Origin of the sequence: Oricola cellulosilytica (assembly GCF_019966575.1) — a bacterium.
Classification (GTDB): Bacteria; Pseudomonadota; Alphaproteobacteria; order Rhizobiales; family Rhizobiaceae; genus Oricola; species Oricola cellulosilytica.
In genome coordinates this window covers 372782-430452 of record NZ_JAINFK010000004.1, presented here as the reverse complement: position 1 = coordinate 430452, position 57671 = coordinate 372782, and the positions used below count along the sequence as shown (strand labels likewise).

58 protein-coding genes and 1 tRNA gene (2 of these 59 running past the window's edge) are annotated in these 57671 nt (G+C 58.7%); 42 read left to right on the top strand and 17 right to left on the bottom strand.

Annotated features, from left to right (window positions below; genetic code table 11):
• A protein-coding gene (locus LC298_RS12105) for a hypothetical protein (RefSeq protein WP_131567490.1) crosses the window boundary here: on the top strand, positions 1–104 show its 3' portion. It extends 1582 nt beyond the left edge of the window; 104 of the gene's 1686 nt are visible here — the last part of the coding sequence; its start codon lies beyond the left edge, outside the window; it ends in the stop codon at positions 102–104.
• Between the two features lie 526 nt (positions 105–630).
• Here the strand turns inward: LC298_RS12105 and rpoH are convergent.
• Both rpoH and LC298_RS12095 read right to left on the bottom strand, forming a co-directional pair.
• Entirely contained in the window at positions 631–1539 is a 909-nt protein-coding gene (rpoH, locus tag LC298_RS12100) for an RNA polymerase sigma factor RpoH (protein ID WP_131567488.1), read from the bottom strand.
• A gap of 160 nt (positions 1540–1699) precedes the next feature.
• Entirely contained in the window at positions 1700–2701 is a 1002-nt protein-coding gene (locus tag LC298_RS12095; protein WP_131567681.1) for an RluA family pseudouridine synthase, read from the bottom strand.
• Between the two features lie 120 nt (positions 2702–2821).
• Between LC298_RS12095 and LC298_RS12090 the strand changes: the two genes are divergently transcribed.
• The 15 genes from LC298_RS12090 (at position 2822) to LC298_RS12020 (ending at position 17855) form a co-directional block, all read left to right on the top strand.
• A complete protein-coding gene (locus tag LC298_RS12090; RefSeq protein WP_131567486.1) occupies positions 2822–3163 on the top strand; it encodes a hypothetical protein in 342 nt (113 codons plus the stop codon).
• A gap of 176 nt (positions 3164–3339) precedes the next feature.
• A complete protein-coding gene (locus tag LC298_RS12085; protein WP_131567484.1) occupies positions 3340–4434 on the top strand; it encodes an ABC transporter ATP-binding protein in 1095 nt (364 codons plus the stop codon).
• 89 nt (positions 4435–4523) lie between these two features.
• A complete protein-coding gene (locus LC298_RS12080; RefSeq protein WP_131567483.1) occupies positions 4524–5657 on the top strand; it encodes an extracellular solute-binding protein in 1134 nt (377 codons plus the stop codon).
• A 71-nt stretch (positions 5658–5728) separates the two neighbouring features.
• Entirely contained in the window at positions 5729–7018 is a 1290-nt protein-coding gene (locus LC298_RS12075; RefSeq protein WP_131567481.1) for an ABC transporter permease, read from the top strand.
• 9 nt (positions 7019–7027) lie between these two features.
• Positions 7028–7882, top strand: coding sequence for an ABC transporter permease (locus LC298_RS12070; RefSeq protein ID WP_131567479.1), 855 nt, complete (start codon positions 7028–7030; stop codon positions 7880–7882).
• A 165-nt stretch (positions 7883–8047) separates the two neighbouring features.
• A complete protein-coding gene (locus LC298_RS12065) occupies positions 8048–9280 on the top strand; it encodes an aminopeptidase P family protein (protein WP_131567477.1) in 1233 nt (410 codons plus the stop codon).
• 130 nt (positions 9281–9410) lie between these two features.
• The gene (locus LC298_RS12060; RefSeq protein WP_131567475.1) at positions 9411–9752 is read left to right on the top strand and encodes a hypothetical protein; all 342 of its coding nucleotides are present in this window, start codon (positions 9411–9413) and stop codon (positions 9750–9752) included.
• 63 nt (positions 9753–9815) lie between these two features.
• Positions 9816–10457 (top strand): c-type cytochrome, encoded by a 642-nt coding sequence (locus tag LC298_RS12055; protein ID WP_131567473.1) that lies wholly within the window; start codon positions 9816–9818, stop codon positions 10455–10457.
• Positions 10458–10460: 3 nt separating this feature from the next.
• Positions 10461–11363 (top strand): c-type cytochrome, encoded by a 903-nt coding sequence (locus tag LC298_RS12050; protein WP_131567471.1) that lies wholly within the window; start codon positions 10461–10463, stop codon positions 11361–11363.
• Positions 11353–12747 (top strand): multicopper oxidase family protein, encoded by a 1395-nt coding sequence (locus LC298_RS12045; protein ID WP_131567469.1) that lies wholly within the window; start codon positions 11353–11355, stop codon positions 12745–12747. Before LC298_RS12050 ends, LC298_RS12045 begins: the two co-directional genes overlap by 11 nt.
• A 108-nt stretch (positions 12748–12855) precedes the next feature.
• Positions 12856–13194: a hypothetical protein gene (locus LC298_RS12040; protein ID WP_131567467.1), complete on the top strand. Its 339-nt coding sequence runs from the start codon at positions 12856–12858 to the stop codon at positions 13192–13194.
• Between the two features lie 61 nt (positions 13195–13255).
• Positions 13256–13822, top strand: a complete 567-nt coding sequence (locus LC298_RS12035; RefSeq protein WP_131567466.1) for a L,D-transpeptidase — start codon at positions 13256–13258, stop codon at positions 13820–13822.
• A gap of 252 nt (positions 13823–14074) precedes the next feature.
• Entirely contained in the window at positions 14075–14566 is a 492-nt protein-coding gene (locus LC298_RS12030) for a c-type cytochrome (protein WP_131567464.1), read from the top strand.
• The gene (locus tag LC298_RS12025; RefSeq protein WP_131567462.1) at positions 14563–16059 is read left to right on the top strand and encodes a multicopper oxidase domain-containing protein; all 1497 of its coding nucleotides are present in this window, start codon (positions 14563–14565) and stop codon (positions 16057–16059) included. Before LC298_RS12030 ends, LC298_RS12025 begins: the two co-directional genes overlap by 4 nt.
• 179 nt (positions 16060–16238) lie before the next feature.
• Positions 16239–17855, top strand: coding sequence for a GMC family oxidoreductase (locus LC298_RS12020; protein ID WP_131567460.1), 1617 nt, complete (start codon positions 16239–16241; stop codon positions 17853–17855).
• Here LC298_RS12020 and pdxR read toward each other — a convergent pair.
• Positions 17791–19383, bottom strand: a complete 1593-nt coding sequence (gene pdxR, locus LC298_RS12015) for a MocR-like pyridoxine biosynthesis transcription factor PdxR (protein WP_131567459.1) — start codon at positions 19381–19383, stop codon at positions 17791–17793. The two genes, LC298_RS12020 and pdxR, sit on opposite strands and share 65 nt — an antisense overlap.
• A gap of 180 nt (positions 19384–19563) precedes the next feature.
• Here pdxR and LC298_RS12010 point away from each other — a divergent pair, with 180 nt between their 5' ends.
• The 14 genes from LC298_RS12010 (at position 19564) to LC298_RS11945 (ending at position 34848) form a co-directional block, all read left to right on the top strand.
• Positions 19564–20667, top strand: coding sequence for a mandelate racemase/muconate lactonizing enzyme family protein (locus LC298_RS12010; RefSeq protein ID WP_131567457.1), 1104 nt, complete (start codon positions 19564–19566; stop codon positions 20665–20667).
• Between the two features lies 1 nt (position 20668).
• Entirely contained in the window at positions 20669–21973 is a 1305-nt protein-coding gene (locus tag LC298_RS12005; RefSeq protein ID WP_131567455.1) for an NAD(P)/FAD-dependent oxidoreductase, read from the top strand.
• Between the two features lie 227 nt (positions 21974–22200).
• Complete coding sequence (locus LC298_RS12000; protein WP_131567454.1) at positions 22201–23283, top strand: extracellular solute-binding protein; 1083 nt, start codon at positions 22201–22203, stop codon at positions 23281–23283.
• Between the two features lie 98 nt (positions 23284–23381).
• Entirely contained in the window at positions 23382–24455 is a 1074-nt protein-coding gene (locus LC298_RS11995; RefSeq protein WP_131567452.1) for an ABC transporter ATP-binding protein, read from the top strand.
• A 9-nt stretch (positions 24456–24464) separates the two neighbouring features.
• Positions 24465–25334 (top strand): ABC transporter permease, encoded by an 870-nt coding sequence (locus LC298_RS11990; RefSeq protein WP_131567451.1) that lies wholly within the window; start codon positions 24465–24467, stop codon positions 25332–25334.
• A 3-nt stretch (positions 25335–25337) separates the two neighbouring features.
• Entirely contained in the window at positions 25338–26201 is an 864-nt protein-coding gene (locus tag LC298_RS11985; protein WP_131567449.1) for an ABC transporter permease, read from the top strand.
• Positions 26202–26459: 258 nt separating this feature from the next.
• Positions 26460–27494 (top strand): ABC transporter substrate-binding protein, encoded by a 1035-nt coding sequence (locus tag LC298_RS11980; protein WP_131567447.1) that lies wholly within the window; start codon positions 26460–26462, stop codon positions 27492–27494.
• 4 nt (positions 27495–27498) lie between these two features.
• Complete coding sequence (locus LC298_RS11975; protein ID WP_131567445.1) at positions 27499–28314, top strand: ABC transporter ATP-binding protein; 816 nt, start codon at positions 27499–27501, stop codon at positions 28312–28314.
• On the top strand, positions 28314–29129 hold the full coding sequence (locus LC298_RS11970; protein ID WP_131567444.1) for an ABC transporter permease: 816 nt from the start codon (positions 28314–28316) through the stop codon (positions 29127–29129). Before LC298_RS11975 ends, LC298_RS11970 begins: the two co-directional genes overlap by 1 nt.
• Positions 29130–29169: 40 nt before the next feature.
• Positions 29170–30531 (top strand): FAD-dependent oxidoreductase, encoded by a 1362-nt coding sequence (locus LC298_RS11965; RefSeq protein ID WP_131567442.1) that lies wholly within the window; start codon positions 29170–29172, stop codon positions 30529–30531.
• The gene (locus tag LC298_RS11960) at positions 30528–31691 is read left to right on the top strand and encodes a CaiB/BaiF CoA transferase family protein (protein WP_131567440.1); all 1164 of its coding nucleotides are present in this window, start codon (positions 30528–30530) and stop codon (positions 31689–31691) included. Before LC298_RS11965 ends, LC298_RS11960 begins: the two co-directional genes overlap by 4 nt.
• The gene (locus LC298_RS11955) at positions 31688–32461 is read left to right on the top strand and encodes an enoyl-CoA hydratase-related protein (RefSeq protein WP_131567439.1); all 774 of its coding nucleotides are present in this window, start codon (positions 31688–31690) and stop codon (positions 32459–32461) included. The genes LC298_RS11960 and LC298_RS11955 overlap by 4 nt, the downstream gene beginning before the upstream one ends.
• Positions 32462–32503: 42 nt before the next feature.
• A complete protein-coding gene (locus LC298_RS11950; protein ID WP_131567437.1) occupies positions 32504–33442 on the top strand; it encodes a LysR family transcriptional regulator in 939 nt (312 codons plus the stop codon).
• A complete protein-coding gene (locus LC298_RS11945; RefSeq protein WP_131567435.1) occupies positions 33439–34848 on the top strand; it encodes an amidohydrolase family protein in 1410 nt (469 codons plus the stop codon). Before LC298_RS11950 ends, LC298_RS11945 begins: the two co-directional genes overlap by 4 nt.
• On the opposite strand, the gene LC298_RS11940 is transcribed toward LC298_RS11945, so the two are convergent.
• From LC298_RS11940 to LC298_RS11920, 5 genes are all read right to left on the bottom strand, one after another.
• Complete coding sequence (locus tag LC298_RS11940; protein WP_131567433.1) at positions 34839–36272, bottom strand: aldehyde dehydrogenase family protein; 1434 nt, start codon at positions 36270–36272, stop codon at positions 34839–34841. The two genes, LC298_RS11945 and LC298_RS11940, sit on opposite strands and share 10 nt — an antisense overlap.
• 23 nt (positions 36273–36295) lie before the next feature.
• Positions 36296–37174, bottom strand: a complete 879-nt coding sequence (locus LC298_RS11935) for a dihydrodipicolinate synthase family protein (protein WP_131567431.1) — start codon at positions 37172–37174, stop codon at positions 36296–36298.
• A gap of 16 nt (positions 37175–37190) precedes the next feature.
• The gene (fdxA, locus tag LC298_RS11930; protein ID WP_131567429.1) at positions 37191–37535 is read right to left on the bottom strand and encodes a ferredoxin; all 345 of its coding nucleotides are present in this window, start codon (positions 37533–37535) and stop codon (positions 37191–37193) included.
• Positions 37536–37929: 394 nt separating this feature from the next.
• On the bottom strand, positions 37930–38958 hold the full coding sequence (locus tag LC298_RS11925; RefSeq protein ID WP_131567427.1) for a polysaccharide deacetylase family protein: 1029 nt from the start codon (positions 38956–38958) through the stop codon (positions 37930–37932).
• Between the two features lie 17 nt (positions 38959–38975).
• Positions 38976–39920, bottom strand: coding sequence for a hypothetical protein (locus LC298_RS11920; protein ID WP_131567425.1), 945 nt, complete (start codon positions 39918–39920; stop codon positions 38976–38978).
• A gap of 196 nt (positions 39921–40116) precedes the next feature.
• Here LC298_RS11920 and LC298_RS11915 point away from each other — a divergent pair, with 196 nt between their 5' ends.
• From LC298_RS11915 to LC298_RS11895, 5 genes are all read left to right on the top strand, one after another.
• Entirely contained in the window at positions 40117–40353 is a 237-nt protein-coding gene (locus LC298_RS11915) for an acyl carrier protein (protein ID WP_131567423.1), read from the top strand.
• A complete protein-coding gene (locus tag LC298_RS11910) occupies positions 40343–41098 on the top strand; it encodes an SDR family NAD(P)-dependent oxidoreductase (protein WP_131567422.1) in 756 nt (251 codons plus the stop codon). Before LC298_RS11915 ends, LC298_RS11910 begins: the two co-directional genes overlap by 11 nt.
• A 72-nt stretch (positions 41099–41170) precedes the next feature.
• A complete protein-coding gene (locus LC298_RS11905; RefSeq protein WP_131567420.1) occupies positions 41171–42628 on the top strand; it encodes an AMP-binding protein in 1458 nt (485 codons plus the stop codon).
• Positions 42594–43691: a LuxE/PaaK family acyltransferase gene (locus LC298_RS11900; protein WP_199223232.1), complete on the top strand. Its 1098-nt coding sequence runs from the start codon at positions 42594–42596 to the stop codon at positions 43689–43691. Before LC298_RS11905 ends, LC298_RS11900 begins: the two co-directional genes overlap by 35 nt.
• Before the next feature lie 14 nt (positions 43692–43705).
• Entirely contained in the window at positions 43706–44956 is a 1251-nt protein-coding gene (locus LC298_RS11895) for an acyl-CoA reductase (RefSeq protein WP_158284729.1), read from the top strand.
• A gap of 414 nt (positions 44957–45370) precedes the next feature.
• Here the strand turns inward: LC298_RS11895 and LC298_RS11890 are convergent.
• Positions 45371–45447, bottom strand: a tRNA-Met gene (locus LC298_RS11890).
• 153 nt (positions 45448–45600) lie between these two features.
• On the opposite strand from LC298_RS11890, the gene LC298_RS11885 reads away from it, so the two are divergent.
• On the top strand, positions 45601–46557 hold the full coding sequence (locus tag LC298_RS11885; RefSeq protein ID WP_131567416.1) for a Gfo/Idh/MocA family protein: 957 nt from the start codon (positions 45601–45603) through the stop codon (positions 46555–46557).
• 159 nt (positions 46558–46716) lie between these two features.
• A complete protein-coding gene (locus LC298_RS11880; protein WP_131567414.1) occupies positions 46717–47862 on the top strand; it encodes a DegT/DnrJ/EryC1/StrS family aminotransferase in 1146 nt (381 codons plus the stop codon).
• A gap of 11 nt (positions 47863–47873) precedes the next feature.
• Here the strand turns inward: LC298_RS11880 and mnmA are convergent, their stop codons facing one another.
• Positions 47874–49058, bottom strand: a complete 1185-nt coding sequence (gene mnmA, locus LC298_RS11875; RefSeq protein WP_131567412.1) for a tRNA 2-thiouridine(34) synthase MnmA — start codon at positions 49056–49058, stop codon at positions 47874–47876.
• A 204-nt stretch (positions 49059–49262) separates the two neighbouring features.
• Here mnmA and sciP point away from each other — a divergent pair, with 204 nt between their 5' ends.
• Entirely contained in the window at positions 49263–49538 is a 276-nt protein-coding gene (gene sciP, locus LC298_RS11870; RefSeq protein WP_131567411.1) for a CtrA inhibitor SciP, read from the top strand.
• 23 nt (positions 49539–49561) lie between these two features.
• On the opposite strand, the gene LC298_RS11865 is transcribed toward sciP, so the two are convergent.
• Both LC298_RS11865 and LC298_RS11860 read right to left on the bottom strand, forming a co-directional pair.
• Positions 49562–49999 carry a paraquat-inducible protein A gene (locus LC298_RS11865; RefSeq protein ID WP_131567409.1) on the bottom strand — a complete coding sequence of 146 codons (438 nt, stop codon included), beginning with the start codon at positions 49997–49999 and terminating at the stop codon, positions 49562–49564.
• Positions 50000–50047: 48 nt separating this feature from the next.
• Positions 50048–50434 (bottom strand): flagellar export protein FliJ, encoded by a 387-nt coding sequence (locus tag LC298_RS11860; RefSeq protein ID WP_131567407.1) that lies wholly within the window; start codon positions 50432–50434, stop codon positions 50048–50050.
• Between the two features lie 413 nt (positions 50435–50847).
• Between LC298_RS11860 and ctrA the strand changes: the two genes are divergently transcribed.
• On the top strand, positions 50848–51549 hold the full coding sequence (gene ctrA / locus LC298_RS11855; RefSeq protein WP_131567405.1) for a response regulator transcription factor CtrA: 702 nt from the start codon (positions 50848–50850) through the stop codon (positions 51547–51549).
• Between the two features lie 83 nt (positions 51550–51632).
• Here ctrA and LC298_RS11850 read toward each other — a convergent pair whose 3' ends face one another.
• Both LC298_RS11850 and chpT read right to left on the bottom strand, forming a co-directional pair.
• Positions 51633–52001, bottom strand: a complete 369-nt coding sequence (locus LC298_RS11850; protein WP_223385640.1) for a response regulator — start codon at positions 51999–52001, stop codon at positions 51633–51635.
• 150 nt (positions 52002–52151) lie between these two features.
• Positions 52152–52793 (bottom strand): histidine phosphotransferase ChpT, encoded by a 642-nt coding sequence (gene chpT / locus LC298_RS11845; protein WP_131567401.1) that lies wholly within the window; start codon positions 52791–52793, stop codon positions 52152–52154.
• A gap of 274 nt (positions 52794–53067) precedes the next feature.
• Between chpT and LC298_RS11840 the strand changes: the two genes are divergently transcribed.
• Together LC298_RS11840 and LC298_RS11835 are read left to right on the top strand one after the other, a co-directional pair.
• Entirely contained in the window at positions 53068–53676 is a 609-nt protein-coding gene (locus LC298_RS11840; protein WP_131567399.1) for a DUF1134 domain-containing protein, read from the top strand.
• Positions 53677–53774: 98 nt separating this feature from the next.
• The gene (locus LC298_RS11835; RefSeq protein ID WP_131567398.1) at positions 53775–55001 is read left to right on the top strand and encodes a coiled-coil domain-containing protein; all 1227 of its coding nucleotides are present in this window, start codon (positions 53775–53777) and stop codon (positions 54999–55001) included.
• A gap of 1 nt (position 55002) precedes the next feature.
• Here LC298_RS11835 and LC298_RS11830 read toward each other — a convergent pair whose 3' ends face one another.
• The 3 genes from LC298_RS11830 to LC298_RS11820 are packed head-to-tail and all read right to left on the bottom strand — an operon-like array spanning position 55003 to position 57405.
• Positions 55003–55809 (bottom strand): TrmH family RNA methyltransferase, encoded by an 807-nt coding sequence (locus LC298_RS11830; RefSeq protein ID WP_131567396.1) that lies wholly within the window; start codon positions 55807–55809, stop codon positions 55003–55005.
• The gene (locus LC298_RS11825; RefSeq protein WP_131567394.1) at positions 55802–56641 is read right to left on the bottom strand and encodes an isocitrate lyase/PEP mutase family protein; all 840 of its coding nucleotides are present in this window, start codon (positions 56639–56641) and stop codon (positions 55802–55804) included. The genes LC298_RS11830 and LC298_RS11825 overlap by 8 nt, the downstream gene beginning before the upstream one ends.
• Entirely contained in the window at positions 56638–57405 is a 768-nt protein-coding gene (locus LC298_RS11820; protein ID WP_131567392.1) for a HugZ family pyridoxamine 5'-phosphate oxidase, read from the bottom strand. Before LC298_RS11820 ends, LC298_RS11825 begins: the two co-directional genes overlap by 4 nt.
• Positions 57406–57526: 121 nt before the next feature.
• On the opposite strand from LC298_RS11820, the gene LC298_RS11815 reads away from it, so the two are divergent.
• Positions 57527–57671, top strand: the 5' end (the start) of a protein-coding gene (locus tag LC298_RS11815) for a thymidine kinase (RefSeq protein ID WP_131567677.1). The gene runs 470 nt beyond the window's last position; only the first 145 of its 615 coding nucleotides appear in the window; its start codon is at positions 57527–57529; its stop codon lies off the right edge, out of view.

The window sequence follows — 57671 nt, the reverse complement described above, 5'->3', positions numbered from 1 at the left end:
ATGTCAGCGGACGGCGTGCGCTGATTACGCTGGAAAAAGGCGTAGCCGGCCAAGAGGTGTTTGAAGAGGTGCTCGCCGCGTGGGAAGCAAATCCGCTGCCTTAAGCGGATGCCGGTTCCTATTTGGTGCAGAGCTTTCGCGGGCGCGATAGGCCTGATACGTGCGGTCGAGGATCGAACCCCGTGGCGCCTGGTTGAACCGGATGAACGAGGCGTCCCTCGATCCTGACTGATATGGGTCTTTCTAGCCGCGAAACCGTGGAGCCGGGCGGCGCTTTCCGGTGCCCTTTTCGACGACCAGCTTCAGCATGCCAATCAATGTGCGGTGAAGAAGCCGGCACCAGGGCTTGGATCTGCTGATCTCGGTCGTCGGCTTCCAGGCGACCGGCAGCGTGCATCGCGTTCAGCACGAGCCTGACCTGCTCGCTTGCCCCTTCCAGTTTCTCAAGAAGGTTGAGCTGTGACGAAGCCATTATCAGACCAGCCAGCATGCGCTTTCAGGCAAGGTGAGGCCACCGAACCTTGTTGAACCCGCGACTTCTTATGCCGGTCGATTGCCGGGATGTGAAGTTGGTTCCTGCAACCAGGAAGCCGGGTCGGAACCCGGCTTCAAATCCCTTGCGCGTCCCTATCAGGCCGGTTGGTCAGCCGATCGCAGCGCCTTGGTCTGCTCGAGGGCAGCTGCCTTGACCGCATCCTGAACTTTTTCGAAAGCACGGACTTCGATCTGGCGGACCCGTTCGCGGGAAATGTCGAACTCCCCCGACAACTCCTCGAGGGTCAGCGGATCTTCGGAAAGGCGGCGCGCCTGGAAAATCCGCTTTTCGCGATCGTTCAATACGTCCATTGCATCGTAGAGCAGGGCGCTGCGCTGTTCGCGCTCGTCCTCGTCGATAAGCATCTTCTCTTGGCTGTCGCTCTCATCGACCAGCCAATCCTGCCACTGGCCGCTCTCGCCATCCGTCGCCTTGATTGGCGCGTTGAGCGAGGCATCTCCGGCCATGCGCTGGTTCATCGACAGGACCTCTTCTTCGGAGACCTGAAGTTCCGTGGCGATCTGCTGAACCTGCTCCGGATTGAGATCGCTGTCGCCGAGGGCCTGAATCTTGTTCTTCGCCTTGCGCAGGTTGAAGAACAGGCGTTTCTGGTTGGCCGTGGTACCCATCTTCACGAGGCTCCACGACCGCAGGATATATTCCTGAATCGAGGCCTTAATCCACCACATTGCATAGGTCGCAAGCCGGAAACCGCGTTCCGGCTCAAACCGTTTGACGGCCTGCATCAGGCCAACATTGCCCTCCGAAATAACCTCGCCGATTGGCAGGCCATAGCCGCGATATCCCATGGCAATCTTCGCCACGAGTCGCAGGTGGCTTGTCACGAGTCTGTGGGCAGCATCGGGATCGTCATGCTCCTGATACCGCTTGGCGAGCATATACTCTTCCTGCGGTTGGAGCATCGGAAAGCGTCGGATTTCTTCTAGGTAGCGGGTAAGGCCACCTTCACCGCCATAAAGGCTTGGGAGACTGGTCCGGGCCATTAATCAAGCACCCTTCCGTTTTTTTAAGGTTCCCGCTTCATTGCGGCAAACCTGAGGCTTATCCGTCGTTATGACCGGAAATCGCATGGCGCATGCGCCAAATTCAGGCGCAATGGCACATTTGGCAGATAAGCATCCGCAAGCGCCCGTTCAAGTCCCGTTACAGCATGTCACGGAAGCTTGATATCAACTCGGTCATATCAGACGGCATCGGCGATTCGAACTTCATCAATTCACCGCTCGAAGGATGTTCGAACGCCAAACTCGCTGCGTGCAGCGCCTGCCGCCGAAATCCAATGACCCTGCCGCGCAATGGTTCCGCTAGGGCCTGCGCTTTTGTCGAGAAACCCTTCCCGTAGCCGTGATCGCCGATAAGCGGATGACCAATATGCGCCATGTGCACCCTAATCTGGTGGGTTCGCCCGGTTTCCAAAGTGCACGAGATAAGACTCGCCACTGTGTTCGCGCCGGTGGGGTCGCCAAAGCGTTCGACCGTCCGGAAATGAGTGACCGCGTGCCGTGCGTCCGTCTGCGACTCGCTGACAACGGCCTGTTTCATTCGGTCATGAGATGACCTGCCGACATGGCTCTCAATCCGGCCGTTCATGACGTCGGGCGCACCCCAGACCAACGCCAGGTAAGTGCGCTCCATCTTCGTCGTCTTGCCATGGTCGGCGAACTGCGCACTGAGGGATTTGTGGGCAAGGTCGTTCTTGGCGACCACCATTACGCCGCTCGTTTCCTTGTCGAGCCGGTGAACGATACCGGGCCGCTTGACCCCGCCTATCCCGGACAGGCTGTCGCCGCAATGGTGCAGAAGAGCGTTGACCAGCGTGCCCGAGGGGTTTCCGGCGCCGGGATGCACGACCAATCCCGCCGGTTTGTCGACGACCACAACGTCGTTGTCCTCGAAGAGGATCACCAGCGGAATCGCTTCCGGCGCCGGCGCGGCCTGCTCGGGTTCGGGCAAATGAACACGGATGTCGTCACCGGCACGCAGGCTGCGCCGAGGTTGAAAGACCGTCACTCCATTTATCTCTACCTCGCCACTTTCGATCAGCGCCTTGATGCGGCTGCGCGAGAGAGTCCCGGCCAGTTCCACCGCGAGCCACTGGTCGAGGCGCTGGCCGGCGGCGGTCTCGCCCGCAGCGAAGGCTTTCATTTCGCGAGTGGCTTCGATATGGCCAGTTTCGATCTTTTTGCTCATCTGTCCCCACGGACATAGCGAAGCCTTAAACGCGACCCGCCGATGCGGTTGCCGCACTATCAAGGACCTCCACTCATGTCGAAGCCTAATGTTAATGCGGATGCTGATGCACCGCTCGATCCGGCCATGGAACGGGTGCGCCGGCGTCTGGCGCGATTGCTGGTTATCTCGATCGGCACCATGATGATCGGCCTTATGGCGGTGCTGGGCGCGATTGTCTACAAAGCCGGCGGCTCGGGACGATCCGGCGATACCGTGCGTGAGGCGCTGATAATGCCCGAAGGTTTCGCGGTGACCGATATCGCGGTTTCCGATAATCGCATCCTATTTTACGGAACCACGGCCGGCGGTGAAACGCGGGTGGTGATATATGACGCAACATCAGCCGCTCTGGTGGCCGATCATCTGGTCAAATAGCGGGCGCGAGATGCGCGAACCGCCCGAAACTGCACGGATTTTTAGGGCGCGTACCGAAAAAATGTGCGACACTCCCTTTACAAGCCCCAAGCACATTCGCTTTGATGGGCAGACGCCCGGAACCCGCGCATACGCAGTGCGCGGGCGCTTGCTGGGGTCGAGACGTTGGAGGGAATATGAGCGAAAACCGGGGTGCTGCTGTTCGCTACGAAAGCGTACAGAAGAGTTACGATGGTGAAACGCTCGTCGTCAAAAATCTCAACCTTGATATTGCCAGGGGCGAGTTTCTTACGATGCTAGGCCCATCGGGGTCCGGCAAGACGACATGCCTCATGATGCTGGCGGGATTCGAACCCGCGACGCATGGCGAAATTTTTCTCAACGACCGTCCGATCAACAACGTGCCTCCGCATAAGCGCGGTATTGGCATGGTTTTCCAGAATTATGCCCTCTTTCCCCACATGACCGTGGCGGAAAATCTGGCCTTTCCATTGCAGGTTCGGGGCATCAGCAAGGCAGACCAGTCCAGCCGGGTGCAGCGCGCGCTCGACATGGTGGAACTTGGTACGTTCGGTTCCCGGCGGCCGGCGCAGTTGTCGGGCGGGCAGCAGCAACGTGTTGCCGTGGCACGTGCGCTGGTTTTCGATCCCGAACTGGTTCTCATGGATGAACCGCTTGGTGCACTGGACAAGCAGTTGCGCGAGCAGATGCAGTACGAGATCAAGCACATTCATGAAAACCTCGGCGTGACCATCGTCTATGTGACACACGACCAGACCGAGGCGCTGACCATGTCGGACCGGGTGGCCGTGTTCAACGACGGGGTCATCCAGCAACTGTCAACGCCGGATGCGCTTTACGAAAGCCCGCAGAACTCGTTCGTCGCCCAATTCATCGGCGAAAACAACAAGCTCAACGGCACGGTCACATCAGTCGAGGGTACGACCTGTGGCGTCGAGGTTGGCACCGGCATTCATCTGAAGGCCGACCCGGTCAACATTTCCGGTGTCGGCAGCAAGACAACGCTTTCGCTTCGGCCGGAACGCGTCGAACTCCAGCCCGAAGCTCCGATGGAAAACATGGTCGACGGCCACATCGAGGAACTCATCTATCTCGGCGACCACATCCGTGTTCGCATGAATGTCGCCGGGAATGACGAATTCGTTGTCAAGGTCCGAAACCGCGGCCAGCGAAGGAAGATCGCCGAAGGAGAGACGGTGAAGATCGGCTGGGCCGCCTCCGACTGCAAAGCCCTCGACGCTGTCGCCTAAATTCGAGAATTTACCGGACGTTCGCGTCCGGTAAGACCGGTTGAGACGGGGAAGAGCTCCGTCCGGCCTGAATTCAAAGGGAGAAACTGATGAAACTGAAAACCTTGCTACTCGCGACCGCCGCAAGCGTCGCATTTGCCGCTCCGGCTGTAACCCAGGATGCTGAGCTTCCGCCCTGTGAAAATTGTGCTGACACCATGACACTCGTATCATGGGGCGGCGCCTATCAGACTTCACAGCAGAAGGCCTATGCAGAGCCGTATGCCGCGGCCACCGGTGTTACCGTGGTGTGGGACGAAAGCTCCAACGAGGCCGTCGCGAAACTGCGCGCCATGAACGAAGCCGGCAACGTTACCTGGGACGTTGTGGACGTGGTCGCTTCCGATGCCATTCGCCTTTGCGATGAAGGTCTCGCCCGCGTGATGGACCCGGAAACGGAACTTGCCGCGGCCCCGGACGGAACGTCTGCGGCCGACGATTTCGGCGATCTTCTGGTTTCCGAGTGCTTCATTCCTCAAATCGTCTATTCCACGACGTTCGGCTACCGCACAGACGTTGCGGAGTGGAACGGCAAGGAGCCGGAAGATATCTGCGCCGTCTTCGATCTTGAGGCGTTTCCGGGGAAACGCTCGCTGGAGAAGCGTCCCATCAACAACATGGAATGGGCTCTGCTGTGCGACGGCGTCGCCAAGGACGACGTCTATGACGTGCTCGAAACAGAAGAAGGCGTGGCGCAGGCGCTCGCCAAGCTCGACACTATCAAGGATCAGGTCGTGTGGTGGTCTGCCGGCGCCGAGACGCCGCAGCTTCTGGCTGACGGAGAAGTGGTAATCGGATCGACCTACAATGGCCGCCTCTTCTCGGTGATCGAGGAACAGGATCAGCCGGTGAAGATGTTGTGGGACGCGCAGGTGTTCGACCTGGATGGCTGGATCATCCCCGAAGGCCTCCCGGAGGATCGCCTCAACCGTGCGCTTCACTTCGTGAAGTTCGCCACCGACACGCAGCGGCTGGCGGACCAGGCAAAGTATATCTCGTACGGCCCGGCGCGCGCATCGTCTGCACCGCTGGTAGGAACGCATGCCGACCTGGGCATCGAAATGGCGCCTCACATGCCGACCGATCCGAACAACGCGAAAAACACGTTCCTCTACAACTACACGTGGTGGGCGGATAATCGCGACGACCTGGACGCCAAGTTCCAGGCGTGGCTCGCGCAGTAAGCGACCTTCGACAAGGGGATGCGGCAGTTTGCGCCGCATCCCACCCTATACCTTCGCCGGAAAGGTCTTCCATGAGCAGCGCAACCACCGATGCCGCAATCAGCGCCACCCCCGATGACGGTGTAGTACGCGCTGCTGATGGAACGCCTCTAAAGAAGAGCCTTGCGCGAGCGCTGCGGCGGGAAAAAACCCGGTCTTTCCTGCTGATCGCGCCACTCCTTCTATTCATCCTGATTTCGTTCATCGCGCCCATAGCGGACATGTTGTTCCGGTCGGTGGAGAACAACATCGTCGAGGACACGATTCCGCGGACCGTCGAAGCGCTCAAGGAATGGGATCCCGATAGCGACGAGTTGCCAAGCGAAGATGTCTTCGCCGCCCTGCACGCCGACCTCGAAATCGCGGTAAAGCAGCGCATCCATACCCGCTTGGGATCTCGCCTCAACTATGAGGCTTCCGGCATGTCCGGGCTGTTCCGCAAGACCGGCCGTTCAGTGCGCCGGATGGATGAGGGCAACTACCGCGAACAGTTCATTGAGGCTGACGAGGATTGGGGAGAACTCGAGACGTGGCGTGTCATCAGGCGTTTCAGCGCTCCCTACACGGCGGGATACTTCCTGAACGCAGTCGATGCGGAACGCACATCTGAAGGGATCGAACTCAAGCCCGAAAATGAGCGAATCTACCTGACGCTCTTCAATCGGACCCTCGTGATGTCCTTGGCCATCACCTTGTCCTGTCTGCTGCTGGGTTTTCCGATCGCTTACCTGCTCGCGCATTTGTCACTCAGAACCTCGAACATGTTGCTCATTCTCGTGTTGCTCCCGTTCTGGACATCTCTCCTCGTCAGGACGTCGGCCTGGAAGGTGCTGCTGCAGCAGCAAGGCGTCATCAACGATTTCCTTGTGTGGATCGGGTTGATCGACGATGCGAACCGGCTGGTGATGATCAACAATCAGACAGGCACGATCATCGCGATGACGCACATCCTGCTGCCCTTCATGATCCTGCCGCTGTTCTCGGTCATGAAAACGATCTCGCCGTCCTATGTGCGTGCCGCAAAGAGCCTCGGCGCGAATGACTGGACGGCGTTCTGGCGCGTCTATTTCCCGCAAACCATTCCTGGTATCGGCGCCGGCGCGATCCTCGTCTTCATCCTGTCGATCGGTTACTACATTACGCCCGAACTGGTTGGCGGCACGAGCGGCATCTTTATTTCGAACCGCATCGCCTACCATATTTCCTCTTCGCTCAACTGGGGACTGGCGGCGGCGCTCGGCACGATCCTTCTGGCGCTCGTGATGCTGCTGTTCTACGTCTACGACAAGATCGTGGGCATCGATAATGTGAAGCTGGGTTAGGAGAGAACGATGTCGGCCCTTCCTCCCTATTCGTCCACTGCCCAGATCACGTGGTATTACGCGTTCCGGGTGATCTGTGGCCTGATTTTCTTCTTCCTCATCTTCCCGATCATTGTGATCGCGCCGCTGTCCTTCAACGCGGAGAACTTCTTCACCTTTACCCCGAAGATGCTAGCCCTCGATCCGGAAGGGTATTCGCTCAAACACTACCGGGACTTCTTTACAAATCCCGATTGGCAACAGGCCCTGTGGAACTCGGTCAGGATCGCGCCTGTCGCGACGCTGCTTGCAACCGCGTTCGGAACGCTTGCAGCGATCGGTCTCAGTCAAAGCCACGTGCCGTTCAAATCAACGATCATGGCGGTGCTGATTTCGCCGATGATCGTGCCGCTGATCATATCGGCAGCGGGAATGTATTTCTTCTATTCGCGCATCGGGCTTCAGGGCACCTATTGGGGCGTGGTGCTCGCGCATGCCGCGCTCGGCACGCCGTTCGTGATTATCACGGTGACGGCGACCCTGGTCGGATTCGACCGCTCTTTGACACGAGCGGCTGCCAATTTGGGCGCTGATCCGGTTCGAACGTTCTTCAAGGTGCAGATGCCGCTCATTCTTCCCGGTGTGGTTTCCGGCGCTCTGTTTGCGTTCATCACCTCCTTCGACGAGGTTGTGGTGGTGCTCTTCCTCGGCTCGGCTTCCCAGAAGACCTTGCCGTGGCAAATGTTCACCGGCCTTCGCGAGCAGATATCGCCGACCATCCTTGCGGTCGCCACGCTGATGGTTGCGATCTCGATCGTGCTCCTGACAGTTCTCGAACTATTGCGGCGCCGGTCCGAACGGCTGCGTGGAATGTCGCCCGGCTAACGCGTTTCCGGCGTCGCAATGAGGCCAGCCAATGTCATAGCGGGTCGCAACTTTTCGCCCGCCATTCGATAAGATTCGTCCACCGGTTTCACTTCCCGGCGAAAGGCCAACGCTCGCGGCAATAGGGTTGCGAGCCATCAGGCCCAAATGAAGCGATTTCCCGACATGACCAACACCCACAGCACCGACGACATGCTGCACGTCTTCCAATGGAAAAACGGCGAGAAGGAATGGTCGCCATTTTCCGATGGCGAGATGGATCGTCGCCAGAACGCGATGCGCGAGCATATGGCCGCACACAATATCGATGCGGCGATTTTCACATCCTATCACGGCATCTGCTATTATTCGGGTTTCCTGTACTGCTATTTCGGCCGCAAATACGGTTTCGTGCTGACACCCGAAAGCGCCACGACGGTGACTGCCGGTATCGACGGTGGCCAGCCCTGGCGCCGAACGCATGGCGACAACCTCATCTATTCGGATTGGCGCCGTGATAATTTCTACACTGCGCTGAAATCGCTTCTGCCAAAAGGCGCCCGACGCGTCGGTATCGAGTTCGATCACGTCTCGCTCGATTTCCGGCGGCAGCTGGGTGATGCGTTTCCCGATGTTGAGTTTGTGGATGTTGCTTCCGCATCAATGTGGATGCGAACCCACAAGTCAGCAGAAGAGCATTCCCTGATCCGCGAAGGGACGCGGATCTGCAATGTGGGCGCCAAGGCGGTTATCGATGCCGTGCGCGAAGGCGTTCCCGAATACGAAGTGGCGCTGGCTTCGACGCAGGCCATGGTGCGTGAGATCGGCAAGAGCTTTCCGTTTGTTGAACTGATGGACACCTGGACGTGGTTCCAGTCCGGCCTCATGACCGATGGCGCGCATAATCCGGTCACCAACAAGCGTGTGGCGCGGGGCGACATCCTGTCCCTCAACTGCTTTCCGATAATCTTCGGCTATTACACCGCAATCGAACGAACTCTTTTCTGCGAGGAAGCCTCAGACGCACATCTCGATTTTTGGGAGAAAAACTGTGCGGTGATGAAGGCTGGTTCCGAAATGATTGCGCCCGGCCGCAAGTGTTCGGAAATCGCGCTCGCGCTCAACGACATGTATCGCGAATGGGACCTCTTGCAGTACCGTTCTTTCGGATACGGACATTCCTTCGGCGTGCTGTCGCACTATTACGGCCGCGAGGCCGGGGTGGAGTTGCGTGAGGACGTAGAGACCGTTCTCGAGCCCGGCATGGTCGTCTCAATGGAGCCGATGATCATGATCCCGCAAGGGCAGGATGGCGCGGGAGGTTATCGCGAACATGACATCTTCATTGTCACGGAGCAGGGCGCCGAGAACGTCACAAATTTCCCTTATGGGCCGGACACGATGATTGTGCGGCGATGAAGCGCGGCCCAGCAAATTTCGCGCGAAATTAAGTATGGGTTCATCGTTCTGCCGCATTACATTTGATAAAGGGGCATTCGAACGTGATTCGAGCGTGCCTTGTTTCGCGTTCGATTGACCTAATGGGGCCATGACCGAGATTTTTCATCCAGGCAGATTAGCGAAGCTTTTTGCGCTGGCGGCGATGTTGTCGCTGCTCTTTGCTGGCGGCTTGTTTGCTCACGCTGATGAGTTTGCAGACAGCGAGCATACGCATATCGGAACGCTCTCTGCGGACCACGGACATGGCGATCGAAATGACAAGTCCGCAGATTTTTCGGACGTGATCCATTGTGGATCGACCACCCTACATTTGTGCGAGCATTTGATGCTTCAGCATCCCAAGGTAACAGTTGTAAAGCGCCAGCCCCCCGAAGCGCAGTCTACGAATGGTCCCGGCGCTGTCGAACCTCCTCCTCCCCGAATTTCCTGATCTTCGACACTGGCCTGGCGGTGCTCCGCACCGTCTGAATGCTTTGAAATCAGGAAACTTGTAATGAAAATTCGCACACTTTTTGGCGCGGGCGCTATCAGTCTGTCAGCGGTCGCCGCCGCCTTTGCCCACGGGGGCGCAACCGGAATCGTCAAGGAACGCATGGACGCAATGGGCGCCATGGGAGACGCAATCAAAACCCTATCCGCAATGATGCGCGGCGAAACCGGATACGACGCAGCCGTGGTTCAGCGGGAAGCCGGAAAGATCGAGACCCATGGCGGAAAAGCCATGACCAGTCTCTTTCCAGAAGGAAGCGATGGCGCGCCATCGGAAGCCAAGTCCGAAATCTGGTCGAACTGGAAGGAATTCGAAGCGCTAGCCGTGCGTCTGGAGAGCTTGGCGGCCGGCCTCGAACGAGCAGCCGAAAATGGACTGGCGATGGGAAATGAAACGGGCATGGGGGGGTCGAGCATGATGGGCACCGGCTCAAACATGATGGGCACCGGCTCAAACATGATGGGCACCGGGTCCGGCATGATGGGCTCGGGCACTTCATCGATGATGTCCGGCGGTGGCATGGGTTCGGGCGATTCCCTGCCCGACGAGAAGACGCTTGCCTCGATGCCGGCAGATGGCGTGTTCAATATGGTCGCGCAGACTTGTTCGTCGTGTCACACGAAGTTTCGGTTGGAGAAAAACTAGGCCATGAAGCGAGCGATTTTCACGGCTGCAGCGGCCTTCGTCTTATTGGGCGCGGGGGCTGCCGGATTGACCGCATGGCCAATCGGCGAGAAGCCGGCGCTTGCGGAGCTTGAAGGCAATGCCGATCGCGGCGCTTATCTGGCCCGCATGTCCGGCTGCATCGCATGCCACACTAACGCGGAAGGCGGCGGCGCGCCGCTTGCCGGCGGGCTGGCTCTGAAGACCGATTTCGGAACGTTTTATTCGCCGAACCTGACGACGGATGAAAATTACGGTATCGGATCGTGGACACCGGAAATCTTTGCGAAAGCCATTCGGCAGGGCGTGTCGCCGGATGGAACGCCCTATTATCCGGCATTCCCCTATCCGTTCTATTCCAAATTCTCGGACCAGGATATCGCCGATCTTTGGGCAGCTTTTCAGACAGTGCCGGCTGTCGCAGAGCCATCAAAGCCGCAGGAAATGCAGTTCCCATTCAGCTATCGCCCCGGACTGAAACTTTGGCGCGCGATGTTTCTGGGACCGGAGCCGTTCAAGCCGGAGAAAGGCAAAAGTGAACAGTGGAACCGAGGAAAGTTCATCGTCGAAGGGCCAGCGCATTGCGGTGCATGTCACACGCCAAGAAATGCACTCGGCGCTCGGCAGGCCGAGTTGAAACTGCATGGTGCTGACTCATTGCCCGATGGCGGAAAGTCACCACCCATAACGGCCGATGAACTGCTCGATAAGGGCTGGACGGTTAACAGTCTGAAATATGCTCTGAAAACCGGTATCCTTCCCGACGGAGATGCATTTGGGGGCTCGATGGGCGAGGTGGTTCGTGACGGAACATCGTTCCTGGCTGATGAGGATCTCACCGCAATAGCGACTTACCTCCTCGATCCGGACAAGCCCGATGCGAATTAACCGCCGACAATTTTTGTCCTCAGCAGCAGGGGGCGTCGCACTTGCGGCGCTCCCGCGCACTGTTCTATCCGCCAAGGATGATGGGTTCATTGAGTTGATTGCGGGCCCGATGAAGCAGAAGCTTCACCCCAGTAGTCCGGTTCGCTCGGATTTGTGGACCTACAACAATATGACGCCGGGGCCGGAAATTCGGGTGAGCCAAGGCGCGCGCGTGCGTGTACGCCTGACTAACAATCTCGAGGAACCGACAACGGTTCACTGGCATGGCATCCGCATCGACAACCGGATGGATGGCGTGGCGGGGCTGACGCAAGACGCCGTTCCGCCGGGAGAGACCTTTGACTATGAGTTCGTGGCGCCAGATGCCGGTACCTATTGGTACCACGCCCACAACAAGAGCTGGAATCAGGTGGCGCGGGGGCTGTATGGGCCGCTCATCGTCGAGGAGGCTGAGCCAACCTACGATCGTGATCACGATCTGACGCTGGTCATCGACGACTGGCGGCTCAACAGCGACGGCGCTCTCGATCTTTCCAGCCTCGGTTCGCTCATGGATTGGAGCCATGGCGGGCGACTGGGCAACTGGATGACGGTCAATGGTGAGAGCCTGCCAACCTTTGATCTCCGAGCCGGCGAGTCCTATCGGCTCCGCTTGATCAACGCGTCAAATTCACGGGTTCTCGAATTGGACCCGGTCAAGCTGGGAGCGAGGGTTCTGGCCTATGATGGACAACCTCTCCCAGCGCCGACACTGTTGGACTACAGCCCCTTCCTGCTCGGTCCTGCGCAGCGCGTGGACCTGCTCGTGGTCCCGGACGAGGATTTTGCCCTAGAGGAGGTATCAGGAGACGAACCGTTCGCCTTCGCCGCCTTTAGTGTCTCCGTCGGAGCGGCCGAGCCCGAGCCGGTTCCCACCCTCCCGCTCAACGCCATTCCGGAACCCGATCTCAGCAAGGCGGTGACGGTGCGGCTGAATATGACCGGAGGCGCCATGGGCGGCTTCACCGACATCGTGTATCAGGGCAAGAAGATCGAGGGCGAGGATTTCCGCAGAACTCGTCAAGTGTGGGCCTTCAATGGGGTGGCCAACCTCGCCGAGGAGCCGCTGTTTCGTGCGTCAAGAGGCGAAACAATCGTGCTGGAGACAGTTAACGATACCGGGTGGGTCCATGCCATGCACTTGCACGGGCATCATTTCCGGGTGACGGAACGAAGCGGCGCTACAGTCGACGAGGAGCAGCCGTGGCGGGATACCTTTCTGATAGGACCTCAGCAGACAACCAAAATTGCCTTTGTAGCCGACAATCCCGGAATGTGGCTGTTACACTGCCACATGTTAGAGCATGCCGCTGCCGGTATGAATACGTGGTTCGAGGTGGGATAATGGACCAGATTGCAGGTCGCCGCATGTGGCGATCCCTGCCGCGGACTTCACGCGGCTGTGAAGCTATTTGGTATGGAAACGCCCGGAGCTTCGGGCTAACGAAGTGATATGCTGAAAATCGGCGCAATCATCGTGATGCTGCTTTATGCGCTTGCTGCAATTCCGGCGCACGCATCTGGCGCCGGTTATGGCGGTAAGGTCAATTCCGTCCTTGTAACGCAGATCGATGCCGGTAGCGGTGAGTCCGCCGAGGCGCCGGTGAGATGTTGCAAGGCCGTAACTCCTTTCAACGAAGCGTCTCCGAACTGCAAGGCACATTGTCTAGCGACGATTGTTGATGGCCTGGACAACCGGGTTTTGCGCAGCCGCGTGCTTCCGATCCATTGGTCAAGCCCGTTGCTCGACAGGGGCGGGCGTTGCTGCCTGCGTCCACCCATCGCCACCTGAATGGAATTGAATGGGCGTTTTAATGCGCCCTCCAAACCATTTCCCAATTCAGGGTATTCACATGATTTCAAGACGCACAATCGTTCTGGGCGCCGTAACCGCCACGGCAACGACGGCAATGGCACCGCTTCGCGCGGTAGCGCATAACGCCCCCTTTAAACTGAACCCCCGGTTTGCGCCGCAGATAGTGTCCTTTTCCGGATATGAACCCGGAATGCTGGTGGTCGATCCGCGCAACCATTTTTTATATCACGTGACGGGCCGGTCCCGAGCCATGCGCTATGGCGTCGGTGTCGGGAAGGCTGGCCTCGCGTTTCGTGGTTCTGCAGTTATCGGCAGGAAGGCCGAGTGGCCGAGTTGGAGACCGACGGATAACATGATCCGCCGCGAGCCGGCAAAATATGCCCGATACGCAAACGGCGTTCCCGGCGGTCCCGGAAATCCGCTCGGTGCGCGGGCGCTGTATCTCTACCGTGGGAAGCGCGACACGATGTACCGCATCCATGGAACGAACGAGCCGTCGTCGATCGGCCGGTCCGTCTCGAACGGCTGCATTCGAATGCTCAACGAACATGTCATGGTTCTTTATGACCGCGTGCCTGTCGGTACGAGGGTCCTCGTTCTCTGACACTCAGGCGCCCTGTGGTCCAATGCGAGGTATGACCGCCACGAAGCGCGGACGGCCTGTAACAAGCCCTACGCACAGACGGGAGAAAACTGTCATGATGGAATCAATGCGAGCCAAGACGATGGCCGCCGAAGCTAGCGCTTCCGCGATTGGTGCGGGCACAGGCAAGATGAAGCGTGGAGGCCTTCAATGCGCCGCGCAAGACACAGGAGAGGGGCCGGAGCCGGACCGTCCCGCCGTCAGGGGGAATACATGAGAGCAGTGATTGTAGTCGCGGGGCTGGCGCTGGCCGCCGCAGTTGGTGCTGTCGCCGTTTACCAATACCTGGACGGGCGCCCCGAGGCAGGGCTGCTCCGGCCCAACGACCGCCAAGTGGTGCTTCAGGGCGCCGAGATCTACGCGGAAAATTGTGCTTCTTGCCATGGAGCTGATCTCCGCGGGCAGCCCGATTGGCGCTCGCCAGGGCCCGACGGCCTCATGCCCGCGCCGCCTCACGACGAGACTGGACATACCTGGCACCATCCCGACGAAACGCTTTTCCGTATAACCAAGGAGGGGGTCGTCGCGGCGGCTAATCTGAAGAACTACACCTCCGCAATGCCGATCTACGACGGAGTTCTCACCGATGAGGAAATTATTGCCGCATTGTCTTGGATCAAGGCGCAGTGGCCAGAAGAAGTACGAGACCGGCACGACCAACTGAATGTGCAGTATCAAGCGCAACAAGAGGAAGCTTCCCAATGAAGCGACGCGATCTTCTGGTAGGTGCGACCGCTCTGGCAGTCGCCGGAGCGACAGGCTATGCTTGGTCGCAGCGGGGTAATGGGCCGGTTACCGATGTTGCAAGCCGGCCGCGACTGGGTATGCCGCCGCTTCTCGATACCCGCGACTCGGGCCGGCTCGAATTGACGGCGATGGGGGGGCGGACACGGTTTTTTGGCAGAAATGTCTCACCCACAATCGGTTTCAATCAGCCCTATCTCGGTCCAACGATTCGGATGGCCAACGGTCCTCTGGATGTCGCAGTGGCCAACTCGCTTCAGTTCCCGGTATCGGCCCATTGGCACGGATTGATGGTACCGGGCGAACACGATGGGGGCCCGCATCTGGCTATCTCCCCCGGCGAGGTCTGGCGACCCGACATGAACATTGATCAGCTTCCCGGCACCGCTTTCTATCACACCCATGTTCATGAGCGGACCGCCACTGATGTCTACGCCGGGCTCGGCGGCATCATACATGTCAGCGACGGGCGTGACGACGAACGGGGATTGCCTTCCAACTACGGCATCGACGACCTGACGATTGTTCTGCAGGACCGCCAGTTCGATGGCGAAGGCCGGATGGTCTACGGTTTTTCGATGATGGATCAGATGCACGGACTCACTGGTGATGTCATGGTCATCAACGGACAGATCGGTGCAGTCGCCGCCGTTCCCAGAGGTGTGTCGAGGCTGAGGCTCATTAACGCTTCCAATGCCCGCATCTACCCCCTGTTCGCGGACGACGGTCGGCCGCTACACCTCGTCGCGACGGATGGCGGTTTCCTGCCCGCCCCGCTCGAGGTGGAAACCGTGACGCTTTCACCGGGTGAGCGCGTCGAATTGCTTGTCGACTTTTCCGACGGAAAACCTCTGACCCTCATGAGCGGGGGCGATCCCAATCAGGGTCTCGGCGGAATGATGGGGCGCTTTCGGGGCCTCTTCGACCGTATGATCGATCGGTCCTTTCCGGTCTTGCCGCTGCTCGTCGACGAAAAGCTTCCAGTTCGAATTACCAGTTTGCCGGATGATCTGGGCGGTGAGCTTCCGAATCTGCCATCTGCGGTCAGAACGCGGCACTTCTCACTAGACATGGGAATGGGTGGCATGATGGGCGGCGGAATGACGGGCCGCGGTGGTATGATGGGCGGTTTCGGAATTAATGGCCGCTCCTTCGATATGAGGCGGATCGATATCGAGGCGGAGCGCGGTTCGGTTGAGCGCTGGATCATCGGCAGCCCGATGCTTCTTCACCCGTTTCATATCCACGGCGTCTCCTTTCAGGTTGTGCGCCAGCGTGGACAGCAACCCAGCGCGGAAAACAGCGGGTGGAAAGATACCGTCCTCGTCGGGGGCGAGACGGAAATCTTGGTGCGTTTCGACCATCCGGCCAGTCGTGAGGCACCCTATATGTATCACTGCCACATCCTCGAGCACGAAGACGGGGGAATGATGGGACAGCTTGCAGTAACCTGAGAGCATTCCAGGCCGCTCAGGGGACCAACCATTCGCCGCGCGCCCGGCACAACAAAATGGACTGATCGGTTTCCAGAAATGGATGCAGACCGGGAGACGGGAGTGCGGATAACTTTTGCCCCGACAATCGGCGTAAGCGCGAACTCGCGCCGAAGGGACGAAAGCGGGAGCCGTGACCAGTGGAAGAGGCCGATTTCATCGTCGTCGGCGCCGGTTCGGCAGGTTGCGTCGTCGCCAATCGTCTTTCCGAAAATCGGCGTAACCGCGTTCTGCTGCTGGAGGCGGGCGGCAGCGATCTGAATTTCTGGGTTCGCATGCCGATCGGTTACGGCAAGGCGTTCCATGACGCGCGGATCAATTGGAAACTGACCACAGAGCCCGATCCCGGAACAGGCAACAGGCCGAGCTACTGGCCACGTGGGAAGGTGATTGGTGGATCGAGTTCCATTAATGCGATGGTTTTCGTACGGGGTCATGCGCAGGATTTCGATGACTGGAGGGCGTTGGGTAATCTAGGATGGGGGTATCGCGACGTACTGCCGTATTTCAAGGAAATTGAGACCAACGACGCCGGCCCAGACGAGTGGCGGGGCGGAGCGGGGCCCCTGACAATCACGAATATTGACAAGGCCGTGCACCCGCTCTGCGCGAATTACCTGGCCGCTGCGCAGGAGGCAGGTCTCACGTATAATCACGACTTCAACGGAGCAGTGCAGGAAGGTGTGGGAATCTACCAGTTGACCACGCGCGACGGCATGCGCTGCTCGGCCGCGAGCGCGTTCCTGCATCCTGCGCGAAAGCGTTCGAATTTGGCCGTGGAACCCCGTTCACATGTCCGGAAAATTCTGTTCGAGGGCCGCCGCGCGATCGGGGTCGAAGTAGAATGTGCGGGAAGGGTGCGCCGGGTGATGGCGCGGCGGGAAGTGATCCTGTGCGCCGGGGCGGTTCATTCGCCAATGTTGCTTCAGCATTCCGGGGTAGGGGCACCGGATCACTTGCGCAGCCTCGGTATCGAATTGATTCACGCCGCTCCCCAAGTCGGCGAGAACTTGCAGGACCACATTGGTTTCGATTATCTTTACGAATCTACAAGGCCAACGTTGAACAATGTGCTTCGACCCTGGTGGGGCCGCATGACGGTCGGAGCCCGCTATGTGCTGACGCGAAGGGGTCCCTTGTCGCTGAGCGTCAATCAGGGCGGAGGGTTTTTCCGCTCCAATCCGAACAGGGACCGACCAAACCTGCAGCTATATTTTTCTCCGGTCAGTTACACCACTGCGCCGCTTGGAAAACGACCGTTGATGTCTCCCGACCCCTTTCCGGGCTTCCTTCTTGGAATTTCGAATTGCCGTCCCGCGAGCCGGGGAAGGCTCGGCATACGCTCCGCCGATCCGTATGCCCCGCCAGAGATCCGGCCGAACTACCTTTCCTCGGAAGAGGATGTTGGAGAACTACTCGAGGGCGCGCATTTCCTGCGGCGACTGGCTTCGACACGACCAATGCGCGAAATCATTCGCCGCGAGATCAAGCCAGGGCCAGACGTACGGTCTGACGAGGCGATGATCGACGATCTTAGGGCGCGCAGCGGCACCGTATTTCACCCGAGCGGAACCTGCGCGATGGGTCCCGATGCAGGTTCGTCCGTGGTCGATCCGCGGCTGCGGGTTCATGGTCTCCAAGGATTGCGGGTTATCGACGCCTCGGTATTCCCGAGAATCACCTCCGGCAACATCAACGCACCGACAATGATGGTTGGGGCTCGGGGGGCCGCCTTGGTGCTGGAGGATGCGGGATAGCGGCGCTGCTTTCCGGACGAGCGCCTTCTTGATCGTTCATCTCTCGCAACAGTTCGGCGAGAGTTGTTACGCCGGCGTCGATCTCCCGGGGCGGGACCCCGCTAAAGCCCAGAATAAGGCCTTGCTGTTTCACGTCGCCGATTGCAAACCGGCTTACCGGTGATGCCAGAAGCCCCAGCACTGCGGCCCGGTGTGAAACTTCGTTCTCGTCGAAATGCGGCGCGAGTTCGCCGAATGCATGGAGTCCGGTATCGGTTGCTTTGACCGTAAGGAGACCGGGAAGATGGTCATTCGCGGCTTCCATGAGGGCTTTCCGCCTCTCGCCGTATATGCGTCGCATGCGGCGGATATGTGCGGCGAAGTGTCCTTCCTCGATGAAGCTCGCGACGACCGACTGCATCTCGGTTGGTGCGCCCTGCATGGTCGCCCCCGCGATCCGGTGAAATACGTCGACAAGTTCAGGCGGTGCTACGACGAAGCCGAGACGAAGGGCGGGAAAAAGTGTCTTTGAGAAGGTGCCGACGTAAATCACACGGCCGGAGGTATCGACATTCTTGAGGGTCGGGACGGGCCGTCCAGCGTAATGGAATTCACCGACATAATCGTCCTCGACAATCCAGGCGCCTGCTTGATCTGCTGCGCGCAGGAGTTCGAAACGCCGGCGTAGGCTCATGGTGACGCCGAGCGGATGCTGATGTGCAGGCGTTACGAACGCGAGACGGAAATCGGGCGCCTTCAGTAATCCGGTGGCGACGTCGATTCCTTCATCGTCGATCGGAAGCGGCACAAGCTTGGCACCGGCGGAGATGAGACTGTTGCGGGCCCCGATCGGTCCGGGGTTTTCGAACCAGACGGTGTCGCCCGGATCGAGTAGCATTGCGCCGATTCGATTGAAGGCGTCCTGGGCGCCATTGAAAATGAATATCTCTTCCGGCGAACACAGGATCCCCCGGTTTGCCCGCAGGTGGCTCGCGACCGCTTTGCGCAAGTCCATCAAGCCATCGGCGTCCGGATAGCGCATGATGGTGCTGCGCGCCTGTCGCCAGTAGCGGGCGGTCAGTCGCGCCCATAGGGCAACCGGGAAAGCGTCATAGGCGGGCGTTCCGGTAATGAAACTGCGGGGCTTTTCCGGATGGTCGATCCGGGGAAAATACTGCTCGGAGGCGTCGCTGCTGAGTTGGGCCAGACGCGGCCGGACACCTGACAGTGCGGCCGCATTCCGGGTGGAGACTGGTGGAACGGCGGCGCCCCCTTGTTCAAGGGCATCGCTTACATACGCGCCCGCCCCTACTCGTGACTCAATCAGACCTTCTGCCGTCAACTTGTCATAGACATTCACGGCGGTGGTGCGCGATACGCCTTGATCACGCGCGAGGGTGCGGCTGGAGGGAAGACGCTCGCCTGGCTGCAAGGCGCCTGAGAGAATGAGATCGCGAAGCGCAGCCGCAAGTTGCGCGCTTATCGACGTGGGCAATTCCCTGTCGACGCTGAGAGACGGCAGCAAGGCGCCCCCGGAGTGCTTTACCATCGTTCCCTCCCAGCTCGACGGCGTGTCTGCGCGATGACTGGACCGTAAAGTATTACAAAATGGCCCTTAAGCGCCAGCCAATTTGCGGCACACTCCGCGGCGTTCCAGCAGTCACATCGGCTCCGCGAAAGATCGTGATCAGCCGCCAAGGGCAACAAGAAGACGTGCGAGCGGACGCTCATGAAAATCACGCGCATCGAGTCGTTCGCCAATGAGTTTGTGGGCTTTGTCAGGGTTACCGACGAGACAGGGGCTACGGGATGGGGGCAGGTTTCGACCTATCAATCCGACATCACCGCAATGATTCTACATCGTCAGGTCGCGCCATGGACCCTTGGTGTCGATATTACCGATCTTGACGACCATCTCGATCTGATTGCCGAGCGCGAGCACAAATTTCCGGGCTCCTATCTCCGGCGTGCGATGGCTGGGCTCGACACAGCGATCTGGGATCTCCGTGGAAAGCACGCGGGTAAATCCGTGACGGAGTTGTTGGGCGGAACGCCGGGCCCTTTGCGCGCCTACGCATCCTCGATGAAGCGCGACATTACGCCGAAGGAAGAGACTGAGCGGTTCTTGCGGCTGCGCGACACGTACGGGTTTGACGCATTCAAGTTTCGCGTTGGATCGGAGGTCGGGCGCAACCGGGATGAGTGGCCGGGCCGTACCGAGGAGATCATTCCAGCGATAGCGAAGGCACTGGGCGAAGATGCCGATCTGCTTGCCGATGCCAACTCCTGCTACTCGCCTGAACGGGCCATCGAGGTCGGACGGATCATGGAGGCAAATGGGCTGGTTCATTACGAGGAACCCTGTCCCTACTGGGAGCTGGAGCAAACAAAGCAGGTATCCGACGCTCTCGAGATCGACGTGACGGGCGGGGAGCAGGATTGCGACTTGCCGACATGGCGCCGGATGATCGAGATGCGCGCTGTCGACATCGTGCAGCCTGACGTCTGCTATCTCGGGGGCATCGCCCGTACGCTTCGCGTCTGCCGTATGGCGGAGGCAGCCGGTCTGCCGGTCACGCCGCACTGCGCAAACCTGTCGCTTGTTACCCTGTTCACAATGCATCTTCTCAGAGCCATTCCGAACGCCGGGAAATATCTGGAATTCTCCATCGAGGGCGCTGATTACTATCCTTGGCAACAAGGTCTTTTCAGCAACGATCCCTATGGAATCATTGATGGTCAGGCGACGGTTACTGATGCGCCGGGTTGGGGTGTGGAGATTCATCCGGAGTGGCTTGCAAAGTCCGGATACCAAGTAAGCGAGGCATCTTGAGATGTCCGTCGGCGGGGGCATCTTTACTGACGACTTCTCCCCAACCCCCTATTGGTGGGTTGCGTCTCCGCCATCGAGCGTGAAACTCGAAACGATTCCGGGTCATGCCGATGCGGTTGTGGTCGGCGCGGGATATACGGGACTTCACGCTGCGCTGCAGATCGCGAGAACCGGGAGGAGCGTCATTGTATTCGACGCTGATGCAGCCGGTGCCGGGTGCAGCACTCGCAATGGCGGGCAGATTAGCACCAGCGTGAAACCCGGCTTTTCCGAACTGGCCAAGCGGCATGGCGAAGAGACGGCGTCCCGGCTTCTAAGAGAGGGCAGGCTGTCGCTGAAATGGATCGAGCGGTTCATCGCGGATGAAGGGATCGATTGCGATTTCAGGGTGGTCGGGCGCTTCCATGCTGCGCACAACGCAGCCAGGTTCCGGGCGCTTGTGGCGATGGTTGCGAACCAACCGGCAGGAGTGAGTGTTCCCTGTCACGTCGTTTCACGCGACGATCAGCACAGCGAGATCGGCACAGACGTCTATCACGGTGGCGTCGTTTACGAGGACCATGCCTCGCTCGACCCCGGCAAATATCACGCTGGGCTGCTTGCGCGGGTGATCGAGACGGGTGCGTCTGTCGCCGCCAATTGCGCTGTCACCGACATCGCTCGCACGGGCGATGGATTCATGGTGGCTACGGAGCGCGGCGAGATCAGGGCCCGTGACGTGGTGATCGCCACGAACGGATACTCCGGCCCGCTTTCGCCGTGGCATCAGCGGCGCGTGATCCCGATCGGGAGCTATGTCATCGCGACCGAGGAATTGCCGGAATCCCTCATCGACGAACTTATCCCCCGCAACCGCATCGTATCTGACACGCGCCGCGTCGTTTACTATTATCGTGCATCACCCGACCGGCGGCGAATCCTTTTCGGGGGGCGGGTCAGCCTCGGCGAGACCGACCCTGTGCGCAGTGCTCCGCTGCTCCGCGATGCAATGATCCGCGTTTTCCCACAATTGACCGGGACGCGTGTGTCACATTCCTGGATGGGCTACGTTGCCTACACCTTCGACGCGCTGGCACATACGGGGAGTCAGGATGGCTTGCATTATGCGATGGGTTATTGCGGGTCCGGCGTTGGTATGGCGAGTTACTTGGGCATGCGTAGCGGATTGCGCGTTGTGGGGGACCCGCAGGGCGCAACCGCGTTTCAGGAGCCGAAGTTCGAGACGCGGCCGCTTTATGCAGGCAGGCCGTGGTTCCTCGCGCCGGTCGTGCGCTACTACCGCTTGCTAGACAGTTTGAACTTGTAAGGGCAGAAAAAAAGGGGCAAGAATTCGAAGGTTATCCGTGACTTACGGAGCCCATTGGCACCCTAAGTTGCATAGAATGGACCTGTCCGCGCGGTCCATCTGATTATCTTGTGCGCAAGGAAGTCCGTTCGGCGCTCAAGAGTAAAACGGCGGAGTTGCCCGGTCGCCGGACGGGTTTCGTCGATGCCGAAATGTGGACGACTTTCCGGCAATCAGGGAGAGAGAAGATGAGAAAACTGGGAAGAACGCTGATCGCAACCACTGCGATGGCGATGGTATTTGGAGGAGCGACCGCTCAGGCGGAGACAACGCTTCGCATCCTTACCTGGGGCAGCTACGCGCCGGACAAGGTGATCGAGATGTTCGAGGAAAAATACCCGGACATCAAGGTCGAGGTGACCTTCTCCAACAACGAGGAAATGATCGCCAAACTGCGCGCCACCGGTGGTGCCGGATACGATCTCGCGCAGCCAAGCCATGACCGCATCTATGCGGCACAGCTTGAATACGACATCTACAAACCACTGGACCTCTCGCAGATCGACACGTCGAACATGGACCCGAACCTGCTCGCCGGTGTGAAAGCGAACACGACGATCGACGGGGAGGTCTATGCCGTTCCGCACCAGTGGGGCACATCCGGCCTGATGGCCGACATCACGAAGGCGCCCGACTTTAACAGCTGGGACGATCTTTGCGACCCGCAATACAAGGGACGCACGTCCATGCGTCTGAAGCGGACCATTCTTCTCGGCACGGCTTTCGCGATGGGCAAGGATCCGTTCGCGGCTTATGCCGATCTTGACGAGTACCAGAACATACTTGATGAGGTGACCGAAAAGCTCATTGCCTGCAAGGACAACATAAAGACCTACTGGCAGGGTGGCGACGACCTCTCCAGCCTGATGCTTTCGGGCGAAGTCATCGCGTCCGAGACGTGGGACTCTACCGCTTACAAGCTCTATGGCGAGAATCAGAACATCGTGTTCATTCCGCCGGAAACCGGTGCGCTGGCCTGGATCGACACATTCACGATCCCGCGCAAGGGCGAGGCGGACGATGCAGCCTACAAGTGGATCAACTTCGTTCTGCAGCCGGAAATCGTGACGATGATGTCGGCATCAACCGGGGCGATCGCAGCCGTGAACGGCGGCATCGATCTCCTTCCCGAAGACAAGAAGGCGGCCGTGCAGGCGGCGTTCGATGACGAGGACATTGCCAACCTGAAATTCTTCGCGAACATTCCCGCCGGCGTCGAGGACATGGAGGGCAAGGCGCTTGAGCGGATCAAGGCGGCCACGGGCGGCTGATCCAAGTTGCGATGACGCATTCAGCTGGGGGAGCTCAGGCTCCCCCAATTCCGCATACGACGCGCAGGTGCCCGATTGGGCGATGACACGGGCATTTCATGGACGATTTACAATGCGACGGTCTGACCAAACGGTTCGGAAATTTCACAGCGGTCAACGACGTTTCGTTCGCCGTTCCGAGCGGATCCTTCTTTTCTATCCTCGGGCCTTCAGGTTGCGGGAAGACGACCCTGATGCGGATGATCGCCGGATTCGAGAATCCGAGTAAGGGCGATATCAAGATCAAGGGCAACTCCGTCCTCGCTACGCCTCCGAACAAGCGCAACGTGAAGATGGTGTTCCAGCATCTGGCCCTGTTCCCGATGATGAATGTCGGCGAGAATATCGCCTATGGTCTGCGGTGCCGGGGGGAGCCGAAGGCGGATATCGCCCACAAGGTCGCCGCCGTTCTGGAACGCATCGGATTGCCAGGGGTGGAGGAAAAGGAAGTTGCGCAGCTTTCGGGAGGGCAAAAGCAGCGGATCGCGATCGCCCGGTGCATGGTCCTGGAGCCCGATGTCCTGCTGCTGGACGAGCCGCTGGGCGCGCTGGACCTCAAATTACGGGAGCGCATGAAGATCGAACTGAAGCTGCTGCAGCACCAGTTCGACACGACATTCCTTTACATTACGCACGACCAGTCGGAAGCGCTCGTAATGTCCGACAACGTTGCGGTCATGAACGCCGGGCGCTTCGAACAGATTGGCACGCCGCAGGAACTCTATCACTCTCCGGCATCGGGTTTTGTCGCTGGCTTTGTAGGCGATACCAATCGCTGGAAGGGCAGGGTCGTCTCCATCGCTGACGGCGCCGCAAAGGTGCAGACCGCAGCTGGCGAGATCGTAGCAGCCGCGAGCGGGGAGGATGTCGCAGAAGGTGTCGAAGTGGATGTTTTCGTGCGGCCGGAGGCAATCGAACTGGGGGTACCCGAGAACGGAAACAGCCTGCGCGGAAAGGTGGACAGCCTGTTGTTCAACGGTGCGAACAGCCGAATTCTTGTGCGGATCGCGGACGGCGAACTCATTGAGGTGAACTATCCGGTCATGGACGGCGGCGGCGGCTTGTCAGCCGGCGACGACGTGGAAATCGGCTGGGCACGGGAGCGTGGCCGTTGCTTCGCAGCGGCAAGGTAGGCCGTCCGCATGTTTCGTTCCGACGCCAGCAAACTGTCCCTGATCCTTCTCATGACTCCCTTCGTTTTATGGATCGGGTTGTTGATCGTTCTCCCGCAACTGGGGATCGGCTACATCTCGCTGCGCGAGAAGGTGGGACCGCGCGAATACGAACTCGGGCTTGCGAACTATATCGATTTCATCAACGAGCCGATCTACTGGAACACGCTCCTTCGCACCGCGTGGATGTCAATTCTGGTCACTGCGCTGGCGTTATTGGTCGGGTTTCCTGTCGCTTATTACATCGCGAAGATCGCCCAGCAGCGGTCACGCGCAGCGCTGTTCCTGCTGTGCCTGATACCGCTTTGGGTTTCTGATCTCGTGCGAGCTTTCGGATGGATCGTGTTGTTGCGGGAGACGGGGGTCGTTTCTGGCATGTTGCAGACGGCCGGACTTATCTCCGGGCCGGTGGAACTGCTTTACAATGACGTCACCGTGGTGATCGGCCTTGTTTACACCGTCGTGCTGTTCATGATCGTACCGCTATTTTCGACACTTGACGGCATGGACAATTCGCTGCTCGAGGCAGGCTACAATCTCGGCGGAAGCCGTGTCACCGTCTTTCGCCGGATTGTGGTTCCGTATGCTATGCCGGGGATCGTGGCCGGTTGCATCATTACCTTCATGCTTACGGCGGGAAGCTACCTGACGCCGATCCTGCTCGGCGGCAAGAATTCCAGCTGGTTCACCGAGCAAATCTATGACCAGTTCATCACGCGCTATAATTGGGAATCGGGCGCCACATTCGGCGTTCTGCTGCTCGGTTTCACGTCTTTCGTCGTCTGGCTTGGCCTTCGGCTGACCGGTCAGAGTCTCGCCAACACGGTCGCCAAGGAGTAGACAATGAACGTCGCTGCTCCCCAGTCTCCCTTTCTGCGGTGGGTTTATGGCGGCTACATGTTCGCCTTTTTCATCTATCTGGCGGCACCACTGACGGCCGCCGGGGTCTTCGCATTCAACGATTCGCTGTTTCCCTCGCTTCCCTGGAACGGATTTACGCTCGACTGGTTCTTCAACGACACCGAGCCGAAGCTCGGGATGTTCTACGACCGCCGCCTGCTGCGCGGTCTGGAAGTCTCTCTTTATGTCGGCCTGATCGTCTCGGCTCTGTCGGTCGCGGCAGGGACGTGCAACGCATTTTTGTTCGAGCGAAAGGAATTCCCGTTCAAGGCCGCTTTGCACGTGCTCATGATCGTTCCTCTGGTCATCCCGGGCGTGATCCTCGGAATCTCGATTCTCGTATTCGCTTCGATCGTCGCCAACGGGGTCGAAGAAACCATGAGTTGGGACTGGGACATGTTGCGTCCGGGCCTTTTTCTCGTGATCCTCGGCCAGTTTTCGTTTCTGACGACGATTACTTCGCTGGTCATTGCGGCGCGGCTGCGCAAGTTCGATATCGCCCTTGAGGAGGCGGCGCTCAACCTCGGCGCGACGCGCGTGCGTGTCCTTGCAACGGTGACGCTGCCATATCTCGCGCCGGCGATGTTCTCGGCATTCGTCGTCGCGTTTCTCGTATCGTTCGAAAACTTCAACACGACGCTGATGCTGGTTGGGTCAGACGCTCCGCTCACCATCACCATGTACGACCGGATGGTGAAGGTAGGCTCGACCCCGGTCTTGAACGCGGTGTCGGTTTTTCTGATGCTCGGCTCAGGGTTGCTTGCGCTTCTCAGCGTCGTTGTGCAGCGGGAACGCAAGCAACCCTAAGGGCGGCCTGAAAGCTGTTTTGCGCGCAACCGCGGACGGGAAAACAAGCTGCGGATGTCTGTTTGCTTGAGGGTTCGCGCAATTCTTATGGCCGGCGTCTCAGGTGCGCCGAGACAGTCAGGCTCAGTGTTGCCTAAATGGCAATGGGCTATGCGAATCATTCTGCTTTATTAGAACACATCGAGACGACATCCTGTTTCGAGCGGAGGGCATGCCGGACACAACCGGCTATGTTCGAGTCAAAAGGGGAGAGGTCAGATGCCGCTAATTTCCAAAAACAGACGCCAGTTTCTGAAGGGTGCCGCCGCCATCGGCGCGGCGGCGGCTACACAGAGCCTGATCAGCGTAACGCGTGCCAGCGCCCAGTCGCCGGAGAAAGTCGGCATGCAACTCGGCTGGCTCGCCTCAAACGGCATTCTGGGCGAAGTCGTCGCGCAGAGGAAGGGCTTTTACGCTGAGGAGGGTGTCGCCTTGGAGATCACTCCCGGCGGACCGAACGTCGATGGCGTGGGCGGAGTCGCGGCCGGACGCAGCACGCTTGGGCAGACATCCTCAAGTCCATCGGTAATGCTCGCACGCTCGGCCGGAATACCAATCAAAGCGTTCGCGGCGGGCTATCAAAAGCACCCGTTCACCTATTTCTCGCTCGCAAAATCTGCGATCCGCGAGCCGAAGGACATGATCGGCAAGACGATTGCGACACAGCCGACCGCCTTTATCTTGCTCCGCGCCCTTCTCGCCAAGAATGGCATCGCCGAAGATCAGGTGACGATCGTCAATATGGGTTCGGACATGAACCAGTTGATCACCGGTCAGGCGGACGCGGTGACCGGTTGGCTGACGAATACCAACGCCTTGAAGGTTCTCGGAGAAGATCGCGTCGACCTGATGTTGTGGGACACGGGCATCCAGCTTTACGCAAACGTCTACTTTGCGACCGACAAGACGCTGTCCGAAACCCCTGAAACGCTGCAGAAGTTCCTGCGTGGTTCGGCACGTGGCTGGGGGTATGCGAAGGAAAACCCGGAAGAGGCTGTCGACCTGCTTGTTGAGACCTATCCCAATCTCGACAAGGCCAGTGAGTTGGAGGCCGTCGGCGGTGTGCTGGACTTTTCGTTCGGGGAGTCGACGAAGGAGAACGGATGGGCGACGATGAACCGGGAGAATTGGGAGGCCCAGCTAAAGGCCTATGCCGATCTTGACCAGTTCAAAGGAGACGTGCCCACGGTCGATGATGTCGTGACGTTCGACATTCTCGACGCCACCGCCGATATTCGCAAGCAGGTGGGATGAGCCAATGGTGGTCTCCGCGCTCCGAAAGAGTCCCGTCGTGATCGGAAACTCGGCGGCGACGGCAGCACCCGCCGTCTCCGTACGCAACATCGACGTCACTTTCGGCGCGGGAGACGCGGCGGTTACGGCGCTGGCCGGCGTAAGCGTTGATATTCCAGAGGGCTCTCTCGTCACCATGCTCGGCCCCTCCGGCTGCGGAAAATCCACATTGCTGCGCGCGATCGCCGATTTGGTGCCGACCAGCGCCGGAGAGATCACCGTTCTCGGCCGGTCGCCGCAGCAGGCGCGCCAGGACCGGAATTTCTCGTTCGTGTTTCAGGACTCGACGCTTCTTCCCTGGCGCAGCGCGATCGACAATGTGCGCCTGCCGCTGGAAGTCGGCGGTACCCATGCCGCGCATGGCGAACCGGCGAACCTCCTCGAGCTGGTGGGACTGAAGGGACGTGAAAACGCACTGCCTAGCGAGTTGTCCGGCGGCATGCGTCAACGTGTTTCCATCGCCCGCGCGCTTGTCACGAAGCCCAAGATTCTTCTGATGGACGAGCCCTTCGGAGCGTTGGACGAGATCACGCGCGACAAGCTGAACGAAGAACTTCTGCGTATCTGGCAAGAAACAGGTACGACAGTGGTGTTCGTTACCCACTCCATTCCGGAGGCGGCATTCTTGGGCGAGCACGTTCTCGTGCTCGCCTCGCATCCGGGCCGGGTCAAGGAGTTCATGCCGATCAATCTGCCCCATCCGCGTCAACTGAAGGTGCGCGACACGATCGAATTCGTGCGCATCACCGCACATCTCAGACAGTTGCTGGAGGAATGCTGATGGCCAACGTGACGCATCAATCAGCGATCATTCCAGACCGGTCGCTGTTCAACATCCTCGACAAGGTTGCCGACAAGCTCCCGGCTGTGCTCGCGGTGATCGGCCTGATCGGCCTCTGGCAACTGGTGGTTTGGGGTTTCTCGGTGCCCACCTACATGGCGCCCGGGCCCGCCGACGTTCTAAATGCGTTCCGCGAAAACTCAACGGTTCTGTGGAACAACTTCTGGCCGACACTGTTCGAAGCGGCGCTTGGCTTCGTTTTCGGCAACCTTGTTGCGATCCTGCTGGCCATCCTTTTCGTGCACAGCCGCACCGCAGAGCGCGCGTTCTACCCGATCGCCGTTTTTGTCAATACGATACCCATCATCGCAGTTGCGCCGATCCTGGTGCTGATCCTCGGCAATGGATACGCGCCAAAGATCGTCATCGCCGCCCTGATCTGCTTCTTCCCGACGCTTGTGAACATGGTCCGCGGCCTAAAGGCAGTGCAACCAGCGACGCTTGAACTGATGCGTGTGCTTTCAGCATCGGGTTCCGAGGTTTTCTGGAAGGTTCGTATCCAGAGCTCGCTGCCATTTCTGTTCGCCGCATTGAAGATCGCCAGCACCACGTGCGTCATCGGTGCGATTGTAGCTGAATGGATTGGTTCCAACTACGGGCTTGGCGCTCTGATTATTGAAGCGACCTACAATTTCCGGTCGCCGCTTCTCTACGCAACGGTGTTTACCGCCGCCCTGCTCGCGGTCAGCCTCTTCACCATCGTGAGCGTTGTCGAAAAGCGGGTGATCCACTGGAAGGCGCAGGGCGTTCACTGACCGTCCAAGCGGCAAAGAACAACAGAACTGGAGAATTCCAATGGTTACATCGACCATAGCCGAAGCCGCACGCGAAGTTCCGATCGCCGACAGGTCCGATGTGGTGGTCGTTGGCGGAGGACCCGCAGGCATCTCCGCGGCGGTGTCGGCTGCGCGCAACGGAGCCAGCGTGACCCTCCTTGAACGCTATGCCTATCTCGGCGGACTTGCGTCCGGCGGCATGGTGCTCGTTCTGGATGACATGCACAATGACACCGAGATCACCGTCCAGGGCATCTGCATGGAAATGATCGAGCGCATGCGCTCCTGGGGGTTGTGCGTGACCCCGCCCGATGCGGAGCGCATGCCCGGCGTGCGTGAGACGGACGCCATGTGGCGCAAATGGTCGCGCTGGGGGTTGTTCGACTTTCACACCCAGTCAATGCCGCATCCAGTGTGCTTCTCTGCAGCATTCGATCCGGACGGCTACAAACGCGCTTCATACGTGATGACCGGCGAAGCGGGCGTCAAGCTGCGGCTGCACAGCTGGTTCTCCTCGGCGATCGTCGAAGATGGGCGCATCAAGGGCGTGATCTGCGAAACCAAGGAGGGCCGACAGGCCATTCTCGGGGATGTCGTGATCGACACGACCGGCGATCTCGATGTGGCCGCCGGAGCGGGAGCGAAGTTTCAGGAAAGCTCGTTCATCCTGACGACCGTCTCGCGCTGGGGCGGGATCGACACCGACCGCGCCGAAGCGTTCCAGTTCGAACAGCCGGAGACTTTCGCCAAGCTCGACCATGAAGCCAAGCGCATCATCGGTGGCTGCTGGAACTACTGGTGGTTGAAGACGCCGCTTCCCGGAATCATCTGGCTCAACTGCCCGCATATGCCGAAGCTGAGCGGACTTCACGTCGACGGACTAACGGCCGCCGAACTCGAGGGCCGGCGCCGAATGGAAGAACTGATGAAGTTTTCCCGGGAAAACTTCCCGGGGTTCGAGAACGCCTATGTCGTCGATTTCGCGCCACAGACCGGTGTGCGCCAGACACGCATGCTTGAAGGCGAATACGTTGTCACCAAGGAAGACGTGATGTCGCGCCGGCACTTCTCCGACACCGTCTGCCGGGGCCGGGACTATTACACGCCGTACCGGGCCATGCTTCCGGTGCAGGTTGACCAGCTTCTCGTTGCCGGCCGGCATTATTCGGCTACGCCCCAGGCGCAGAAAGCGAGCAGGGAAATCCCGCCCTGCATGGCGATGGGTGAAGCAGCCGGTGTTGCGGCAACCGTGGCGCTGAATTCAGGTGTCACCGTTCGCGAAGCCGATGTCGCCAAAATCCAGGCGCAGATGCGGGCCCAGGGGGCGGATCCGGGCGACGTACCCTCGAAAAACGCCGCGGTGCTGGAGGCTGCCGAATGACCATACTTCCTCTCGACGGAATCCGGGTTATAGACTTCACGCAAGTTATGCTTGGGCCCTGCTGCACCCAAATGCTCGCCGACTACGGTGCTGAGGTCATCAAAATCGAAAAAGAAAAGATCGGTGATCTGTCCCGGTGGTCTCTCGGCTCCGATCCCGACGGCCTGAACAATCCGGTCTTTTCGTCCCTCAATCGCAACAAAAAGAGCGTTGCGCTCAATCTGAAGTCGGACGAGGCGCGTGCGCAAGTGCTCGAACTGATCGATTCAGCTGACGTCGTGGTCAACAACTTCCGGCCGGGAGTCATGGAGCGGATGGGCTTTGGCTACGAGGATCTGAAGGCCCGCAACCCGCGCATCATATACGGCGTAGGCACCGGCTTCGGTCTCGACGGCCCGAACCGGCACAAGGGCGGGCAGGATATCCTTGCGCAGGCGATGACCGGCGTCATGGCCCGCAGGGCCGATCCCGATCTGCCGATATCCATCTACCCGACGGCGCTGTGCGACTATTCCGCCGGCATGCATCTCGTTCAGGGAATACTTCTTGCTCTCATGCAACGCGAAAAAACGGGCGAGGGGCAGATGGTCTCGGTCAGTCTCTATGACTCGATGATTGCCATGCAGATGCAGGAAGCGGCGGCGCACATGATGCGCGGCAAGGACCTCAACTGGGCGGCCTTTCCGCTGACCGGCGTGTTCAAGACGACCGACACCCCCATTGTGATGGTGGGCGCCTTCAAGGAAAACCCGTTGCGCGATATCTGCGAGGCGCTCGGGATAGAGGATCTCTCGAAGGAAGACCGGTTTGCCGACTTCGATAGCCAGTTGGAGCACCGTTCCGAACTGCAGGAGCTTTTCCGCAGCCATTTCGCCATCAAGGACAGCGCTTACTGGCTCTCCCGGCTGGAAGCGGTGGATATCCTATGCGCGCCGGTTCGCACACTGGCCGAAGCGCTCGAGGACGAGCAGACGATCGTAAATCGCATGGTGATCGAAGCCGGCAGAACGGAAAACGGCCCGGTGCGTGTTGTTGGCAGTCCGATTTCCATGTCTGGCGCGCCGCTCGGTGTGCGCCAACCGCCGCCGCGGCTCGGCGAGCACAACGATGAGGTGCTGAAGCCCCACGCGGAACTTCAACGAAAGGTCGGCGCAGCGTGAGTGTCACATACGAGGTGAAGGACCGGGTTGCCCGCATCGCGTTCCAGAGACCCGAGCGCCTAAACGCGATAGACGCGGCAAGCGAACGCGAACTGGAGCGCATCTGGAGCGACCTTGAAAGTCGCGACGATGTTAGTTGCGCGGTCCTGACGGGCGCCGGCGAAAAAGCGTTCTCGGTAGGTGCGGATATGAAGGACGTCGAGAAGTCCGGCCTGGAATACTGGGCGGAATCCCGACCCAACGGGTTCGGGAGCATCTCGTTCCGGCGGTCGCTCGACATTCCCCTCGTTGCAAGGGTCAACGGCTACGCACTCGGGGGCGGTTTCGAGATGGTACTTGGCTGCGATATCGTGATCGCAGCGGAGCACGCCAAGTTCGGGCTCCCGGAGGGGCGTGTCGGGAGGATGCCGCTCGATGGCGGCATGATCATGCTTCAGCGCAAGGTGCCGCACAACCTCGCCATGGGTGTGATGCTGTCCGGTCGCCGCTTTTCCGCAATCGAGATGAAGAGCTTCGGTATCGTGAACGACGTCGTCCCCTTGGAGGAACTGGATCGAACCGTTGACGGCTGGGTCGACGATATCGTTGCCTGTGCGCCGTTGTCGCTGCGGGCGATCAAGCAGACGGTCAACCGGACAGCCCACCTCTCTCCGGCCGAGGCGCAGGCGTTGAAGCTCCCCGCGGTTGTGCGGGCGCTGAAAAGCGAAGATGGTGAAGAGGGGGTGCGCGCCTTCAATGAAAAGCGTGCGCCGCAGTGGCGTGGTGTCTGATTTCCGGAACGCGCTATCCAAGCCGAGGGAGATCAAGAGCGCATGCATGCCGTCGTTCTGCGCTATTTTGCCGCCGTGGCGCGAGCCGGATCGATCCGCGCCGCTTCGGAGGAACTGCACGTCGCAGGCTCAGCCGTCTCCAGGCAGATCCAGAAGCTGGAAGATGAACTAGGAGTTCAATTGTTCGAGCGCCTCCCAAACGGATTGCGCTTGACCCAGGCAGGCATCGTTACGCTCCGACATGCCAAGTCGACCTTGCAGGAATTCGAGCTACTCAAGAGCGAGTTGGGGAGCCTAAGGGGCGAAAAGACTGGTGTGGTGCGCATCGCGCCGCTCGACAGCCTTCTTGTGCGGTTTCTGCCTGAACAAATCCTGGCGTTTCACCAGGCCAACCCAAGCGTCGATTTTCGCGTTCAAAGCGGCCCTCATAGCCGCATTGCCACGCAAGTCGCGGAAGGCGAGGCCGATATCGGTATCACCTTTAATCTTGCCCGGCCTGAAGACACGGAATTCATTTCCGACGTCGCCATGCCACTCATGGCGATGGTTTCGAAGGATCATGCGCTTGCGCGGCTGAATACAGTGACACTCACGCAGTGCGCGCAGTTCAACCTTCTGCTGCAGATGGATACCGAGCCGATTCGCTCGCTCATCGAAGTGGAACTCTCGGTGCTTGAACGCACCGGGCGAACGCTCGTGGCGTCAAACAATTTGATGATGCTTAAGCCGATGGTCGAGGCTGGAGCAGGCGTCGCCTTCTACACGCCGATCGGTCTGGCCGACGGCCTGGAGAAGGGGTCGATCGTCGGAGTGCCGCTGGAGGGGTCGCGGCTCGGCGGCCTGCGTCTGGGATTGCTGATACCACGCCGCCGTCAACTGACACATGCCGCCTCGGCGATGATTGATCAGTTGAGCGGCGCGCTGGCGGTACTCGGCAAAGAATGGCAGGAACGCATCGCCCGGCAAGCACGCAGCCAATGACGGTTCGCCTGGAGGTCGATCGGTGGTTCCCCCAGCCGGGCAGACGGAGCGGGGCACGGGACCTTTCGCTGGAAATAGACGGGAGCGAGGTCGCAGCTACGTCCGGCAGCGGCGGGACCGGCCTTCTCGCCATGCTGGCGCCGGTGAACGCACATGATCATGGATACGGAGTTCGCACGCTCGACTTCGGATGCGTGGACGACGCGCTCGAGCCGTGGATCGCTAGTCTCCGGCTGCGACCGGCGACCGATCCCTATATGGAGGCACTGGTCGCGTTTGGCCGGATGCTTCAGTCGGGGTGTTGTGCGACCATGCACTGCCATAATTCTCTCCATGCGGAGCGTCTTTTCGAGGAAGCGAAAGCGGTGGTCCGGGCCGCTCGGGAAAGCGGCATTCGCCTGGCGCTTTCCTGTCCACTTCTCGACAGCTCTCCATGGATCTACGGGGATGTGGAGGAGTTGAGAGGTCTGGCTAGCGCCGCTGAGTGGAAGCGTATTTCTGGGCTGTTGCCGGACTATCGTCCGGTAGGCGATCAGATCGCGGCCGTGGAGGAAGTCGCCCGCAAACATCACGGTACTGGCGTCGATGTTCAGTTCGGTCCGATCGGCCCGCAATGGGCCAGCAACGCGATGCTGGAGCAGATCGCGGACGCCTCGCATGCGAGCGGCCGCCGCATTCACATGCATCTGCTGGAAAGCCCGCGCCAGCGACACTGGCTCGACCGGCGGTTTCCGGATGGCGTGGTGCGCCATCTTGACAGCATCGGCTTTCTGTCGCCGCGACTGGCTGTCGCGCATGGCGTGCAGTTGCGGCCCGACGAATGCGACCTGCTGGCGGAACGCGGGGTGACTGTCGTCACCAATCCGTCGGCCAATTTGCGTCTGCGCTCCGGAATCGCGCCGCTGGAGGCACTGCGGCGAAGCGGCGTGAACGTGGCCGTCGGGCTGGACGGGACCGGTTTCGACGACGACCAGGATATCTGGCGTGAAGCGCGCCTCGCCTCGCTGCTTCACGGAGGCAAGGAGATCGATCCCGCCGTTACGCCCGCCGAACTATTTGACGCCATGACCACGAATGGCGCGGCGGTTGTCAATCACCCGACGGGCGGCGACGTGGTGACCGTCGATTACGCCGAGATGACCCGGGACGCACTGTTCGATGACGTCGATGAGTTAACGATGATCCTGACCCGCATGACAAAAAGCTTCGTCCGCGACCTCGTGATCGCCGGCAAGCATGTCGTCAGCAACGGCCGCATCGCATCGTTCGATTTTGATGCGGCCCGCGGCGAACTGTTGGCGCAGGCGAAGTCGGCACTGCCTGAACTGGAAAAGCAGCGAGGCAACGCCGATCTGCTGGCCGGCCTCATTCGCCGGTACTACCGCGAACGCTTCCCTCAGGGCTGAATGTAGGCCGTCTTCACTGTTGTGTAGAATTCCCTGGCATAGCGGCCTTGCTCGCGCGGCCCGTAGCTCGAACCCTTGCGCCCGCCGAAGGGAACGTGGAAATCGACGCCGGCGGTCGGCAGATTGACCATGACCATTCCTGCCTCGCTGTTTCGCTTAAAATGCGATGCGTGTTTCAGGCTTTGCGTGCAGATGCCTGCGGACAGGCCGAATGGCGTGTCATTGGCGACCGCAAGCGCTTCTTCGTAATCACCGACCCGGATGACGGAGGCGACGGGCCCGAAAATTTCCTCGCGCGAAATCCTCATTTCGTTCGTCGCCTCGGTAAAGAGCGCCGGCTGAAGAAAGAAGCCCGGGGTCTCCCGGTTCAACCTCTCTCCGCCGAAGGCGAGATGGGCCCCCTCGTCGCGGCCGATAGCGATGTATTTTTCGTCCTGCTCGAACTGGTTCTGGTCGACCACCGGGCCGATATGCGTACCCTCCTTCAGCGCATTGTCGACGACGAGCGCCTTCATCCGCGTGGTCACGCTCTTCACGAAGTGGTCGTGAATGCCGTCGGTCACGATCAGCCGTGACGATGCAGTGCAGCGCTGGCCTGTGGAGAAAAAGGCGCCGTTGACGGCACATTCGACCGCCGTGTCGAGATCGGCGTCGTCAAGCACGACCAGCGGGTTCTTGCCGCCCATTTCAAGCTGAACCTTGCGCATTTGTTCTGCGCAGGGTGCCGCGACACGCTTGCCGGTTGCAACCGAGCCGGTGAAGGTAATCGCGTCGATTCCGGAATGATCCAGCATTGCCTGACCGACCACGGATCCTTTGCCCATGACGAGGTTGAGCACACCTCCAGGCAGGCCCGCGCGCTTCAGGATATCGACGATCGCCCAAGCGCAACCGGGCGTCAGATCAGCCGGCTTGAAGACGACCGTATTGCCGTAGCAGAGCGCCGGCGCGATCTTCCAGGCGGGAATGGCGATCGGAAAATTCCACGGCGTGATGATGCCTACAACGCCGACCGGTTCGCGGGTAATGTCCACCTCGATGCCCGGACGAATCGACGGAACGGTCTCTCCAGCGAGACGCAACGCCTCGCCGGCGAAGAAGTCGAATACCTGGCCAGCGCGGACTGTTTCGCCGATGCCTTCGGCAAGTGTCTTTCCCTCTTCGCGGGCAAGCAGGCGGCCAAGTTCCTCCTTGCGGGTAAGGATCTCATCGGAGGCCTTGCGCAGGACAGCATGACGCTCCATCGGGCCGGAATGCGCCCATTTTACAAATGCCTGTCTCGCGGCGGTAACGGCATTTGCGACATCATTGGCGTCGCCCCGGGCGAACTCGCCCACGATGTCGTTGGTATCGGAGGGATTGAAGTTCGGAACCGCCTCGGTACCAGTCCAGTCGCCGTTGATGAAGTTCTGGTGCAGTGTCATTCGGTCTTGTCCTCGTTATGCGTTCAGGCTGCTGCGAGATCGACGTCGGTCAGCGCCGATTTCTGGCTTGCGGTCAGTTCGAGATGTGGCGGCAGAATGCGCTCGAATTCCGGGTCGGCGTGGATTTGTCCGGTCAGGTACTTCACGGCGGGGATCAGGGGCTGTGAGGAGATCCTTGCCCGCACATCCTTAACTCTGCGAAGAAGGTCGGCGTTGCTCTGCTCCTTCCAAAGCGCGGCCGATATGCGTGGCGCAACGTTGACTGTGGCCGAGATGCAGCCCCGATAGCCGTCGCGATCTGCATTTGCGAGTGCGGCCTCGTTGCTCGGAAATACACCGAATCCGTCGATCGCCGCGAGTCGTGCCGCATAATCCAGATCACCGGAGCTGTCCTTGGCGCCGACGATGCGATCAGGAAATGCGTTCGCGAGCCTTTCAGCAAGTTCCGGCGTGAAGCTCATACCAGTCATCTGAGGGAAATTGTAAAGATAAACGGGAATGGTCCCATCACCGGTGCCGTCGACGACCTTGCCGAACCACGCGAACAGGCCGTCGTCGGAGACGCCCTTGTAGTAATACGGCGGCAAGACGAGCGCGGCGGCGAAGCCGAATTCGGCGGCCTTGCGCGTTAATCCGATCGTCGTCTCCAGATCCGGCGTCCCGGTTCCCACCATCAGGCGCGCAGGGTCCAGCTTCGACGCTGCGACCGACATGACGGCCTCGCGCTGCGCGGGTGAGAGTGAGTTTGCCTCGCCGGTGGTCCCCAGCACGTTCAACCCGTCGCAGCCATTGGCAAGCGCCCACTCCGCGTGCCGCAAGAAACGTTCCGTGTCCGGCTGGCCGTCGCAGCCCACGGGGGTCGGGACGGCGGCGATGACGCCCTCAAGGCGTGATCTCATCATGTTCCTCCGATGATTGTCAGCCGACATCAGCAGTTGCAGGCTGTCTGGGATGGGCCGCGACCCGTGGATGATCGGTCGAGGTTGTGTGCGCCGCATCCCATCCGCCGGGCATTCCCCATCCGGTCACCTCTTCGAAAAACTCACGGTTGATCTTCTCGAAGGGTCGCATTTCGTCGGTGAGTTCCATGTCGTACACGATCGCATCAACCGGGCAGATGGACAGGCACAGCCCGCAATTGATGCATTCGTCCGGCTGGATATAGAACATCCGTCCCCCCTCATAAATGCAGTCGACCGGACAGGCGAGAGTGCAATCGCCATCCTTCACGTCGATGCAGGGTTCGGTGATTATGTAGGCCATGGCTTCAGTATCGTGTCAGTTGGCGGGAAGTATCTCAATCCAAGGCGTTCGAATGAAGCGCCAAATTTCGCTTGGGTCGTTGCCGAACCGGCAATTCACTTGGCCCGGCTCATCGCCATTCTCGACATCCAAATGGAAGATGGCAGGGCGACCGACGATGAACTCAAGGGCGAGTGGCACGGTGCAGAAGTCGAAGACTGGATGCCTATCCCGCCTGGGCGAACGCCTGAACGGTCAACTGCTAATCATGGGGAGCTCCACGACCAATTTCCCAAGACCGGTACCGAAGGTTCTGCGCGGGGCGGGTAAGCCAAATGAGCTCCAAAACGTCTTGGGAGCCGATCCAAACAGAGTGATCCTGATTTCTACGCTTTTCACGAAAGCCCAAGGAACGTCACATAAATCTAAAAGGAATTCCGCTAAGCAGCGCTCTCACATAGCGCTTCTTCTGGTAGAGACCGTTTAGTGAAACGCGCGGCAACAACATCCAATTGTCATCACATGAACCATGAATAACACCCGGCCGCGTCGTCACGCCCGCCGAGAGTCCGGCGTGGTGCGCCGCTGATGCCTCGCGTTCGCCACATGCCCGCTTCCAGCCATAAGGATATGCGATCGATTTTGGCTCCTTGCCAGTCCAGTCTTTGAGGGCGGCGATGGGCTCGACGATTTCTCGCTGCAACCGCTGATCATTGACCCGAGCTAGGTTGCAGTGAGAGATCGTATGGACACCAAATCCGGCTAAGGGATCCGACCCCAATCCTCGTAGCGATTCTGCGTCCAATATTTCATCCTCGACAATTTGAATCGGATCAACTCCCGAAGAATTGGCAACGGCATTCAGTCTGCTAACGGCGAAATCTTCGTCAACTGTTTCGATAAATCGCGCCAGTCGGATAAATGCCCGATGCTTTTGTGCATTGCTTCGGCAATCGACTGTTTCGATGCCCTGGCCAAAGTCAAACCTGAAATCATCGCGGCTTCGGGTCAACGCTTCTGCAGTTTCCCACCACATCGTGTGGGTACGCTCCACCAGCCCTTTGGTGATGAACAGTGTGAAGGGAACGGCGTGCTTTCTGAAAACCGGAGCGGCATGCCTTGCGTTGTCCCGGCAACCATCGTCAAGCGTGAAGGCAACAAACTTTTCGTTTTCTCGCGCATTCGAAACTGCGTTCTGAAGGTCTTCGAGAGCGACTGGAATGTAACCCTGATCCAATGTTTCCCGAATCGCGGAATCAAGAAAATCCGGCGTTACCGAAAGTAGCCGATTTGGTTCGAATGCTCTAGTTGACGCCGGACGAACGTGATGCAGAGTGAAAACAATTCCGCGACCAGCGGCGCCGGGGAGAAATTCTCCAGCTCTGGTCTGTGCAATTGCTTCCAGGCCTGCCGAGATTACGGTCTGTTTGACCAAAGGATGCATACCGCTCCTGCCTGGGTTCACGCGAAATCGAAGTCGATTAGTTGAAAGCGATCCAGATCCAGTTTTCCTCGCTCCGGGACAAAATCGCGCATCTGCAAAAGCATTGGGGAAGGACGATAACGTTCTGGCAAACGGATTCCTGGAGGCGTCGGGATAGCCCGGTTAAAACCCGCATAGATGAAAATCGGTCGTTTCCAGAACGCGCACGCTGCGCGTGTCACGGCACTCATATCTTTTTTCTCAAATGTGCTGCCGGGGGCGCAGAGATATGCAGCCGCAAGAGTGTACGGTATGCCACGGGAAATGCGCGGAGATGATATCAGTAATAGGCTATCAGTGGCATGTATCGCGTATTTGTATTTATACCCGCACAGCCGATCGTAAAGAGATTCGCCATCCCACCTCAGGCCTGTTTCTGAATGCTCGGTAGCAAACCTGTTGAATATTGATATGAAATGTTCCGCTTGGTGTTTATGGAATGCCTCGTGGATATGTACGCTTTTGGAACGAAAAGGGAGCGCGAATCCCAACTTGATATCCAGCGACAGAAAAGCTTTGAGCTTAAAGAATCGTTCATTGATAGGCATCGCCTGAACGTTGGGCATGCCGAATGCAAACCTGATGCCGCGCTTGGCGAACTGACGACCGACCTCGTCAAAAAGCATGCGCATCCGTTCGAGATTTCGCCATTCTTTCAGAAGGAACAGATCAACGAGCTGAGCTGCCTTTTCCGGGGTTCCATTCACCCAGACCGTTTGGTGCACCATAGCGAGTTGGCCGATTTTGCACCCGGACGCCTTTTCCGTCAGTTGCACAACGGTTGTCCCGCCTGGAAAGCATTCCTCATAAAGCCATTTCATGTGCTCGGGATCAAAAACGACGCCCGGAGAATCGAATGCTTTTGTCGCTAGGCGCGCCGTTTCTTCGTAGTCGGGCGTTTCGTCAATGGAAACGATAACCAAGAAACAGTACTCCCACCCCCGGACGCAATTGCTGGCATTGTAGAAGGATTTGTCTTTCAACTTGCTTAAGCCGCGTGAGCAGATCGATGGCTGTCGGGCGTATTGTTTTGAGTACAAAGCCTCTTCGCAAATCGACACCGCTTAATGAAATTGAAACGGCTTTCCCGTATCTCGGGGGATCGCCTCCGGAGTGATCATGTCGACTTCAACCACCAAGCTCGCAGACATTATTCGGGAAGCGCTCGAGCTTCCCGACACCTATCCAGCAGATAAATTGATGTATTCGGAAACGCCTGGTTGGGATTCGCTTGCCCACATGCGCATCGTTGCCGCGGTCGAAGAGCACTTCAATATCATGATGGAGCTGGATGACATCACTGACTTCTCGGATTATGACAAGGGCCGCGCTATCTTGATAAGACATGGCGTATGAAATTGATCTGTCGGGCCGTGTTGCCCTAGTCACCGGCGCGACGAGAGGGATAGGGGCGTCAACCGCCCTATTGTTGGCGAAGGCCGGAGCTGAAGTGTCAGTCGTCGGTCGTGACCGGCCCGTTCTGCAGGCGGCCGCTGACAAGATAGAAAACATAACTGGCAAGTTGCCGCACGTCATCGAGGCGGATTTAAGCGATCCACTGGCGCCGGATGCCATTTTCCGCGCGGTGGTTGCGCAGCATAAGCGTCTCGACATCCTTGTAAACAATGCCGGTATCTTGGCTGATGGCGTGATCGGGACATTCACGCTCGAAAAAATCGAGACAACGCTCCGCATCAATACAGTCTCTGCAATGCAATTGATGCAACTTGGCGCCCGTCTCATGATGCGCAAAGGCGGCGGAAGCATGATCAACACAACGTCGATCATGGCAACAAACGGAGCCGAGGGGCAATTTGCATATGCGTCGGCCAAAGCCGCGTTGATCGGGGCAACCAAGTCTGCGGCCCGTGAGTTGGGTCCCAACGGGATTCGCGTCAATTGCATCGCGCCCGGCTTGATCGATACTGACATGATTGCCGGTCTTGACGATCATGTGCGGGAAAAGCGGCGGCAGCAAATCGCCCTCAAACGGGAAGGCACACCCGAGGAAGTTGCAAAACTGACACTGTTTCTTGCGAGCGACATGAGCTCATACATCAACGGGCAGGTCGTTGCCGTCGATGGGATGATGGCTCTCTAAGCCCTCACGGGCCACAGCTGAGCATGTCAACCAAACCCCGAAAAAAAGCACGACAGTTTGGAGGGCAACCGCATGAAGGATCAGTGGCAATACAGCGAAGGTAGCGGCCTGGCGCTCGTAGATGGAGCAAGCGGCCAATCCATCAGGTTCAATGAGTTGACACAAGCGGCCGAAGACACTGCCACGCAGCTAGAGCATTGGAGAAAGCGGACGCTTCACTTTGTCCTTACACGCAACCGTGTGCCTCACGCATTGATAATTATTGCGGCATTCCGGTCTGGCGTTCCGATTGCGCTGGTCGATCCAGAAGCAGACCGGGCGGTTCTCCATAGTCTGATTGATCGATACCGACCTGAAAGCGTGGTCGGTTGTGCTGAGGATATCGCAAAATTCGAGTTTGAGAATCTTCGCGTCCATTCGGTCTCCGGGATCATGGCTCAAGCCATCCGCAACGGCGATGATACCGGAGCAACATCCATACACCCGGACCTTGCCTGTCTGCTGTCCACGTCCGGATCAACCGGTACACCGAAATTTGTTAGGCTGACACGTCGTAACCTGGTGACAAATGCGACGGATATTGGCAGGGTCCTGGGTCTTGATGAGAAGGTTTGTTCCTTCGCCCATCTCAAATTGCACTATTCATTCGGTTTGTCTGTCCTCAACAGTCAATTAATAGCTGGAGGCACGTGTGTTCTCTCCGATGCAGCGGTGGTCGAACCCGCTTTTTGGGAGCAGATGCGGCGCCACAAAGCGACTTTGTTGCCCTGTGTGCCCTTCCATTGCGAATATCTTTCCAAACTCGGCCTGAGGCGGTTGAACCTACCGACGCTCAATACGGTTATTCAGGCTGGCGGTGCGTGTCGACGCGATGCATTGCGAGGGATTCATTCGGATCTGACAGAGCGCAATGGCGGCGTTTTCGTCATGTACGGGCAGACGGAAGCGAGCCCCCGTATGACGACCTTGGACAGCCCCGATTTTTTCGATCACTCTGACAGCGTTGGCAAGCCGATGCCGAGTGGAGAAATTACGATCCTCGATCCAGACGGCTATCCCTGCAAAGCCGGGAGCACGGGTGAGGTCGTATATCAGGGCCCGAATGTAGCGCTTGGCTACGCGACCAATCGCGCTGATCTGGCGAAAGGAGACGAGTTCAACGGCATTTTGAAAACCGGCGACCTTGGTTTCCTGTCGCCGGAGGGCTTTTTGACGCTCAGGGGACGGATTGCTAGGTTCGCGAAAGTCCAAGGGGTTCGGGTTTCTCTCGATGACGTTGAGGCGCTGGCCTCGAAGGAAATCGGACAGCCTTGCTACGCGATCTCGGCCGGTGAGCAAATCCATCTCTATGTGGAGGATGTTCGACCGGTTCAGGACGTCGCGCGATTCAAGAGCCAGCTTAAAGAGTTGAGCCTGAAATTACGTTTACCTCTTGGCACTATCATTGTGAAGAATATCGAGACGGTGCCGCGTAAAGCGAATGGGAAGCCTGACTGTGCAAAACTCGCCAGCCTTAACGCAATTCAATGACTTGATGCTGGCCTCACAATGGTCCGTGCCACAGCAGGATAAGGAAACTCTCCTGCTGTCAGGGCTCAATGACCTTTCAAAACATCATAGCGCAAACTGTAAAGAGTACGGTCGCATCACGAACGCTTTGTGGGATCGCTTCAGCGCAGCGCGGGTTGAAGACGTCCCCTTTGTGCCGGTCTCGCTGTTCAAGTCACACCGCCTGAGCTCGGTGCCGCATGAGGCGGTCCGCATGACCATGACATCTAGCGGAACGACGGGTTCATCGCTGAGTAAAATCGCCATCGATCATGAAACGACCAGCCGACAGGCCCGGTCACTTAATGCGTCGATCTCAGCGGTTGTCGGGGGAAAACGCCCACCAATGTTGGTTGTGGACAGTGAAACGGTTGTTCGGGACCCTAAGCTCTTGTCCGCGCGAGGTGCCGGCGTGTTGGGAATGATGCGTTTTGGACGCGATCACTGTTTTCTCCTGGATGGGGACATGAAATTTCGGAGGGAGGCGCTCAGGGATTGGGTCGCAAAACACCAGGGAACGCCGATCCTGATATTTGGCTTCACATTTCTAGTATGGCAGTTTCTTTATTCTTTCACCCAGGAAGATAAACTTGATCTTTCGAACGGGGTTCTGGTGCATTCTGGTGGTTGGAAAAAACTTCAATCCGAAGCTGTTAGCCCCGATGTATTTCGCGCATCATTTCATCAATCCTCCGGTTTGTCGCGGATCTATAATTTTTACGGAATGGTTGAGCAGATGGGCGCCATCTGCCTCGAAGCGAGCGACGGCTTCCTCTACCCGCCCAACATAGCTGATGTGATCATTCGCGATCCGGCGACATTTGCGCCTCTTGCGCCCGGGAAAGAAGGCCTGATCCAGATGGTAAGCCTTGTTCCGACATCATATCCGGGTCACAGCGTTCTCACCGAGGATTTGGGTGTCATCGAATACATTGATCGAGGTGTTGATGGTCGGCTGGGAAAAGCACTGCGGGTTATTGGCCGCTTGCCGAAGACAGAGTTGCGTGGCTGTAGCGATGTCGTCGCGGCCAGTTTAGCGGCTTGATGGGTCTCCAATACATGAAAGTGCTGCATAGTAATGCTGAGCGGTCGGAGGCCATCACGCTGTTTCCCGACAGGCAGATAACCGTCGATATATTGATTAAATCAATCGGCGACCAGTCTCCTCATCCTGTATTGTCCCCGCCTCGGTTCGAAGTATTAAATGCGCTGTCGAAAGCTATTTTGAAGGATGCAGCGCTCACCAAATTGGCGCCTTGGACAGCGCTCGCCTATTGGCTTCGAAGGAGTGCTGTGACGCGATTGGCATCCGATTTCGACAAACGGTTGCCTCAAGGCACGATTGCCGCGCCACGCGGCTGTGCCGTGCATCTGCCGCCGCAAAATGTGGATACCATCTTTATTTATTCGTGGGCGATTTCGTTTCTCATGGGAAACTTGAATATCGTCCGCCTCCCCGCGAGACTGGGGGCGCACACCAAGACGGCAATTGTTCACCTGCAGGCGGCGTTGGCCGACCGCGGCCTGGAGGAGTCCAATCTTTTTGTTCAGTACCCATCGGAAAGTGATGTGAACCGCGCGCTTTTTTCGATCGCCGACCTGCGCTTCATTTGGGGGGGTGATGCTAAAATCCGCGCCTTGTCGGTCGTGCCTGCCAAACCGAACTGTCTGACGCTTCCGTTTTCAGACAGGTTCTCATTCTCCATTCTCGACTGCCAGGCTTATGATCGGGCGAACGAAACGGAGCGCGACGCCTTGGCCGCATCGATGTTTTTCGATGTTTATCAATTTGACCAAATGGCGTGTTCGTCCACTCGTCTCATTTTTTGGCTGGGATCACAAAAGGAAGCTGCGAAGGAGAACACGAAGGATCTGTCACAGCGCCTGGTCGTGCAGGCGGCTAGCCGTGCCTACGCGATTGCGCCGCAAACCAGGATGGAGAAGTTTGCGGCCTCCAATCGGGCGGCAATCGATCTTGGTGTTGAAAGGGTGCACGATTCTAGCCCCCACGTGACGAGCGTGGAACTTTGCGACCTTCCCGACATACGTGAGATAAAACCCGGGGCCGGGTTTCTCTTTTTTAAGCACGTCAATAACGCAAGCGAGATAGCGGCATTCGTCCGGCGTAAGGACCAAACGGTTACCCATTTCGGGTTTGACGCTGACGCCCTGAAGCGGATTGCAAGTGAACTTTTGGTAAGTGGAGTCGACCGCCTCGTGCCGGTCGGATCTGCGTTGAATTTTGATGTTATCTGGGATGGTTTCGACTTGATGGCACAGTCTTCCCGGTTGGTTAAAGTCCAAGTGTGATCTTAACACAGCGGCAGCATTTGCCCGGCTTCCGGGATTAGGCGATCGTCGTGGACGTCTTCGGCCGTAGGATCGTCGTTTAGATCTGGGGACATAACAGCAACGGCCGATTCACTATCCATGAACATGGCGATGAGACAGCTCAAGGTCGCACGCGCTTCCGGTCAGAGATCGCAATACGCTTTAAGGTTTCAGGTCTCCGATGCAGGGAAGCGGGCGACCTGCGGTTGGAGAGCATCTTTGCGGGACCCGACCAGCAGTTGCCCGATCGCCGCAAGTTTCAGACTAAGGTGGAGGTCCGCGTGGCTGATTGTACTCCGCTCCATGCCGCCAGAATCAAGTTCACCCAACCCCAAGAGTTCCACGTGGCATGCTCGTACCGTTTGAGGTTTTAGCAACTGAAACTTCAAGATTTGGTAGCGGAGGAGGGACTTGAACCCCCGACACGCGGATTATGATTCCGCTGCTCTAACCGACTGAGCTACTCCGCCATGGGGACGATTGATCCGTCTCCGAAGACGCGCGGATATAAGGTGCGGCCCTTCCGCATGTCAAGCCGCGTGAGGCGTGTCGCGGACTTGTCTTGCGGGGTCGAAACCGCTTTAACCCGCTCGTGACAACACACCCCCCGCACGGATCCGCGAATGGCTGAAGCAAATCCTCCCAGACTGGCTGTGATCGGGTGCGGATACTGGGGCCGAAATCATGTCCGCACGCTCGGTGAACTCGGCCACCTTCATGCCGTTTCCGATCTCGATCTCGATCTCGCAGCTACCGTCGCGGAGCCATTCGGCGCCAAGGCGTGTCCAGTGGACGACGTATTCGCCGACGAAACAGTAGATGCGGTCGTGCTGGCGCTGCCCGCGCAGCTTCATTCCGAGTTTGCGTCGCGGGCTATTGCCGACGGCAAACACGTTTTCGTGGAGAAGCCGCTTGCCTTGTCCTCGGTGGATGGCGCGCGCGTCGCCGACGAGGCGGCGACCGCCGGGCGGGTGCTGATGACCGGCCATATCCTGCGCTATCACAACGCCTTCGTTGCACTGCAAAAGCTGGTCGAAGGGGGGGGGCTCGGCAATATCCGCTACCTGCAGAGCCATCGTCTCGGCTTCGGAAAATTTCACTCACGGTTCGACGCGCTCTGGGACCTTGCGCCTCACGACTTGTCGCTGATTTTGACGCTCACCGGTGCCGAGCCGGTCGACGTCAGGGGAGTGGGGGGCGCGGTTTCGATAGGAACGACCGATTTTGCGCATGTGCATATGGATTTTGCCCGGGGCATCGGCGCGCATGTCTATGTCTCCCGACACAGCCCTTACCGCGAGCGCCGTTTCATGGTCATCGGCAGCGAAGGCATGGCGGTCTGGGACGATCTCGAGGACTGGCCGAGAAAACTCGCCGTATACCGCCACCGGATCGGCGGAGGTGAAGACGCCATAGCGTTCTCGCTGAGCGAGCCGGAATTGGTGTCTGTCCAGCCCAATCTCGCCTTGACCGACGAACTCAAGCACTTCCTCAGGTGCATAGAAACCAAGAGCACACCTTTTACTGACGGTCGGCAGGGAGTGGCGGTTTTGCGCATTCTCGAAGCGGCAAGCGGCTGAGAAATCGGTTTGTCAGACGCGATCACCGCGCGTTACACTGCTGTGACGGGTTTGATGACGCGCAGCTTTACCTGGTGGGGGGATCAGGGTATCGGGCGTTTAGGGCGAGAGGACACTTGCGTCGCGGGATTGCGCCCGCACGCTCATTCCGGGGTAATCATGCAATTTATCGATCTCGGCGCCCAGCGCGCCCGCATTGAGGACAAAATCAGGTCCGCGATCGACAACGTCGTTTCGAGCGGCGCATTCATTCTTGGACCCCAAGTCGCCGCCTTCGAGCGGCAACTTGCCGACTATGTCGGGGTCGAGCACGTCATCGGCTGCGCAAGCGGCACCGATGCCCTTCTGATTCCCCTCATGGCCAAGGGCGTCGGCGCGGGCGATGCAGTATTCGTGCCGAGCTTCACTTTCGCGTCAACGGCCGAAGTGGTCGCACTTGCCGGTGCCGAGCCGGTATTCGTCGATATCGAGCAGGAAACCTACAACATGGACGTGGTCTCGCTTGAGGCCGCCATCCGGATGGTCGAGGATGAAGGGCGACTGCGCCCAAAGGCAATTATCCCGGTTGATCTGTTCGGGCTCGCGGCGAATTACGACACGATTTCCCGCATTGCCGCAAAGCACGAACTGTTCGTGATCTCCGACGCCGCACAATCGATCGGCGGCGCGGCGAATGGCGCGCGTTGCGGCAGTTTCGGCGATGTCGCTTCGACAAGCTTTTACCCGGCCAAACCGCTCGGTTGTTACGGCGATGGCGGTGCTGTGATGACCAATGATGGCGATCTCGCCGACATCATGCGGTCGGTCGCTTTCCACGGCAAGGGAGCGAGCCAGTACGACAACGTCCGCATCGGCCTGACGTCGCGGCTGGACACGATCCAAGCGGCAGTACTCATAGAAAAGCTTGCAATTCTGGAAGACGAGATGATCGCCCGCCAGCGGGTGGCGGCGCGGTATCACGAAGGTCTGGGGGATCTGGTCGTCGCGGCTTCTAACCCCGACGGAACGCGTTCGGCTTGGGCGCAATATGCGATCGAGCTACCGGAGCGCGATGACCTGCAGGCGCACCTCAAATCGCAGGGGATTCCTTCGGTCATCTACTACGTAAAGCCGCTGCACCAACAGAAGGCGTATGTCCGCTATCCGGTCGCTCCGGGAGGATTACCGGTGACCGATTCGAAACCCGGGCAGATCCTCTGTCTGCCGATGCATCCATATCTTACACCGGACGATCAGGATCGTGTAATCGGAGAGGTCCGCGATTTCGTGCTGGCGAGCCCGACCCGTCTGGCGGCGGCGGAGTAGCCCCGGCGGTCTCACCCGGCCAGAGCGGTTTCCCGTTCCAGGCGTTCGAGCATGTGCTGGGTTTCCAGCGCACGTTCAGTGCGGTCTATGAACCCGCCGCCTAAAACGCGTGCGCCGGCACCGTCACCGTCATAAAGAACACAAGCCTGACCCGGCGCTACACCCGTTTCGCCGACTATCAATTCGACTTGGACGCTGCCGTTTCCGGCGAAAAGGCGAGCCTTGACGGGTTGCGCGGTTGAGCGAACACGGGCCATCACCTCGATGCCATTCTGTTCTATCGAAGCCATCGGGGTCGCGCCAAGCCAGTTCATGTCCCGCAGATGCAAGAGGCGCGTCTCGAGCGCCTCGCGCGGTCCTACGATCACGCGGCGACGTCGCGCATCGAGCTTCACCACGTAAAGCGGATTGCCTGTTGCCACGCCAAGACCCTTTCGCTGGCCGATCGTATAATGGATAATACCATCGTGATGGCCCAACACGCGGCCATCTAGATGCACGATGTCGCCGGCGAGCGCCGCGTTCGGACGCAGTCTGGTGATGACGTCGGCATAACTGCCCTGTGGAACAAAACAAATATCCTGGCTATCGGGCTTGCCGGCGACGACAAGGTCCATCTCATCGGCAAGCGCGCGCGTTTCGTCCTTGGTCAGATCTCCGAGCGGAAAACGGAGGAAATCGACCTGTTCCTGAGTCGTTGCGAACAGGAAGTAACTCTGGTCGCGATGGGCGTCGGCCGGGCGATAAAGGGCGCGATGCCCTCCGTCGCTTCGGGAGCGTATGTAATGGCCGGTTGCCAGTACGTCGGCGTCGAGATCGCGGGCTGTTTTCAGGAGATCCGCAAACTTCACGGTCTGGTTGCATGAGACGCAGGGGATGGGTGTTTCGCCGGCGAGATAGGATTCGGCGAAGTTCTCGATGACGGCTTCGCGAAACCGGCTTTCGTAGTCGAGCACATAATGCGGAATGCCGAGCGTCTCGCAGACGCGCCGGGCGTCGTCGATATCCTGACCCGCGCAGCACGATCCGGTCTTGCGGACGGCTTCACCGTGGTCGTAAAGCTGCAGGGTGATGCCGATGACATCGTAGCCATCGCCATGGAGCAGGCCCGCAACTACAGATGAGTCGACCCCGCCGGACATCGCCACGATGACGCGCGTATCTTCTGGTGCTTTGTCTATGTCGAGCGAATTCATGGCCACAACTTCGGTTGCAAGGGCGCCATATAGCCAGTTCCCGCCTGTTGTTCCAGAGGGTTTGCCGGAAACACGACGGTTCATACGAGGCGCCGAACGCCTTGGAGGAGCCGTTACCAAATGCCTACTCGCCCCTTAGGTGTTTTTTAAAGCTGTCTCCCTAGTGTGACGATAGTGACTGGTCTTGATTATGTAGTGAGTACAATGACCGAGCAGATTCGACCACGCGTCAAATATGTAATCGGGCCCGATGGTAGCCCCTTGACGATAAATGATCTTCCGCCGGCGTCGACAAGACGCTGGGTGATCCGGCGGAAGGCCGAAGTTGTCGCAGCAGTGCGGGGCGGACTGCTCAGTCTCGAAGAAGCCTGTCAGCGCTACACGCTGACCGTCGAAGAATACCTCTCGTGGCAGGCTTCGATCGACGAGCATGGACTTGCGGGTCTTCGCACGACGAGGATTCAGCAGTACCGCCACTAATCAGTTTCGCATTTCCGGTACTTTCATCGCAATAATGCCGTCGCCGCAGCTGCGGCCGCAGCGGACAGGCCGTAAAACCACAGGCCGGGTTGGGTGAATGCATCTGCCAAGCCCGACGTCTTCGCAGCGAAGATCAGAAGGGCGACCAAAAGAACATCCGTCATTGACCATTTGGAGACGATTGTCAGTGCGCGCCGAATGTGTTTGCTCCTGGCCCTGTCGCTGGCCGCCAACAAGGCTTGCGCGGCGAGAATTTTCCCCGCCGGAAAGGCAACCGAGAAAAGCGCGACAATTACCGCCAGCAGTGCGTCGCCGGCGATCCAGAGCTGTCTTATTATCTCGGCCAGCGAGGGCGTGCGTGAGAAGAAAACGAGATGCTCGAACCGTAAGAGCGGCTGGCTGACGCCAAGCGCCAGCGCGAACGCGGCGAGAGCCAGGAGAATCGCTGGGAGAGTGCGCATGATGCGCACCTTAGGTGGGGTTGGCAGATCACGGCAAGCGAAGTTGCGTCAGCCGATCATCGCCTTGCCATGGGGAGCGGGCGCGTTCTGGATCTCGGCTCCGCGCGCTTCGCGGACTTCAAGTCGTTCTGCTTTCTGCAGCTCGCTTTCAGCCTCGAGCAGTTCTGTTTCGGCGCTGTCCTTTTGCTGCTTCAGATCACGTATCGAGACTTCCAAATTATCTCGGCGGGTCCGCGCGGCCTTGGCGAAGGTCGGATAAGCGAAGTGGCTCGTGTCGCTGATGCCCGCCTTCTTTTCTTCCGTCGTGATCTGGGCGTCAAGCTCGCTCGCCATTCGATCGAATTCCGCGATCATGGTCTCGAGTTGCATGACCTGACGGTGTTTTTCCGCCACCTTGAACTGGCGAAGCCGGATCATATTGTCCCGTGGTTTCATACTCAAAACTCCAAACACCAACACGTCGTAACATCGCAATACACAGGGTTCGCCTTAACGATTGGTTCCCGCGCCGCGGTTAAAGCCCGGCTTGGTAACACTTCGTTTACGTCCTGCGTTAATGATAGGCCGTAACCTTTAAGGCGGGGTAAACCTGAAGCGTCTGCCGGGGCGTGAAATTGGTGAATCCAATGAATCACTTACATCGAACTCTTGATGCAAATCTTCATTTGATCAATTTTTGAATGTCTTGTGATTTCAGCCATTTAAAGGAATGGATTAACGAGGAATGAAGCCTTGATGAACCGGAATATTTTTTGTTAACCATTCCATGTCAGCTTACAAGCGGGCAAATTTGATTCTGTCGCAGGACCGGCCCTGACGGAAAAGCTGCGCGGAAGAAGGGGAAAGAAATGCGAGTTTTGCTCATCGAGGATGACAGCGCGATCGCCCAGAGCATCGAGCTTATGTTGAAGTCGGAGAGTTTCAACGTCTATTCGACAGATCTCGGCGAAGAGGGTGTCGATCTCGGCAAACTCTATGACTATGACATCATCCTGCTTGACCTGAATCTTCCGGATATGTCCGGCTACGAGGTTCTGCGTACCCTGCGGTTGTCGAAGATCAAAACGCCGATCCTCATTCTTTCGGGAATGGCCGGGATTGAGGACAAGGTCCGCGGGCTTGGCTTCGGCGCAGACGATTACATGACCAAACCGTTCCATAAGGACGAACTGGTCGCCAGGATTCATGCGATTGTCCGACGCTCCAAGGGGCACGCACAGTCCGTGATCACGACCGGCGATCTCGTCGTCAATCTTGACGCAAAGACGGTAGAGGTGGGTGGCCAGCGGGTTCATCTGACGGGCAAGGAATACCAGATGCTCGAACTCCTCTCGCTGCGCAAGGGAACAACGCTCACCAAGGAGATGTTCCTGAACCACCTGTATGGCGGCATGGACGAACCGGAGTTGAAGATCATCGACGTCTTCATCTGCAAGCTGCGCAAGAAGCTCGACGCGGCATCGGGCGGCGTCAATTACATCGAGACCGTCTGGGGGCGCGGATACGTGCTGCGCGAGCCGGACCAAGTCTCAATGGCCGAAAGCGCCTGATATCAGCAAACGCTGCCCTAGCGAAAAGCACTCAAAACCGGACTTCGCGACGAAGTCCGGTTTTTCTTTGGCGACGAGGAAGGTCAGGCGGCTTCGCCGAATTCCTGAACCCGCTGGATGAGTTGTTCGCGATCAAACGGCTTCAACAGGTAGTCATTCGCCCCGGCACGTTTCGCCTTCATCATCACCACCAGGTCCAACTCGGTCATCATGACGAGAATCACCGGCTGCTTGATTTGGCTGGTGGCCCGAAGCTTCGTGACAAATTCGACCACATCCATGTCCGGCAACTGGCTGTCGACGATGACGAGATCGGGGCCCTCGCCGCGGATCGCTGCAAGAGCCGCAACGCCGGTTTCCGCCTCATAAACGTGCTCCAATGGCGCCGTGAGGATGCGCTTCGCAACCTTGCGGACGACGCTCGAACCGTCGACAATCATGCACCGTGTCATTTCGATACCCTTCTTCCAGGCTTGTCCTCGTCCCGGACGTCCTCAGTAACGCTACTAACAATACCCCCAGTCGTTGAAAGAAGACGAAAACAGGTGTGCTCGATTTGAACGAATGCAGTCTCCTTTCGTTAACCAAACAAGCATCAGCACTCACGAGGCGGTAAAAACGATCTTTTCGTCGTCTGAGGCGATGTCGAGTTTCATTCCGGATTCTTTGGCTAGAAGCAGCGTATAGTAATGCTGGACACCGTGCGCATCGATCGGCTCCTCCGCCACCGATCCGGAGATTGCTCCATCGTACAATTCCTGAAACTTCGGCGGCACCCGCAGCATCTTACCGGTTACGCTCACCGTGAATGACGGCGTTCCGTTCGGGTCTTTCAAGGCGACGTCGAGGGTACCGCCGCGCGGTATGGATCCGTTCGCAACCAAGATCAGATTCAGCAAGAGCTTCACTTTGTTCTTCGGCAAGTAGGCCCGCTCGCCTGACCAGCTAAGTTCCGGCTTCTCGCCGCGGATGTATTCCCTGGCGACCGTTTCTGCGTCGCCGGTGTCGATCTGAACGCCTGCGGAGCCTGCCGCGCCGAAGGCAATGCGCGCAAACTGCAACCGCGCCGATGCATTGCGCGCGCTGGTACGTATCAGATCCATGGCTGCCTCGTCGGCGCCGCCTTCGTCCAGAAGCTCGAGCCCGTTGTTGATCGCTCCGACGGGGGAAATAATGTCATGGCACACACGGCTGCACAGAAGTGACGCGAGGTCCGTCGGAGATAGGTTAAAGATCGAGGTCATGTTTCGGGCTCCGGTTTCCCGCAGAGCGGGACTCGATAGATTTGCGCTTAACGAATAGCATTGCCGTTTCAGCGGGAACAAGGAGGCTACGCGAGAGGCGGTGGACAGACCGCCGGCTTTTCCCAACTGGCGCCTTAACAGTGCGTAAACTCGATGCGCGTAATGCTTCAGACTTGCCAGAGAATCCGAAATGGACGTGGCAGGACAGGATGATGGCCGCAAGCGAAGACGGTGTTACGCAAATGCGCTGATTGGAGAGCGGGAAGGAACCGTCATGACCAGACCTCACAATTCGGCGGCGTGTGCCGTCCCTGTCCCTAAAATTACGTTTGCGGTGGTGACTTTTCTGGTCTTCCTGATCGCAGCGGCGACGCCCATGAAGGCCCGCGCCCAGGCCAGCGAAGCTTACAACGTGCAGGAAATAATCGACGCCGGCCACAATTTCTTCGGAGCGACATCGGGGGGCCTGGCCTCCGTTGTCGAAAAAATATTCGCCGAGTACGGCCTGCCTAACGGCTATGTGCTCGGCCAGGAAGGCAGCGGCGCGTTTGTTGGCGGCCTGACTTACGGCGAAGGCATGCTGTATACGAAGAACGCTGGCGACCACACGGTTTTCTGGCAGGGACCGTCCGTCGGTTGGGACTTTGGCGCCGACGGAGCGCGAACGATGATGCTGGTCTACAATCTCGAAAGCGTGGGGTCATTGCATGGGCGCTATGGCGGCGTTGCGGGCTCGGCCTATATCGTTGCCGGTCTCGGGTTCAACGTTTTGCGGCGCGGCAACGTGCTGCTGGTGCCCGTGCGCACCGGGGTGGGCGCTCGGCTTGGCGTGTCGATCGGGTATCTGAAGGTAACACCGATGCCAACGTGGAATCCCTTTTAGGAACCAGGGTCTGCGACCAGCGTTCCTTTCCGGTGCACTGGAATGTTCGCGGCATCCGTGCGAGATGCTAAGAACATGGACGCACCGGGAAATCGGCCTTGATTGAAACGGCACTTATCTTCGCGCTTGGCTTTCTGGCTGCTGCGCTGTTTGGTCTGATGATCGCGCCAGCCATTTGGCGGCGCGCAGTGTTTCTTACTAGAAAGCGCATCGAGAGTGCGTTGCCGCTCTCCATCAACGAACTCAACGCCGAAAAGGATGCGCTGCGCGCCGAGCACGCGATGGCAGAGCGGCGACTGACCATGCGTCTCGACGCGATTCAGGACAAGAACGCGCGCTTAATGGTGAATGTCGCCGACAAGGCCGGCGAGATCGATGCCCTCGAGCAAAGCCTGGCCGACAGTCTGGCCCGGGGGGCCAAACTCGAAAGCGAGCTTGAAGAAACATCCGAACGTCTTGACGAACGAACCACCGAACTTTCGCAAACAACGATTGCGCTGGAATCAACGCGCAGCGAACTGGAAATGCGTTCCTCTGCGTTGGAACGGGCGCAAAGCGAAATCGAACTGTTGTCGGGACGAATAGCGGATGCGCGGGAGGACATTTCCGAACGGGATGCAAAGATCGACGGGCTTGCAGCCAATCTTGCCGAACTGAAGGCGGCGCGGAAAGAATTCCAGCAACAGGTACGCTCCCTGCGTGCGGAGGCTAAAGCGACTGCCGAAATGCTCCGTGCCGAGCGCAAGAAGGTTGCCACGCTTGAAGAGCGGATCGAAGAGTTCATTCACGTGAAATCCGATCTCGAGGCGACCGTTGAACGGCGGGAGAAGCAACTCAGCAGGTCCGAAGAGCGGCAGGCGATTGCCGAGGGCGATCTGCGAGAGATGGAAGAGCGAATGCAGGCCATCGAAAACGAGCGGCGGGATCTCGAAAAAGAGGCAGGGGATATGACGCTGCATATCAATAGTCTGATGTCTGTGATTGGCGATGACGATCCTGAGCGTTTCCTGGCGGCAGCCCGAAAGGACGCCGAGGCGCAGGCCTCCGAGATTGCAACGCTTCGCGAGGAACGCGATCGCCTTAACCTTGAACTGAAGCGGGTAAAGTCTGAAAAGCAGCCGGATGCAGGGGATGCCGTGCTGCGCGAGAAACTCCATCAACTTGCAGCCGAGGTTGTCGCTATGGCCGCGCGTATCGAGGGTCCGAAATCGCCGATCGAAAGCATTCTCGAAAAGGATGATGGCTCTCCGGCAACAGACGTGGTCAGTCTTGCCGAGCGCATTAGAGAATTGCAGCGCAAAGCGGCCACGCAGCAGAGCGCGTAAATCAAGTTCGCAGCGACCTGATGCGATAAAGAGCCAAAGCGCCGGCAGTTGCAACGTTCACGCTGTCGAAGCCATCGTCCATCGCAATGCGCAACGTGCGAAGCTTCTCCAGCCAGCGCTGGTCCAGCCCGTGTCCCTCGGATCCGAGGACCAACGCCTGGCGTTCTTCAGGAGTCCAGTGAGCAATTTCCTCGCTTCCGGAGGGGGAGAGAGCCGCGATCGAAATTCGGTTTCCTTCCAGAAGGCCAATAATATCTGTGAATTTCGAGAATTGGTGAAACGGCACCTTGAGGACGCCGCCAACCGACACACGGAGTGCCTTGCGGTAGAGCGGGTCGCAGCATTCGCCATCAAGAAGCACGCCGTCGACGCCGAAGGCTGCGGCATTGCGGAAGATAGCGCCCATATTGTCGTGGTTTGAAATCCCCGCGAGCACGAGAATGGTGCGCCATTGAGCAGGTACGGTCTGCAGGGGGTTGATGGTTGTCGGAATTGCGCCAATGGCGAGTATGCCGCGGTGAATATGAAAGCCGGCAACCGCATCCATAACCTGTTGCGTCGCGACATAGACGGGGACCTCGAGGGGAAGCTCTTGCAGGAGGCCCCATACCCCTGAGAGCCGATTTTCCAGAATTAGTGCAGACCGGACCGGAAAGCGGTTCTGTGCGACGAGAACCTGCAGAACGGTTCTGCCTTCTGCAATGAACATGCCGTGCCGCTTGACCAGATCGCGCTCCCGTATGTCCCGATAGGGCTCGACGCGGGGATCGCTGGGGTCGTCGATTGGAATGGGAAATCGGTCAGTCATCCGCACCGGAGCCGGCCGTCAGCATGGCGTCAATTGTGGCTCCCGAAGCCGCAGTTGTGAGTGGTGAAAAATCACCAAGCTCGAGAATGGCTGCCGTCGCCTCGACGAGGGTCTTTTGTGTCGCGCGCGCGATCGCCGAGCCCACACTTACGCGTCTCACACCGGCCTTTTCGAAGTCTGCAAGCCTGTATTTCGAGAACGGGCCCGCCGCAAGGGCGTTGATCGGTGCCGAAACACTGGCAACAATTTGTTCAAGGCTCTCCATGTCCGGTGGAAGAGGCACGTAGAGGAGGTCTGCGCCGGCTTCCTCGAACGCACGAATCCGGCGGATCGCTTCCTCGACATCATAGACGCCGTTCATCACGCCGTCGGCGCGCGCGCAGAACACGAACGGTCTGCCCAGCGAGCGTGCCATGGCGGCAGCCGCGCGCACCCGCTCGACAGACAGATCGAAGGGGTAGGCCGGATTGCCTCCCGTCATCATCGTGTCTTCGATCGAACAGCCCGACAACCCTGCCTCGGACGCAAGACGAATCGTTCTGGCGACGCCGTCCGGATCGTCGGCAAAACCGTTCTCGAAATCTCCCGAGACGGGCAGGGCCGTAGCGGCTACAAGCGCCTCGGCATGGGCAAGTGCTTCGTCGCGACTGACATGGCCCATGTCCGGACGTCCGAGCGTGAACGCGAACCCCGCGCTGGTGGTCGCGAGCGCCTTTGCCCCAAGCGCCGCCATGACCTTGGCAGAGCCAATGTCCCAGGGATTGGGAATGATGAAGCAGCCCGTGCCATGCAGATTTCTGAAGGTTTCGTGGCGCTCGGACAGTGTTCTCATTTGCCGATCCCGGCTTCCGAGCGCGCCTTCGCCGCCATTTCCGCGAGCACTCGGCGCATTTCGGTGCCTGAAGAGAGCGGCGCCGGATACCAGACGCGGCACGTTCGGTCCCGATCGACAAGATCCATGCCTTCGCTGTCAAGCGTGGCGATATGCCACTTTCCAGGTCCGGCCTTGCCGAGAACTTCGGCGTAGAGAGCAATCGTGTCGCCATGATCTTCGTTCATGTGCGCGACGGCGCTCTCTTCCATTTCGGCGACGCCGAACACGTCACCTCGAAGGGCGAGATCGTCCAAAGTCAGTTCGTATGCCTTGCCGAAACCACCATTCAGTTTGGCGCTTTCGATTTCCAGCCGGAAGAACGAGAAATCGCCGAAATCAGCGTAGAGCGACGCTTTCGGCTGGCGTGCGAGATAGCGGCGCCTTGCGCGTTCGCTCTCCGCAGTCCCAGGCTCGACCCGCTTTGCCCGCGCAAAAACCGTGACCCGTGGATGTGCCAGAGGGTCGCCGTTGCCGGGCTCGCCGACCAGCAGGGAACACCGGGAATCTGTGGTCAAGGCCGCGGTATGCCATGACAGTGATGAAACAAGAATGAGCGGAGTGCCATCGCAATCGGTCGCGAGGGCTACGCGGCTTGCGCCGGGAAATCCGCTGTCCGACACCGTCACCGCGAGCGCGCCGTGGCGGGCGGTGGCGAGAAGGGAGCGCGCCAACCGTATCGCATCATCGTCGGTTTCGCGTATGACGTTTTTTGGTTCAGGCACTTAATGCGGTTCCAGTCGATGATTGTCTGTTGATGCGGACCTGCCCCCGATGGCCGCACACCAATGCAGCGTTTATGTCATCGAAAACGAATTGCTGAAAGGCGCAACGCGCGAACTCGCAATGGCCAAACTCTACTTTCACTATGCGACGATGAATGCAGGCAAGACGACGATGCTGTTGCAAGCCTCGCACAACTATCGCGAGCGCGGCATGCACACGATGCTTTTCGTTGCCGGCCATTACCGCAAAGCGAGCGACAGGGGAT

Coding starts and splice junctions, on each gene's coding strand:
- rpoH (WP_131567488.1), bottom strand. CDS start 1,539: ATGGCCCGGACCAGTCTCCCAAGCCTTTATGGCGGTGAAGGTGGCCTT.
- LC298_RS12095 (WP_131567681.1), bottom strand. CDS start 2,701: ATGAAAGCCTTCGCTGCGGGCGAGACCGCCGCCGGCCAGCGCCTCGAC.
- LC298_RS12090 (WP_131567486.1), top strand. CDS start 2,822: ATGTCGAAGCCTAATGTTAATGCGGATGCTGATGCACCGCTCGATCCG.
- LC298_RS12085 (WP_131567484.1), top strand. CDS start 3,340: ATGAGCGAAAACCGGGGTGCTGCTGTTCGCTACGAAAGCGTACAGAAG.
- LC298_RS12080 (WP_131567483.1), top strand. CDS start 4,524: ATGAAACTGAAAACCTTGCTACTCGCGACCGCCGCAAGCGTCGCATTT.
- LC298_RS12075 (WP_131567481.1), top strand. CDS start 5,729: ATGAGCAGCGCAACCACCGATGCCGCAATCAGCGCCACCCCCGATGAC.
- LC298_RS12070 (WP_131567479.1), top strand. CDS start 7,028: ATGTCGGCCCTTCCTCCCTATTCGTCCACTGCCCAGATCACGTGGTAT.
- LC298_RS12065 (WP_131567477.1), top strand. CDS start 8,048: ATGACCAACACCCACAGCACCGACGACATGCTGCACGTCTTCCAATGG.
- LC298_RS12060 (WP_131567475.1), top strand. CDS start 9,411: ATGACCGAGATTTTTCATCCAGGCAGATTAGCGAAGCTTTTTGCGCTG.
- LC298_RS12055 (WP_131567473.1), top strand. CDS start 9,816: ATGAAAATTCGCACACTTTTTGGCGCGGGCGCTATCAGTCTGTCAGCG.
- LC298_RS12050 (WP_131567471.1), top strand. CDS start 10,461: ATGAAGCGAGCGATTTTCACGGCTGCAGCGGCCTTCGTCTTATTGGGC.
- LC298_RS12045 (WP_131567469.1), top strand. CDS start 11,353: ATGCGAATTAACCGCCGACAATTTTTGTCCTCAGCAGCAGGGGGCGTC.
- LC298_RS12040 (WP_131567467.1), top strand. CDS start 12,856: ATGCTGAAAATCGGCGCAATCATCGTGATGCTGCTTTATGCGCTTGCT.
- LC298_RS12035 (WP_131567466.1), top strand. CDS start 13,256: ATGATTTCAAGACGCACAATCGTTCTGGGCGCCGTAACCGCCACGGCA.
- LC298_RS12030 (WP_131567464.1), top strand. CDS start 14,075: ATGAGAGCAGTGATTGTAGTCGCGGGGCTGGCGCTGGCCGCCGCAGTT.
- LC298_RS12025 (WP_131567462.1), top strand. CDS start 14,563: ATGAAGCGACGCGATCTTCTGGTAGGTGCGACCGCTCTGGCAGTCGCC.
- pdxR (WP_131567459.1), bottom strand. CDS start 19,383: ATGGTAAAGCACTCCGGGGGCGCCTTGCTGCCGTCTCTCAGCGTCGAC.
- LC298_RS12010 (WP_131567457.1), top strand. CDS start 19,564: ATGAAAATCACGCGCATCGAGTCGTTCGCCAATGAGTTTGTGGGCTTT.
- LC298_RS12005 (WP_131567455.1), top strand. CDS start 20,669: ATGTCCGTCGGCGGGGGCATCTTTACTGACGACTTCTCCCCAACCCCC.
- LC298_RS12000 (WP_131567454.1), top strand. CDS start 22,201: ATGAGAAAACTGGGAAGAACGCTGATCGCAACCACTGCGATGGCGATG.
- LC298_RS11995 (WP_131567452.1), top strand. CDS start 23,382: ATGGACGATTTACAATGCGACGGTCTGACCAAACGGTTCGGAAATTTC.
- LC298_RS11990 (WP_131567451.1), top strand. CDS start 24,465: ATGTTTCGTTCCGACGCCAGCAAACTGTCCCTGATCCTTCTCATGACT.
- LC298_RS11985 (WP_131567449.1), top strand. CDS start 25,338: ATGAACGTCGCTGCTCCCCAGTCTCCCTTTCTGCGGTGGGTTTATGGC.
- LC298_RS11980 (WP_131567447.1), top strand. CDS start 26,460: ATGCCGCTAATTTCCAAAAACAGACGCCAGTTTCTGAAGGGTGCCGCC.
- LC298_RS11975 (WP_131567445.1), top strand. CDS start 27,499: ATGGTGGTCTCCGCGCTCCGAAAGAGTCCCGTCGTGATCGGAAACTCG.
- LC298_RS11970 (WP_131567444.1), top strand. CDS start 28,314: ATGGCCAACGTGACGCATCAATCAGCGATCATTCCAGACCGGTCGCTG.
- LC298_RS11965 (WP_131567442.1), top strand. CDS start 29,170: ATGGTTACATCGACCATAGCCGAAGCCGCACGCGAAGTTCCGATCGCC.
- LC298_RS11960 (WP_131567440.1), top strand. CDS start 30,528: ATGACCATACTTCCTCTCGACGGAATCCGGGTTATAGACTTCACGCAA.
- LC298_RS11950 (WP_131567437.1), top strand. CDS start 32,504: ATGCATGCCGTCGTTCTGCGCTATTTTGCCGCCGTGGCGCGAGCCGGA.
- LC298_RS11945 (WP_131567435.1), top strand. CDS start 33,439: ATGACGGTTCGCCTGGAGGTCGATCGGTGGTTCCCCCAGCCGGGCAGA.
- LC298_RS11940 (WP_131567433.1), bottom strand. CDS start 36,272: ATGACACTGCACCAGAACTTCATCAACGGCGACTGGACTGGTACCGAG.
- LC298_RS11935 (WP_131567431.1), bottom strand. CDS start 37,174: ATGATGAGATCACGCCTTGAGGGCGTCATCGCCGCCGTCCCGACCCCC.
- fdxA (WP_131567429.1), bottom strand. CDS start 37,535: ATGGCCTACATAATCACCGAACCCTGCATCGACGTGAAGGATGGCGAT.
- LC298_RS11925 (WP_131567427.1), bottom strand. CDS start 38,958: ATGCATCCTTTGGTCAAACAGACCGTAATCTCGGCAGGCCTGGAAGCA.
- LC298_RS11915 (WP_131567423.1), top strand. CDS start 40,117: ATGTCGACTTCAACCACCAAGCTCGCAGACATTATTCGGGAAGCGCTC.
- LC298_RS11910 (WP_131567422.1), top strand. CDS start 40,343: ATGGCGTATGAAATTGATCTGTCGGGCCGTGTTGCCCTAGTCACCGGC.
- LC298_RS11905 (WP_131567420.1), top strand. CDS start 41,171: ATGAAGGATCAGTGGCAATACAGCGAAGGTAGCGGCCTGGCGCTCGTA.
- LC298_RS11895 (WP_158284729.1), top strand. CDS start 43,706: ATGAAAGTGCTGCATAGTAATGCTGAGCGGTCGGAGGCCATCACGCTG.
- LC298_RS11885 (WP_131567416.1), top strand. CDS start 45,601: ATGGCTGAAGCAAATCCTCCCAGACTGGCTGTGATCGGGTGCGGATAC.
- LC298_RS11880 (WP_131567414.1), top strand. CDS start 46,717: ATGCAATTTATCGATCTCGGCGCCCAGCGCGCCCGCATTGAGGACAAA.
- mnmA (WP_131567412.1), bottom strand. CDS start 49,058: ATGAATTCGCTCGACATAGACAAAGCACCAGAAGATACGCGCGTCATC.
- sciP (WP_131567411.1), top strand. CDS start 49,263: ATGACCGAGCAGATTCGACCACGCGTCAAATATGTAATCGGGCCCGAT.
- LC298_RS11865 (WP_131567409.1), bottom strand. CDS start 49,999: ATGCGCACTCTCCCAGCGATTCTCCTGGCTCTCGCCGCGTTCGCGCTG.
- LC298_RS11860 (WP_131567407.1), bottom strand. CDS start 50,434: ATGAAACCACGGGACAATATGATCCGGCTTCGCCAGTTCAAGGTGGCG.
- ctrA (WP_131567405.1), top strand. CDS start 50,848: ATGCGAGTTTTGCTCATCGAGGATGACAGCGCGATCGCCCAGAGCATC.
- LC298_RS11850 (WP_223385640.1), bottom strand. CDS start 52,001: ATGACACGGTGCATGATTGTCGACGGTTCGAGCGTCGTCCGCAAGGTT.
- chpT (WP_131567401.1), bottom strand. CDS start 52,793: ATGACCTCGATCTTTAACCTATCTCCGACGGACCTCGCGTCACTTCTG.
- LC298_RS11840 (WP_131567399.1), top strand. CDS start 53,068: ATGACCAGACCTCACAATTCGGCGGCGTGTGCCGTCCCTGTCCCTAAA.
- LC298_RS11830 (WP_131567396.1), bottom strand. CDS start 55,809: ATGACTGACCGATTTCCCATTCCAATCGACGACCCCAGCGATCCCCGC.
- LC298_RS11825 (WP_131567394.1), bottom strand. CDS start 56,641: ATGAGAACACTGTCCGAGCGCCACGAAACCTTCAGAAATCTGCATGGC.